Origin of the sequence: Thermaerobacillus caldiproteolyticus (assembly GCF_015326725.1) — a bacterium.
Lineage (GTDB): Bacteria > Bacillota > Bacilli > Bacillales > Anoxybacillaceae > Thermaerobacillus > Thermaerobacillus caldiproteolyticus.
The window spans coordinates 2,839,616-2,897,286 of record NZ_CP064060.1 but is presented as its reverse complement, the minus strand read 5'-3'; the positions used below and the strand labels follow the sequence as shown (position 1 = coordinate 2,897,286).

Here is a 57,671-nt window from a genome sequence, read left to right as displayed (position 1 = left end):
TGAAATCATGTCTAGAAAGCTAAAAGTCATGACCATTTTTGGAACAAGACCTGAAGCGATTAAAATGGCACCGCTTGTATTAGAACTTGAAAAATATCCCGAATATATTGAATCGATTGTTACTGTCACAGCGCAGCATCGGCAAATGCTTGATCAAGTTTTAGATATCTTTCATATTTCTCCCCATTATGATTTAAACATTATGAAAGAGCGCCAAACATTGGCTGATATTACTGTTCGCGCTTTAGAAGGACTTGATCGAGTAATGAAAGAAGTGAAGCCGGATTTAGTGCTTGTCCATGGGGATACAACTACTACATTTGTTGCTAGTCTTGCTGCTTTTTATAATCAAATTGCTGTAGGGCATGTAGAAGCCGGATTAAGAACGTGGAATAAGTACTCTCCTTTTCCGGAGGAAATGAACCGGCAATTGACGGGAGTAATTGCTGATCTGCATTTTGCTCCGACAAAAAAGGCATACGAGAACCTTATTTGTGAGAATAAAAAACGTGAATCGATTTTTATTACAGGAAATACAGCAATTGACGCGCTAAAAACCACAGTAAGTGAGCACTATCAACATCCTGTGTTAGAAAAAATGCAGGGTAGCCGTATGATTTTACTGACAGCCCATCGTCGAGAAAATTTAGGAGAACCAATGCGGAACATGTTCCGTGCTATTAAAAGGATTGTTCATGAGCATGATGATGTACAGGTTGTCTATCCAGTTCATTTAAACCCGGCAGTAAGGGAAGTAGCTGATGAAATACTTGGGAATGACCCTCGCATTCATTTAATTGAGCCGCTTGGAGTATTAGATTTCCATAACTTTGCCGCAAGAGCGTTTCTTATTTTAACGGATTCAGGCGGGGTTCAAGAGGAAGCTCCTTCGCTTGGGGTGCCAGTTCTCGTATTGCGCGATACAACCGAACGCCCTGAGGGAATCGAAGCAGGTACATTAAAACTCGCCGGAACAAATGAAGAGACGATTTACGAATTGGCGTTTGAGCTGCTTAATAATGAGGCAGCGTATGAACAGATGGCAAAAGCCGTCAATCCTTATGGGGATGGAAAAGCATCAGAGCGAATCGTTCAAGCAATCCTTTACCACTTTGGTAGAATAACACAGCCACCAAGTCCATTTCATGTTTAGACAAGAAATCATTCCCGTACCGCGTTGACGAAAGGTACGGGTACTTTTTCGTTTGGAATGTAATAAATGAATTATAGTGGAAAAAATGATCGAGCAGGAAATAAAAAATTTTTAGTTGCAGGCTACTTTGTGATAGGATTACTAATTAGGGATTTATCCGTATAAAAATGAAAATTATGGAGGTTTTCTGGTTAATGTTAAAAAATCTTCCTCATGGGGTAAAAATTAGTATTGCTCGTTCTATTACTCGTGCGTTTGAAAAATATATGAATGACATTGAATGGGAGGAAACGAAGTTTCATCCACCTGCATTTATGCAAGAATGGCGTAGCTATATCGAGAAAAATTCTAATTGGTTTCATTCTCTTGATGAACAAATTAAGTCCGATCCGTCGTTCCATGAAGAATTGGCAAATAAAATTAACGAAATGATAGAAAAAGTACTTTCAGAAGCGCCGACGAACGAACAATTAGCCAAAATAGAAACGTTAGCGAAAGAGCTGAATTTAAAAGATATTCATGTTTCTTGTAAGGCAGAGGCCAATTACTACATCGAACGGCTCGAAAACATGAAGAGGGAGAATAAGTGAACATGCCATAAATCGACTTTATGGCATGTTTTATTATGATTGTTGGCATCTCCCTTTCTCGCTGTTAATCTCGGATTCATTTTCTCTCCCGAGTAATATGGTATATAAATAAGATGAAGGAAAAATGGTAAAACGAAAGGGAGCGTTATCGCAAAGTGAAAGTTGAATGTAATAGTGAAACACGCTAATCTATTAAAAGCAACTATTTTATAAGAATTATAGTTTTGTTTGGGAGCGGTATAATTATCTCTGTGTTAAGGGAAACGATCTTTTTGGATGGAATGACAGATAAATAGAGTTCGGTGTTTATTTTTGCGATATAATTAGTCGCGGGAGTTGGATATGGGACATGTACGTTTTTCGAATCGCCATAGGAGGTGTAACGTGTGAAAATCACTGTTGCTGGTACGGGATATGTAGGCCTCGTGACCGGAGTTTGTCTTGCGGAAATCGGGAATAAGGTGACTTGTTATGATATTGATGAACAAAAAGTACAAAAAATGCGCCAAGGCATTGTTCCAATCTATGAACCGGGATTAGAGGAATTAATGAAAAAAAACATCGCCGAAGAACGCCTGTTTTTTACGACAGATGCAAAAACCGCTTACGAAAGTGCGGACGTGATTTATATTGCGGTGGGAACGCCGGAAAATGAAGACGGTTCGGCTAATTTAACCTATGTTGAAGAAGCGGCGTTAGCGATTAGCCATTATGTAAAAAAAGATACTATTGTCGTGATAAAAAGTACTGTTCCAGTAGGGACGAATGATCGAATCCAAGCATTGATCAATGAACATAAATTACCGGGAATTGAAATTACGGTTGTATCCAATCCAGAGTTTCTACGGGAAGGTTCTGCTGTCTATGATATGTTTCATGGAGATCGTATCGTGATTGGAGCAAACGATGAGAGGGCTGCTTCGATAATTGCTGAAATTAATAAACCTTTTGGCATCCCGATTATTCAAACAGATATACGCAGCGCCGAGATGATTAAATATGCGGCGAATGCTTTTTTAGCCACAAAAATTAGTTTTATCAATGAAATTGCTAATATTTGTGAAAAAGTAGGCGCCAACATTGATGATGTGGCTTATGGAATCGGGCAAGATAAACGAATCGGACCTCATTTTTTAAAAGCCGGAATTGGCTATGGAGGGTCTTGTTTTCCAAAAGACACGAAAGCGTTGATGCAAATTGCAGGCAATGTTCATTATCAATTTGATTTACTTGAGTCGGTCATTAAAGTGAATAATAAACAGCAGTTGCTGTTATACACAAAAGCAAAAGAAATATTTTCTTCATTAAGAGGGAAAAGAGTTGCTGTGCTTGGTTTGGCGTTTAAGCCAAATACCGATGACATTCGCGAAGCCGCTTCGCTTGTATTAATTCAAAAATTGTTGAACGAACAAGCAGAGGTCACAGTATATGATCCAGTGGCAATGGAAAACGCTAAAAGCGTACTCGGTGACAGTGTTCGCTATGCTCGTTCAGCGATATCTGCTTTAGCTGGACAAGAAGTGGTTTTTATTGTAACAGAATGGGATGAGATTAAGGATATTCCTCTTTCTACTTATGTAGACGAGATGAAGGAACCGATTATTTTTGATGGAAGGAATTGTTATGATTTAAAGGAAGTGGAGAAATATCCAGTTACGTATATTTCTGTTGGTCGTAGAAATATTATTCATGCTTCGTTAGTTGAAAAGAGATAGAGATAGAGATTACCTTCTATTTTGATACAGAACTGCGACTGACGAATATCGATACGGCAAAACTTGATCCATCTAAAAGATTACAAACGCTATATGAAGCTGGCATCATTCTGGCAGGGAAAATCACACATATGAGCCGTTTGATTATAGGAAACGCAATCAAATAGACAAATGCTGACGAGATGCTACCGATATAAATGAATAATCAAATATGCTCTGCCCTGCTTCCGCATATAACGGACGGGGTGTTTTTTTGGAGAATGAAGGAGAAAGGAAACGGGAAACTAAACAAAAAGATACATCTTAAACTATAACTTCCTACTTGAATTGTTTATTGGTATGCATTACATTCTAATTTATGATGACATTTATTTAAATTTTGTTACAAGATAGAGAAATTATATGACCAATCTGTATTTTTTGCTATAATAAAATTTGAGTGCAAAAAACGGTACTTGTGTAAAGGAGAAATCTTTCGTATGAATAAGAAAGTTTGTGTTATCGGATTAGGATATATTGGACTACCAACTGCAGTGATGTTTGCAAATCATGGGTTGCAGGTGCATGGTGTCGATATCAATGAAAAAGCAGTTAACATGATTCGACAAAAACAATTACACATTGAAGAAACAGGATTGCAGGAGCGTTTGAATCAAGCGATTGACAGCGGTAAATTTACGGTTTCAACAACACCTGAAGAAGCTGATGTCTTTATTATTGCCGTACCTTCTCCGATTAATAAAGATAAAACCGCGAATTTAGATTATGTACGTGAGGCGACAAAGTCGATTGTCCCTTATTTGCGCAAAGGAAATTTAGTTGTTTTAGAATCAACTGTACCACCGCGCACAGTAGAAGATGTCATGTTGCCAATTTTGAAAGAAACGAACTTGGAAATCGGAACAGAACTGTTTGTGTCTCATTCTCCTGAACGAGTGATTCCGGGAAGAATTTTTGAAGAATTGATCAATAACGATCGAATTGTTGGTGGAATTAACGAAGAATCAAGCCGCTTAACTGCGGAATTGTATAAAACGTTTGTCAAAGGAACGATCCATTTAACTGATGCTACGACTGCTGAAATGGTCAAGGTGATGGAAAACACATACAGAGATGTCAATATTGCTTTTGCTAATGAGTTAGCGAAAATTAGCGAAAAAATTGGCATCAATGTTTGGGAAGCTATTCGCCTAGCAAATTTCCATCCGCGAGTAAATATTCATTTTCCTGGTCCGGGAGTAGGCGGGCATTGTATCGCTGTCGATCCTTGGTTTTTAGTGGAATTGCAGCCGGAGCTAGCAAAAATCGTTGGCTTAGCTCGTCATACTAACGATAGCATGCCGGAATATACGGCGCTAAAAATTCAGCGAATTCTCGAAGAACAAGGAATTCGACATGGCCGCGTAGCCGTGTTTGGGCTGGCGTTTAAAGGCAATGTTGATGATATGCGGGAAAGCCCGTCATTAGAAGTTATTCATCACCTTGAGAGACTCGGAATTGACTATACGGCTTATGACCCGCACATTCAAGAAAATCGCTTAGCTCGTCAAACACAGCATATCGAAGAAGCCGTGGCTCATGCGGATATGATTGTGATTTTAACAGACCATAACGAGTTTAAAACGTTACATCCAGAACAAGTGGAATCTTATGTAAGAACAAAAATCATTTTTGATACAAAAAATTGTATTGACCGACATGTATGGGAACAAAAAGGGTATGAGGTACATGTATTAGGGGACGGCAAACACCTCCCAAAGCAATAGATGAGGATGACCATTCCAAATTAGGTGATAAGATGAAAGAAACATTTTTAGGCGTCGATGTTTGTACATATACGTACGAACAACTTGTTGCCAAATTAATAGAGGACATTAATGATAACCGCAAATCATTCATTGTGGCAATTAACCCAGAAAAGATTATGAAAGCGCAAGAAGATGAACAGTTGCGGGAACTTTTAAACAAAGCGACGTATCAAATTCCCGATGGGATCGGTGTCATTTTAGCCTCAATAATAAAAGGTGGGAAAATCCGCTCGCGTGTAACGGGAATCGATATGATGCTTCGATTGTGTCAAGAAGCGACTACACATGGGAAAAAAATCTTTTTATACGGAGCAAAACCAGGAGTGGCGGATGCGGCAAAACAGAAGCTAGAGGAAAAGTTCCCCGGCATTCAAATTGTCGGTACTATGCATGGTTATGAAAAAGATGAGAATGTCGTCAAGGAAGCCATTAACCAATCACAAGCCGATATTTTATTTGTTGCTTTAGGAAGCCCGGCCCAAGAATATTGGATTGTGAAGCATATGCATTCTCTGGTTCCAAAAGTATACCAAGGAGTAGGCGGATCCTTTGACGTTGTTTCCGGAAGGTTAAAAAGAGCTCCGCTTTTCTTTCAAAAGCTCGGCTTAGAATGGTTGTACCGTCTAATCAAGGAACCGTGGCGATGGAAGCGGCAGCTTGTACTTCCGAAATTTCTAATTAAAGCGATTAGAGAATAGAAGGGATAGTATGTCAAAATTACGTATTGCGAGCATCTTGTTTTTGCTATCCACCTTTTTTTTGAAGTTTTCCAGCATGCTTCGCGACATGGTAATCGCAAATTTATTCGGCGATTCGTATGTGACTGACGCCTATATTGCCGCTATGACCATTCCAAATGCGATTATTTTGTTTATGTTGACGGGCATGAAAGATGCTTTTTTGCCTAGCTATTATAAGTATGAGCGGCTGGGAAAAGGCTTTTCTCATTTAACGAATATCGTCAAAGGGACGTTTTGGATTTCTGCTGTGATCACTATTGTTGGGGTAATACTTTCCCCCCTTCTTATTCGTCAGTTGTATCCGAATTTCAACGAACATGGAACGGATATTGCGGTTTGGACAGCGGTGATTTATTTTCTTTCGGTAGCCATTGTTGGTGTGAATGCCGTATATGAAGGATATTTTGACGCACAAAAGAAATTTTCTTTTTCTACATTCTCTCAGACGATTGTCGTGTTATGTACTATCGGTGGAGCGCTTTTGCTCCACCGCCAAATGGGGATTTATTCAGTACCCTTCGGATATTTCGTTGGTACAGTCCTTTCTTTTTTGATTAAGTTATTTTATTTGCGTCCGCGTCACTTTTTATTGTGGAGTCAACCACTAGATCGAAAGGAAGTTTCCTCTTTCTATATGGTATTTTTACCAATCGGACTAACTACTGCGGTTGGACAAGTCAACTTATTTGTCAATACGTTATTCTCAGCAAGGCTGGGAGAAGGAGTTGTTTCTGATTTAAACTATGCATTCCGGCTTGTCAACATTCCGCAAGCGATTTTTGGTGTTACCATCGCAACGATTGTATTTCCTTTGTTAGCAGAGGCAAAAACCAAAAACGACATGAGATTGTTTAAAGTAGGGATTGAAAAAGGACTTATCTACATGTTTTTATTTTTGGCCCCTACTGTGGCAGGAATGCTGGTTTTAATGAAAGAACTCGTCCAAGCTTTTTATGAACGCGGCGCCTTTACGGCAAGTGCAACGGCGCAAACGAGCGAATATGCCGTGCTTTATATGGGCTCTGTCCTTTTCTATAGCATTCAAGCGGTGATTGCCAAAGGTTTTTATACATTGGAAAAAGGTCACTACATGCTAAGAGTGGGGATCCTTTCTATTATTGTCAATATTATTTTTAATGCGATTTTGTCCAATACCATCGGTGCAGCAGGCCTTGCTTTATCTTCATCTCTTGTAGGTCTTGTGTATTCAGTCATTACGTTTACGACGCTGTATAACATTTCCGGTGGATTCCGTCTTGCTGTGATTGGAAAAGAATATGCAAAAATTATAGCCTGTGCCGCTGTGATGACGATTGTACTTCTCTTCATTAAGTATAATTTACATGCCGAGCGACTTTCGCTTATTCCTTATTTAGCGGTGATGATCATTTCTGGAGCAGCGATTTATTTTGTCGCATTATGGTTATTCAGAGTACAATCATTCAAAGAAATTCTGACGAAAGGGAGGATTAAAAAAGTTTCTGCTTCGAGAGAAACTGGAGAGTTATGAAGCGATTGGGAATTTTGCAAAAGTGGAACAATCATATCGATTCGTTTTCACCTTATTTTTTCTTTCCTTTTATCTTAGTTCTCTATTTTTCTGTTAGTTTGTTTGATTTTGGAAAAGTGGAGTACTTTGAGGCAAATAAAAATATTTTATGGCCTCTGCTAGTGGGGCTCGTCTCCTATTTAGCAGCGGTTCATATTGTTCAAAAGAAAAATTGGATGTTTCCTTCATTTGGACTAAAGTTTTTGAAAGGAAAAACCGTTTATTTTTTGTATGCACTCGGGTTCATTGGCCTTGTGAGCTATATTATTATGTTAGTAACAGGGCAAATCGGTATTACCGATGAGTCGGTTCGCAGACACCTAGATCCGAAGCTAAACTTTTTAAGTTCATTTTTATGGTTTTCGGTTCTTTTCCTTATTTGTCAACGTGTGGTGAATGAGCATCCATTAACAAAGCAGCGCAAGCGGACATATCTGATTATTCTTTTTATTATCCTTGTATTGCTAGTCTTGATGGGATATCGCACACCGATTGCAATTATATGTTTTACTTGTTTAATCGTCTTCCATTACACGATTAGACGCATTAAACTATCGTGGTTACTAACATTTTTATTTGTTGTGGGACTCGCTCTTTCGTTGTTTGGCTTTTTCCGTGTCGTAACGGAAGATCCGACGAAACAGTTCAATAGCCACGAAGGTCCAGATGTACAAAGAAGTGAAGAGGAAGTTGACCGTGATTTAATACTCATTCGCAAAATTAATGAAACGCCAAAATGGGTTCGCGGTCTAACCGAAGCGAGTGTAACAGGAAGAATTGTGTTAAGCAAGTTAATGGAATATACAGATAAGCACGGTTATATGCATGGAAAGCTTCATGAGGGTATTTTTTCCACCATTTTACCGGGAGAACAGCTATCTCCGCGTATGGAAATCACCAAAATGGTTAATTCTCTTACGATTGAGAAGGGGAAATATATCACTCGTCCTGGACGTACAACGACACCGACGTTGCTAGGGCAATTTTATGTAGAGGGCGGCTATTTGGCGATTATCATTGGTTTTGCCTTATACGGTATGATATTATCGATGCTATATAATCAAATGAAAAGCTCAGGACTAGCGTCTTATCAAACAGTTTCATACGCTTTCATTACGACGATTTTTATGATTTCTATTCATACAGGATTACTAGATTTAGTTTTCTTATTGATGATCGGCTACGCTATTGTATCCGGAGGAATTGAAAGAAGAAAAACAATCATATAAAAAAATAATTGTTATATAAAGCTACCGATGGTAAAATATACTTGTAAGAAAGATATTATTTCCTTCTGTAGCAATATAAAACAGGGACCTCGGTTGGTAGCCTCTGGGAAAACCGTCCATCTTATGGTGGACGGTTTTTTCTGTAGGAATAAAAAAAGGGCCCTGATAGAGCCCGATAATATCACGATTCCTGCGTTTGCGGCAGAGACACTTTCCATGAGCGGAAGTCTGGGTTTTCTTTTGTTACTAATGATTTTGGGAAAATAAATGTCCAAGGCTTGCTTGTGTTTGCTTTTACTTCAAAATCATTAAGGGTAAAAGCCCCGCGCGCGACGATATCCCCAGCAGCATCTTCCACTTGCAGCGGCAATTGTTGAATTTCAATGTTTTTGTCACTTCCGTTACGAATCAGCAGTGTTACATGAAGGTCGCCATGCTCTGTTTGCTGAATTTGCAGCCCCATAAAATTGACTTCTCCTGGTTTTGGTGGCTGAATGGATTGAACGAGAGACTGTAGTTTTTGCTTATCTTCATCTGCTAGGCTTTTCTCCCAGCTTTCAGCTAAATCGAGTGAATGAGTTTTTCGGGACGTTAGCTCAAACGCAAGCTTCCAATCCACGGCAGGAATTTCGCTTGTCCGCAACGTATCATGTTCAAATAAAAATTTCCATGGTCTGCTGCTGCGGGGAGGGATCTCTCCAAGCTCCGATAAATCAAATACTTTGCGTGCAAGGATTTCACCATTTGGTCCGATTAACAAAAGCGGCATAGTAGAAAAGGTAATCGGCTTTGGCAAGCTGCTTCGTACAAAAGCAGTGACCATGTATCCTTGTTTTACTTGTTTTAGCTCGATTCCAGAAAGAGAAACTTGATTTTCTTTTAACGGTTTCTGTTCATTGTTTAAAAATTGGTAGTAATATCGCTCTTCCACGCTGATCGACCATGTTGGATGAAAAGATAGCTCTGGATGTATTTCTTCGTCGGTTGAATGAGCAGATTCTGTACTAAACAGCTCATTAGAATCGACTACGGTGTCTAAACCGTCTTGTTTTGCATGTCCTCTTTTAAAGAATGATAACATATCGTTTTCCCCCGTCGGTTTTTTAGTGAAATTTTCATTATTTCTTTATTTTATCGGAAACGAGATAGGCTAATTTACGACAAGCATCGCCTTCGATTTGGCGGTACATGTGTGTAAATAACTCGAACCCTTCACGCTGAAATTGGCGAATCGGATCTTCTTGGCTGTAATAACGCAATCCAATCCCTTCTTTTAAGCGCTCCATGGCATCAAGATGATTGAGCCAATGATAGTCAACCGTTGAAAGGAGAGAAGGCTTCAATTGAGATTGTACGCTTTCATCATCCATCAAATTTTGCAGCTTCTCGACATATTTTTCAAGGGAATGGAGCACAGATTGTTTTACGTCTTCTATATCGTCTATGTTTTTGGCAATTTGCACGGAAGGAGAGATGATGATCTCATTTAACCTCGCAGCTAAATGCTCTACATCCCATTCCTCAGGAGCTGACTCTGCCGGGCAAGCTTGATCAATTTCATATGGAATATACGAACGCAACATGTTTACTACAATCGAGAGCGGGTTCTCTGTTTCAAGAATTTGGTTTCTTAATTTGTAAATAGTCGTTCGCTGGTCGTTTAGCACATCATCAAGCTTTAAGTTATATTCGCGAATCGAGAAGTTGCTTCCTTCACAAATGCGCTGTACGCGGTCGACGAACTCATGAATATCTTTATTCAAGATAAGACCATTTTCATCCGTTTTCGCTTTCTTTTTCCACTTTTCCACTTCTTCGTTCGCAAAACGGCGGAACATATCATCTTCGAGAGAGATGAAAAACTGCGAGCGTCCCGGATCTCCTTGGCGGCCAGCCCGTCCTTTTAGCTGGTTATCGATGCGCCGCGATTCATGTCGTTCCGTTCCTAAAACGAATAAACCACCAAGTTCTGCGACCCCTTCTCCCAGCATAATATCTGTCCCGCGTCCTGCCATGTTTGTTGCAATCGTAATCTGGCCTTTTTGTCCTGCCAGTGAAATAAGTTGAACTTCTTGTTCGATCGTTTTTGCGTTTAATAATTGAAAAGGGAGATTTTCCTGTCTTAAATATTCTGCTACCTTTTCGGATTGTAAAATCGATGTCGTTCCAATTAAAATAGGCTGTCCAGTCGCATGAACTCGCTTTGCTTCTTTAGCGACAGCTTTATACTTTTGCTCGACAGTCAAAAACACGCGATCGGGCTCATCCACGCGAATGACCGGTTTGTTCGTCGGGATTTGCACAACGTCCATTCCGTATAGTGTCTGAAACTCTTTTTCCTCTGTTTTCGCTGTTCCCGTCATGCCAGACAAAATTGGATATAGTCGAAAGTAGTTTTGAATCGTAATAGAAGCTTGAGTTTTATTTTCTTCTGTTAGCTCCAATCCTTCTTTTGCTTCAATTGCCTGATGCAATCCATTGCTTAAACTGCGACCTTCCATTGGACGGCCTGTAAACATATCGATTAATAGAATTTTCCCGTCTTTTACAATATAGTCGACATCGCGCTGAAACAACACATGGGCGCGCAACGCTTGAATGACATAATGGTAAAGCGTCTGATGCTCTAAATCGTACAAGTTATCGATGCCGAATCCTCGTTCAATTTTCGCGATTCCTTCTTCTGTTAAGTTTGTCGTTTTTGTTTCCTCATCATAGTAGTAATCGATGTCTCGTTTGAACGTTTTTACGATGCGTGCACATAAGTAACTTAATTCGGAGCTCACTCCTGTTTTGCCGGCAATAATCAGCGGAGTTTTTGCTTCGTCAATGAGAACGCTGTCGATTTCGTCAATAATGGCATAATGAAATGGCCGTTGTACACGTTGCGATACATCATAGACCATGTTATCGCGCAAATAATCAAAACCGAACTCGCTGCCAATGCCGTATGTAATATCAGCTTGATAGGCTTTCTTCTTTTCTTCCGTTTCCATCATCGGAAGATTTAAGCCAACGGTCAATCCTAAAAACTCATGAATTTGTCCAATTAACTCCCGGTCCCGCTTCGCTAAATATTCATTGACGGTAATCACGTGCACACCTTTTCCTTCTAAAGCACGCAAATAGCTTGGCAGCGAAGCGACTAGCGTTTTCCCTTCTCCTGTCGGCATTTCTGCGATATTTCCTTCTGTTAATACTAATCCGCCAATGAGCTGTACATCGAAATGACGCATGCCAAGCACGCGTTTGGCAGCCTCGCGCACAACGGCGAACGCTTCCGCTTGAATATCAAATATGGTTTTTCCGCTTTCAAGCTGTTTTTTAAAATAAAATGTTTTTTCTTTTAATTCGTTATCTGATAGATTCACTAATTCTTGTTCTAGTTCATTAATGTGAGCAACAATTTTGTAATAGTTTTTTAATCTTCGTTCATCGTTGCTCAATAACTTCTTTACGTAGGATAACATTCACAAGTCTCCTCCAAGCTTGTCAAATAGTCTCCTATACAGTATAGCATTGTTCATTTTTTGTTTCATCTTCGTGGAAATATTTCTTTATTCCTTTCATAAATGGATTATAATGTAACTATCAGGAAAAATTTATAAAACTATGAAACTTTTTTTAGTTTTTTTCGTTAGTATTATTGAAATCTATTTTTTTTACAAAAAGATTAGGGGGAACTGAGCATGAAAAAATGGCAAAAGGCTGCTCTTTCTTTTGGACTGGCTTCAACGCTTGTCCTGCCTAGCTTTGCCCAAGCGACGACGCTGCCGCCGCTTGAGCAGTTGAAAAAGCAACCATACAACGTTGTGAAAGCACCACTGGCGTACAAGCAGCTTGAGGAAGCGCAAAACCAAATCAGCGAAGATACGCTCATCGTCAAGTACAAAGACAAAATTCCAGCAAGCGTTCATCGCAGCCTCGGTGCGAACGTGAAAAAATCGTTCCCGCAGTTAGGCTATGATGTCGTCACCTTGCAAAAAGGAAAAACATTGCAAGAAGTTGCACGCAACTATGCAAAATTAAAAACGGTGACGAGCGTAACACCTAGTTTTACATACAAGAAGCTTGGTACAAATGATCCGAAAAATGAGAAAATGTACCCGCTCTCTTTATTGCAAATTGATAAAGCGCTGCAACTCGCTGGCAAACATAGCGTAACCGTCGCAGTCATCGACACAGGTCTTGATATGAAACACCCGGAATTAAAAGCACAACTGTTGCCATCTTATAATGCAGCGAACCCGGCGAATCCGGGGGTCAAAGATCTTCATGGAACGCACGTTGCCGGTATTATCGGGGCAACGGCCAATAACGGTGTCGGTGCACACGGCATCAATCCGAACGTAAAAATTTTGCCGATCGACGTTTTTAACGGCGGCGCAGGGGCAAGCGACTATGTCATCGCCCAAGGAATTTTATATGCGATTGAAAAAGGGGCGAAAGTCATTAACATGAGCCTCGGTGGCTACTTTAATTCGCCGATTTTAGAAGATGCGGTGAAAAAAGCGATTGATGCAGGAGTCACAGTCGTTGCCGCAGCTGGAAATGATGCGACGGATATGTACTCCATACCGGCATCCTATGAAGGGGTTATTAGCGTTGGTGCAACCGACAGCAAAAACCACTTAGCTAATTTCTCGAATTACGGCCCGTCTGTTGACATCGTTGCGCCGGGAGTCGATGTATACAGCACCGTTTATGATCCGACAAAAGGAGCTTCATTTGCTGAATTAAGCGGAACGTCAATGGCTTCTCCGGTTGTCGCTGGCGTGGCATCGCTTATTTTATCAAAATATCCAAACTTAAAACCATATGAGGTCGAAGCGATTTTAGAAAAAACGGCAACCGATTTAGGTGAAAAAGGATACGACTTGAAATATGCGAATGGTCTTGTCAACCCAGTTGCTGCGCTTCAATTTAATTTAAAGAACTTGCCGAAAAAAGAAACATGGAACGATGAAACCATTCTTGCCAAAGCTCTTCCGGTACAGCTAACAGAAAAGCCATATACAAAAACAGGAAGCTTCAAGACACCTGAAGAAGTTCATTGGATGAAAGTCGATTTACAAGCTGGAGAAAGCGTTCAAGCGGTGCTTGATGGCGCAAAAGATTACGACTACAAACTGATTTTCCGCTTCTATCCGGAAGGAAAGAAACAGTCGGACAAGCCAATCAATGTCAATGACACGCATGCCGGAGAAGTGGAAGGAAAATTGTATACAGCGAAAGAAAATGGCACTCTTGTCATCGGCGTAACAGATGCAAACGGCAACTACAGCTTGCAAGGCAAATCAACATATACCTTAACATTGCAAAAGTTTGCTGAGTTAACGGCGGACCCATCAACAAAAGACAATCCTGTCGCCATTGAACAGCTTCCATTTGATAGCGAAAAGACAGAATTTGCTCCGTTCACATTTGTTCCAGAAAATGAGAAGGAAGCCGATAAAGACTATTTCAAGCTGACGGTGAAAGAACCAACGACGATTAAGCTAAATCTTTCCGCTATTCCGGGAATCGATTCATCGCTAAGCGTCTATTTTGCTGAAGACTTTTATCGTCAAGCTGATCCGAATGCAAAAGAACAAGAGTCTCCTTCTCCAATCGCAATCGCTAATAACAACGGAAGCGGAAAAGGTGAAACATTAACGTTTGAGGCACAGCCGGACACGGAATATATTATTGAAGCTTCTAGTGAGCCGATTAGCGATTTTGTATATTACGGTTCTTATCCGACAAGCAGTGATGAGGGAAGCGGACTTCCTGCTTCAGCGATTCCGTATCGCTTAACAGCGGAACAAGTAACGAGCCCGCCGGATGAAGACGGCTATCCATCATTCGAAAATCCGGAAGAAAACGGATCGACAGAAGAAACGTCGCCAGCAGCGGAACAACAGCTAAATCAAAATACGAAAAAACGAAACGCGATTATTGTTGAGGACGACGGAACTTGGCGCAATTTTGAAAAAGAGGATGTACAACAAATTAGAGAACAAGCCCTTCCTTACAATATTGGCGGTAAGCAATCAGGGTATATTCAATTTGGCGAAGACCTCGATTTTTATAAGCTTTCTGTTAATGAAACAGCCATTTATCAATTTACCTTTGATACACCAGACGACATGATTCCGTGGGCGACGATTTATGAATACGATGCAAAACAAGATGATTTATCTCCAGTCGCCGATTATTACGGCTACGATTACTTTACCGGCAAAAAGACATCATCGTTAACGCTGGTATTAGAAAAAGGAAAAGAATATTATTTATCCATGGCAAACGACAGCTACCAACCAGTTTCTGATCCATATACATTTGTATCGAAAAAATTGATGGATGCTCCAAAAGATGCGAACGAAAATAATAACGAGCCGATTCGCGCGACCGTCGTTCAACCAAACAAAGTAACGACAGGGAACCTTGTTTTACCAAATGATGTTGATATTTACTACTATAAACACCGAAAAGCCGATGAAATCTTTACGTTCTTTGCGCGGCCAAACAAACTGGAAAATGAAGCGAACTTACCGGAAGACTTGCGCGGTACATTAATTCCGCTTATCACAGTTGTCGAAGATACGAATGGCAATATGAATATCGATCAAGACGAAGCATCAAAGGCGATCGATTTCTGGCCGAACGAATTGAACCCGATGTATGATGTGAACGGTTCGTTTAAAGCGAAAAAAGATACAGGCTACTTCTTTATCAACAATGGTTTTTCTTGGGGAGGATTGTCGCTACAATCATACCGCTTTGGTATCGAAACATTGAACAAAAAAGATGAAGATGCTGCATCTGTTGTGAAAAACAATGTGCCATCCAAACCGTTAGGCTTTAAAAAAGAAGGCAGCACATACAAAGCAACGGGCTATTTGAATACGTCCGTCGATTATGGCGACAAAGACTACTATACATTAACTGTGACGAAAGACGGAAAATTCACAGTCAAATTAGATGGATCAAGCACGATGGATGGTGTGATTTCCATCTATAACGAAAAAGGCGGGCTTGTGCAAACATTCGACTATTATGGTGAAGGTGATAGCGAAGTCGCTACCATTTCATTGAAAAAAGGAAAATATTATTTTGTCGTCGAAGACTCTTTTGCCCGTCCAAACGCACAACCATATACGCTTTCGATTTCACCTGTAAAATAATAATGAAAAAAGATGCTTTGAAATGCTAGATGCATTTGAAGCATCTTTTTTCTCTCTAACAAACATTTTTCTGTCTTGCTCCGAATCTATGGTACTATGAAATTAGAAAATATATAAGGAGAAGAGCATAATGCGTAAATATGCGGTCATTTTTCTATTTTTCGTGATGTTCCTCTTTGGTGGAAAAGCGGCTGATGCCCACGTCGTCGACCTCACAAACAAGGCGCAGGCTCAAAGCAGTTACGAAGACTTTTATCCGCTCATCGCCCGCTATAAAGGAGCAAGCGGAGTGACGATTGAAAGCTACAGCACGAAATGGCGCACGACAGCGCAATTAAAAGCACTTGAAGCAGAGCTGCTGGCGAATAAGCATGGCCCTGAGCTTTCCCTTCTTGGGAAAATCATGATTTTTCCTGATTATCCGGCAGGAGAGAATGTACTTGGGCAATACTTTGCCGAATACCAAATCGGAAAAACATTAACGCTTTTACCGAACCGCATCATCCATTTATATGGCGGCAACGATTTTACAACCGTAGAGCAAATGGCGACGACACTAGCTCATGAATACGGTCATCATTTTACGTATTACTATTTGATCAATAAGGAACAGCTGCAGCCGAGCGATTGGCTTCGCTCCAAATACGCTGCAGCGCGCGAGTTATTCCGTTACCCGTCCGTCCATGTTAATGCAAGTGGAGCATATGAATGGTCACTTCCGGAAATTTTAGCCGAGGATTATGTGCAATTATTCGGTTCCAGTCTTGCGTTAAAAGGGCATATGCAAATGAATGCCGCGCTGCCGACACCGTTTGAACTGCCGAGTGAGGAAGCCTATTGGCACGATCAGTTAGGAAGCGACTATGTGGTGCAATCGCCGCTTTCCCTTTTATTGACAGGCTACTCACCGAATTCATTGAACGCTTCTTATTACAATTTGCGTCTATATTTGTACAGCCCGAAAACAAGCGCGTATGTGAATGCGCAAGACGGAAACGGTCGTTATGCCTCCGTCTACTTGGATACGTTTTCTAGTGGTGTGAGTGAAAAATGGTACGATCCTTCAAAACTAAGCGATGATGTTTCTTGGTTATTCCAGAAAGACTGGAACGATAGCGTCTTATTCCGTGCGGTTCAACATGCGCAGAAAGGATTTAACCGCGGCTCAACGACGTTAAAAGTAAACTATGGCAACATCGCTTCAAGCGTAAGCACTCGGCCGCTTTTTCCTGACATCGATGATGAAGAAATGAAGAAAGCAGTGCAGCTTTTATATGAACGGGGAGTTGTGACAGGCTATTCGGACGGTACCTTTCACCCAAGCGAAAAGCTTCTTCGCCGCCACGCCGCACGCATGCTTGTCAAAGAACTTGGTCTTACGCTGCCTGAAGGCTATAAAGTGAAAGCAACCGACATCAAAGCAGGCGATGTTGGCTACGAGGACATGGCGATTGCTGAGGCGTATGGATTATTCGGTCAAGGCGGGAAGCTTCGTCCGAATGAATACATGACGCGGGCACAAATGGCAGCTGTCCTTGTTCGAGCGTATGCAAATGTGTATAAAAAGCCGACGACGAACCGCTCGTTTATAGATGTTTTACCGTCATTTTGGGCGTACGATGCCATTAACACTCTTGCCGATAACAGCATCACCATCGCCAACCCGTTTCACCCGAACGACACCGTGACACGTGGTCAATTGGCGTTATTTTTAAAGCGGACGCTGGACAAAAAAGAACAATAAAAAAGAAGGGTCTGACATTTTACGTTGGGTTAGATTTGTTGCCTATGAATCTACAATTTTTATTAATATATGTAAAAAGGATGGGGGAAGCTTATGCGAAGCATGGTGGCGAGTTTATGGGCGGTTTTGGCCATTCTGCTTGTTCCTCAAGCGGTGGCCCATGCCGATATTCTTGATGAAACGAACCAAAAAATTGAAAGCAGTAAAACGAAGCAAAACACTGTTAATCTGACAACTGTGGAAATTAAACAATTATTGTACGAAGCAGCCAATAAATACGACATACCAGCAGAAATTTTAAAAGCGATGGCGTATGTTGAAACGGGAATGAAGCAATTTGATGATATGGGGAATCCTATTGTCACAGAAGACGGCGGCATTGGCATCATGCAAGTCACATTAACAGATGAAGAGCTTCAAGCTAAAAAGATTGATAAAGAGCGGCTTATGTACGATACGAAATATAATATTGACATTGGCGCGCAAATATTAAAAGAAAAATGGAACTGGGCCGGAACGCGCATTCCGAAAATAAACGACCAGAATCCCAACATCATTGAACACTGGTATTTTGCGGTAATGGCGTATAACGGTTTGTCAAAGCGCAATGACCCGAATTTACCGCATGAGAAAAAGCCATATCAAGAGCGTGTGTTTGATATCATTCGAAATCATAGTCTCGTCAATGTCAAAAGCATTCCAAGCTTTGAAGTGGAGTATTCCGATGAAAATCAACCGGACATTATATATTTTCCTGTTAAGCAATACACATGGCCGCAATTAAATACAATGACCACCCAACATTATAAAGCAGGCGATAAAGTGTATACATGGAACAAAGACGCGTCATATTCCAACATTCGTAACGGGGTCGATGGTGCGGTTATTTTGAAAGCGGCTCATTATACACCGCTTGAAATTGTCGGAGGTCCTTATGAATCAGCAGCTAATCCGTATAACCACTATGTCTATTATCATGTTAGAGGAAATGGAATTGACGGGTATGTTGCTTCCTCCAATGTTGTAAAAGGAGAAGTGAAAATTTTTACAGATATCTCTAGCAATGAAGTTGCTTCTGCTGTTACGTACCTTTCTCTAAAGGGCGTGATTAACGGATACACAGACGGAACATTCCGGCCAAATGACAAGCTTCTTCGCCGCCATGCAGCGAAAATGTTGGTCAATGAGCTTGGTCTGAAGCTTCCGAACGGATATGTACCAAAAGCAAAAGATATGAAACCAGGGGATTTAGGATATGAAGAGATGGTGATTGCGGAAGCTTACGGTTTAATGGGACAAGGGGGAAACTTGCGACCGAACGAATATTTAACGCGCGCGCAAATGGCTTCCATTTTAGTTCGTGCGTATCAACAGTATTACGATACGCCGCAAACACAGAAAACATTTGCGGATGTGCCGCAGGATTTCTGGAACTACAAGGACATTAATACACTCGCTTACAACGGAATTACAGTCGTCGATACGTTCCGGCCAAATGAGCACGTGACACGCTCACAATTTGCACTTTTCTTAAAACGAACGCTGGAGAGAAAAGAGCAAGAGTAATAAAAAAGAGATGGTCTCACCAAATGAGACCATCTCTTTTTTTAGGATCGAATCGTTCCAATTCATTGTCCGGAGTTTTTAGTGTTTGTTAAGTCCTCCGCTTTTCTTATTGTCTAGCTCGGCTCGCAGCTCCTCGGGGTCAAATAACCTTCACCCTTGAGGTGTCGAGCACCTCTGCATGCGAAGAACATTAGCCCTGCGGAGCTAACTGCTCGCCTCCGCTTTTCTTATGTTACTCATGGATGGAACGATAGAGGAATACAGCGAATTGTGCCCGGCTAACGGTGTCGTTTGGACGGAACGTGCCATCTTCGTATCCGGTTGTGATTCCCGAAGCGGCTAATGCTTGAATCTCTTTGTACGCCCAAAAGGTCGGCGGCACATCGGTGAACGATCGATGTGTAGCTGGTGGTTTCAATTGAAATACTCTTGTTAAAATAACAGCGAGCTGGGCACGAGTTAAGTTATCTTCAGGACGGAAGTTTCCGTTGCTGCCAGTTAGAAACCCTTTTTTTTGCATCGCATTAATCGCACCGATTGCCCAATGGTCAGAAGACACATCTTTGAAAATAGCTGAACGGTCAGAAAGATCAAGCTGTAAGTATTCTCCTAAATAAGAAGCGACTTCAGCACGAGTAATCGGCTCGTTCGGCTTGAAATAGCTATCAGCATAACCGATCATTAATTCATCTTCTGAAAGTGTGCGAATTTCGTTAAATGCCCAGAAAGATGTAGGAATGTCTTGAAATCGCCCCGGTTGCAAGCGATAAGCGAGCACCCTTTTTGCCCCTATATATGTTTTCCCCCAATAGTATGGATCGTCCAGCGATGAAATGATAACCCCTTTGGAGGAAGAAGAGTGAATAAACTTTCCATTTCCTATGTATATTCCAGCATGGGAGACCCCATTGCCATCTGTATCAAAAAAGACGAGATCACCGACGCGCAAATCTTCCTTTTTCACGCTTACTCCCATTCGATACATCTCTGCCGTCGTTCTCGGAACGTCGATGCCGAGCGAACTATATACGTGGTAAATGAGACCGGAGCAATCAAATCCTTTCGCTGTCGTTCCGCCCCACTGATAAGGAACGCCAACATATTTTTTGGATGCGGGAATAATCTTGTCGTAATTCACTGCAACATGATTTGTCTGCGCATTTGCTGGCGATTCGCTCATCCACAAAACGCTTCCGCACATAAGCATCACCAACATCAGCTGCCTTCGCATATTCGACACATCCCCTTCTCTATATAAAAATTTCCCGAAATTTGTCGCTGTTGGTAGTCTAACATATTTGCAGATTAGTGAACTTTACATTTTTGTAACAAATTTTTAGGCATGAAGGGGACTAAAGAAGCATAAAGTAATCCTGTTGAAACAAAAAAGTCAGAAAAAAAAGAGCGAATTTTTATGAAAAACGCTTGCATAACATGGCATTTTTAGTAGAATATTAGCTAGAGAGAGAAATTTGTGCACTTTTTATGGCATCCAACATAGGAATACATTGACAAAGTGCCTATAAAAAACTATACTAGTAATTGTTTAGTAGCTAAATTTAAGAGGGGGAAACTATACATAATAAATAATCTCTTAAATTTAGTTTTAAATACTTATAGAAATTACCATAAAAGGGAGGAAATAATACAGATGGCTTACCAACCAAAGTCTTACCGTAAATTTTTGGCTGGTTCTGTATCTGCTGCGCTAGTAGCTACAGCAATCGGACCAGTGGTTGCGAACGCTGCATCATTCAGCGACGTAGATCCAAGCGATTCGCATGCAGCAGACATTAGCGCATTAGTTGAAAAAGGATACATCAAAGGTTTTGAAGATGGTACATTCAAACCTTACAGCAACGTTACACGCGGTCAAGTAGCGAAAATCTTCGCGCGCATTTTAAAAGAGCAAGGATTCCAAGTTCCTGCTGACAAAAAAGCGTTCGATGATGTTCCAGTTGACAGCAAAGACCAAGAATTAGTAGAAGCAGCTGCAATCGTTAAAGCAGCAGGCGTAATGACAGGAACTGATGGAAAATTAAATCCATCTCAAAACATCACTCGTCAACAAATGGCGAAAGTGCTTGTAGAAGCATTCAAATTAACAAAACCAGCTGATTTCAAATCTCAAATCACGGATTTAGAAAAAGCGGACGCTTATGCTCGTGACTATATCCAAACATTAGAAGCGAACGGCGTAACAGTTGTTAAAGAATTCAATCCAAAAGGCACTGTTACTCGCGCAGCATTTGCTTCATTTGTAAAACGTGCGTTGGATGTGCAAGAGGCAGCAAAAGCACCTCAAGTTGAATCGGTAAGTGCGATTGGCGCTAAAAAGTTAGAAGTTAAATTCAACAAAGCTGTTGATGACACAAAAGCTAAGTTTGAAGTGAAAAAAGGTAGCATCACGGCAAATATTGCTAATGTTACTTTTGCTGCTGATAAAAAGTCCGCACAAATTGAATTAACAAGCAAACTTACTAAAGGTGACTACACTGTAAGTGTAACTGGATTAACTGATACAGCTCTTACAAAAACGGTCACAGTTGAAGATGAAAAAGTATCTAAAATTGAAATTCTTTCTGAAAATGCAGTTTTAGATGCATCTGATGCTTCCATTGTAACTGTAGGATATAGAGTGTATAACCAATATAACGAAGATATCACTAAAACTGCTACTTCTATTGTGCCAACTGCGAATGTAGGTGCAACAGGTACTGTCACAGCTGATGCTTCTACAGGAGTAATTACTATTGATAACGATAGCAATTATAAGGCTGGTGACAAGATTTCTCTAAGCTTATTAGATCCAGCAACATCTACTTTCACATCAAAAGTTTTAACTGTTTCTGATAAAGCAACTGTTGCTGATGTAGCTATTACAGGCATTTACAATGAGGATAAAAATGCGGTGCTAGACACTGATGCAACTGCTAGTGACTTCCATCTCCTTGTAACTGCTAAAGATCAATATGGTCAAGATGTACCTGTTTCTAAAATCGCAAATGATGTAGTTGTCACTATTTCTGATACTTCAGTGATTGATGTAAAAGGTGGAGCAGCTACTCCTATTTTTGAACAAGTTACAATTGACGGTAAAAAACAAACAGTTCTTGAGCTTAAAGCTCCTTCTGGCGGATTAAAAGCTGGAAAAGCAACTATTTCTATTATCTCAAAATCAACTGGTAAAGTGGCTCAATATGTTGTAGAAGTAAAAGAGGGAGTAAAAGCTGACGCAGTTACTTTAACAGCTCCAGAATTAGTGGTTGCTGGTGAAAAGACAGAAATTCCATTCTCAGTTCTTGATTTGGATGGAAAAGAAATCACAAAAACATCAGTTCTTACTGGAGCTAAAGGAGTTACTTTAGCAGATAATGATGCTAATGCATCTGTTTCTTTCGTACAAGATGCTAAAACTGGTAAAGCAAAATTAGTCCTTGATGACACTGCAGGCTCAACTGCACGTAAAGTAATTATTACTGCAACTTCTGCTACTGGTAAGGTTGCTACTTTAGTTGTGGATATTAAAGATAAAGCAGAAGCTAAAGTTATAACTGCTACTAAAGATGTAGTGACTGACTTAGCTGTTGGTGGCTCATTCAACTTAAATAAAGACAATATCGTTGTGAAAGATCAGTATGGTCGTACTTTCGACTTAACTGGAAAGTTAGCTCCTAAATCGCCAACTGCTACTGATGCAGGAAAGTATCTAGTTAAAGTAGAAAAGGTAGATACATCTGCTGATAAAGTAAATCTTTCTACTGATACGGTTATTGCATCTGATAATGCTAATGTAACTGTAACAGGCGCTAAAAAAGGCTCTGAAACAATTAAGTTAACACTTCAAAAAGTAGATGCAACTGGTAATGTTCAAAACGTTGCTTCAAGTGAATTGGAACTAAATGTTAAAGTTGCTGAAAAAGCTGATATCGTTTCTTACGAATTAAAAGATATTGATCCAATTTACGACGAAGAAGGAACTACTGCAACTGATGCATATACAAGAGATGTTGTAGTATACGGTGTATTAGCAGACGGTAAAAAAGTAGTTGTTCCTGCTTCAGAATATACAGTTATTACAGGTAATAACAAACTTGTTTATGACAGTGATACTGGTAAATTAAACGTTCCAGTAAAAGATGGTTCAAATAATGCGATCGACATCGTTGGAACAGATGGTAAAGATGTACCTGTAAATGTTAAGGTAATCATTAATGCACCAAATGGTCCAGTAATCCTTGAAAAAGCGGTAACTGTTACAAAAGCGGCGCCTAAAGCAGATAAAATTGAGTTAAAATCTGCTAACGGATTGACTGTTTCTGATAGTGTCGTAACAGGATCAGTAGCTGATGTAGTAGACAGCAGTAAGCTTAAGGGAATTCTCAAAATTACTGACCAGTATGGTGAAGATATCTCTTCTTCAGCTAATATAACGTTAACTGCAACTAACTTAGTTAACTCTGATAACGATGGTACTGTTCCATCTGTCACTGGTAACGGTACTTCTACACTTACATTTACTGGTGTAGAAAGTGGGGACGCATTCAATTTAACATACGTAGTTGATGGTAAGGTTGTTACAGTTAAAGTTATTGTTGAATAATTGTGGTAAAGATCTTTGTTTTCTATCAAAGATCTCCAAAAAGCCCCGCGGAGATTTTTCTCCGCGGGGCTTTTCTTTTTTATTAGGTCTATTTCTTACTCAAATTCCTGTTGTTTTTTCGAGTTGGCTTTGGCGAGCACATAGGCCGGAAGAGTGTGATTCAATGTAACCTCCAAAGCATGTGCAGAATCCTTGTACACTCATCTCTACGTCATACATGTTGCGCACATATTTACGAATGATAGGAGTCGTTCATGAAGCGGTATACCCCAATACTTGGTCAGAAGGAGAATTTTGCTAGCACCATTGGCTTGAGTTCTTTTTGTTGTTCGATCTTTAAAAAATATGGGAGTCCTAGTTCCCCTTTTCGTTCTAATAAGGAATTTATCCATCTCATTAAACGTTTTACATAGGTAGAGACTGATTGACGATGAAGATGATACAAATGGGGCGACTTTTTGCCGGGACAAACAGCCATGATACACATGAGTAAATAAATATTATCTTGTTGCTTCTCTAGCTTTCATAAATCGGTTGGTGTGAGATCGTGTGTGACGTATCATGAGACGTGTCATTGTTTCTTTCGCTTCTTTACTCTTACGTTTAGACAGGAATGGGGAACAATATCCAGACGAAGTTGAAAAAGTTAGTCAGAGTTGAATCAGTAATATATTTCATGTACTCTAAGGACTTTTGGAGGGTTATACAGCTTATAGTCGAATTTTGTCAAAATATATAGGTTTTTATATTAATTTGAATTATAGTAAAATAGAACTAAAAAAACCAAGATGGAAGGTGGTAGAATGGTAATTGCTTAGATAAGGTAGTTATTTAATACATTTTTACATAAAAAGTACTGAGTTGCATAAGAGGTGAACTGTGTTGAAGATTACAAAAAAGGCAATTTCTTCTTTTATTGCATTTATTCTCTTATTCAGTATAGCCATGTTTAAAGCTGATCTTGTATTTGCAAGTTCAGTGATAGAATTGCCATTCGATACACAAGTGTCGGGGAATATAACGGATTCTGACGATGAACAAATTTATCAAGTAACTTTAAATCAAGCTGGAAGAATTACAGTCAATTTAGAATCATATATAGATGACGTATACTTAGATTTATATGATGCCAATGGAGAAAAAGTATGGTATACAGAGCACATTTACACAGGAAGCCCAAGCAATCCGAAGAAGTGGTCTGGATGGGAAGATTTAGAGGCAGGTACTTATTATATAAAAATTAGTAAATACTCTGGAGATACAGGAAAATATAATTTAAAGGTAAGCTATACTGCAGCAAATAATAACGAAGTAGAACCGAATGATGGGACCGAAGAAGCACAGCAGTTAACGTTAAATAATCAAACAGTAAACGGTTTTATCAGCTGGAATGACGATAGCGATTTCTACAAAATTGTATTACCGAAAGCTGGCAGAATTGCAGTCAATTTAGAATCATATATAGATGACGTATACTTAGATTTATATGATGCCAACGGAGAAAAAGTATGGTACACAGAGCATATTTATACAGGGAGCCCAAGCAATCCGAAGAGGTGGTCTGGATGGGAAGATTTAGAGGCAGGTACTTATTATATAAAAATTAGTAAATACTCTGGAGATACAGGGAAATATAATTTAAAGGTAAGCTATACTGCAGCGAATAATAACGAAAAAGAACCGAATAATGGTACTGAAGAAGCACAACTGTTAACATTAAATAATCAAACAGTAAACGGTTTTATCAGCTGGAATGATGATAGCGATTTCTACAAAATAGTGTTGCCGAAAGCTGGCAGGATTACAATTAATTTAGATTCATATATAGATGACGTATACTTAGATTTATATGATGCCAACGGAGAAAACGTATGGTACACAGAGCATATTTATACAGGGAGCCCAAGCAATCCGAAGAAGTGGTCTGGATGGGAAGATTTAGAGGCAGGTACTTATTATATAAAAATTAGTAAATACTCTGGAGATACAGGGAAATATAATTTAAAGGTAAGCTATACTGCAGCGAATAATAACGAAAAAGAACCGAATAATGGGATTGAAGAGGCGCAGCAGTTAACATTAAATAATCAAACAGTAAACGGTTTTATCAGCTGGAATGATGATAGCGATTTTTACAAAATAGTGTTACCGAAAGCTGGCAGGATTACAATTAATTTAGATTCATATATAGATGACGTATACTTAGATTTATATGATGCCAACGGAGAAAAAGTATGGTACACAGAGCATATTTATACAGGGAGCCCAAGCAATCCGAAGAAGTGGTCTAGATGGGGAGACTTAAAGGCAGGTATTTATTATATAAAAATTAGTAAATATTCTGGAGATACAGGGAAATACAGTCTAAGCGTTCAATGCCCATCATTATTGCCTGCTCCGCCTACAGTAAATGAAGTTAGTAATAAAAGCACAACAGTTATCGGCAAAACGATTGCTTATGGCGCCGTATCCGTAAAAATCAACTCTAAAGTGTACACCGGAAAAAGCGATAGCAAAGGTTCGTTCAGTATCAAGATTCCAACACAAAAGGCAGGAACGAAGCTTTATATTACGGTAAAAGATAAATACGGTTATACGAGCAAGGAGCGGGTTGTTGTTGTAGTGGATAGAATTCCTCCTGCTGCTCCAATTGTAAATAGTGTTACTAGTAAATCTAAAGTGATTACAGGGAAGGCGGAAGCGAATTCCACGGTCATTGCATATGTGGGAAGCAAAAAAATCGGCAGCGCCAAAGCGGATAAGTATGGGAAATATACGATTAAAATAACACCTAAAAAAGCAGGAACGTCCATTAAGGTGATTGCCGTTGACGGATCTGGAAATAAGAGTGCTGGAAAAGTTGTAAAAGTGAAAAAGTAAATAAATCACAAATCGGTTGTGGATCTGGTTTTCGCAGCTTTAAAATTGAAAAACTGCAGGAGAACCAGATCATTACCTCATTAAATAGGTTGCATGCTTGTGCACTATGGACATTGTAGAAAAGCTCTGCGGAGAGGAATCTCTGCGGGGCTTTTCTTTTTATTTATATAATTTTAGAAAGGGAAAGATAAAAACAATGGTGATCATCAATAGCTTGCAATAATGATGTAGCTATAATGGATCAGAAGGAAAATGAAAAGAGGATTTCAAATGGGAGACTACTTATAAATGAAAGAAGCGACTTTCAGATGCTGCTGGACTGCCCCGCTTATTTGAGACAAAGAAAAAACGTTTATGCTGCCTGTTTCCTGAATCCAGCAGGAGATAGGCAGTTTAATTGTGTCTGAATTCGAATTTCGTTATAGTGTGAATCAAGTTTTTGTGGGAGCTTTTTCCCTCTTTTTTTACTTCAAAAGAGGGCTTCTTATTTGTAAGTGTTTTCTCTAATCTCCTTTCTTTTTCCCCGTTTTTAACAACCTCTAACGATTTCAAAGCAAGTCCATACGATGAACTTGCGTGTGTATCTAAATATAGAAGATGGACTTGAATGACTCCCGTTACTTTCGCTGTCTTCTCCGATAACTATTGCTTCATATGATCCTTGTTTTCGGTTTCCTGTTCTGTTTTTGTCATCTGCTGTATCGGCTTCATTGTCTCTTTTTCCATCAGATTCATTATGATTCTGATCATCCCGTTGATTCCTTTTCATTCCAATTATTTCCATTTGACTTCACTCGTCCTGCAAACATTCTCATCATCGCTTCTGCCGTAGCTGTCTGGCGCTTTCATTTCCGGCTTTTTGATCCCCTTCTTCACGATAATCGTCCCACGCATGAAAAAGTTTATTCGGTAAAACCATTATATTCCAAAAGAAACGTTCTATATGCTTAGTATGAAAGAATGGATGAATAAGGAAAAAGTCCTGGTGGTTGTTTGGAAAATAGGAATATATCATGATTTCTCCTTATTTTACTTATGTTACCATTTAAGTATTGGATAAATGGGGGAGGGAATGAAGGTGTCATCCTTATTGGGATCCATCGAAAAAGAAGCAAAGCGTCGGGCATATGTAGCCATGATCCGCTGCCTTCAATCCTATCGGGGGCAGGTCGAAGAAGCGATCGAGGAATTTCATCATGGCACTCGTGCATTTTATCGCGCAAATGACGAGTATGTTCCGCATTGGCAGGGAGAATCGAGGGAAGCGTATGAATTGGTATACGGGGACTTGCGGCAAATCGAAGCACATATTTATGCGACCGCAGATGAGCTTCTTCATGAAATTAGCAGGGAAATTGCCCGAATACAGCGAAAGATAGAGGAGATACAATGACTACGATTCGAGTTCAGCCGGAAGAACTGGAAACGGTAGCAAAGCATGTCCCCGATGCAGAAGACGCGTGCCAGAGTGCGCGGACCTCGCTTTCGTGGGAATTTCCATCGTTGGTGATGAAGATTCCCGGCATTAGCACTGCTGCGATCGATAGTCTCAGAGATGAGCTGATTCATTGGCTCGACCGTTATGAAGAAAAGCTGAATGAAGCGGAGGAGCTGCTGTATCGGACAGTCGCGGCGATGCGCCAGGCGGATCAAACGCTCGCTGACAACATGAAAGAATTTGGTCTGGAGCTCCTTGGCTGGTACGATGTGCAGCGATTGTTTGGAGAATATGATCCAGTGACTGGAGAACGGATTTCAGGATGGGACCGCCTGTTCGCGGGAGGAATGTTATTGTTGACCATTATTCCTCCAGCCAAAGGGGCAGGAATTGCTGGAAAAGTGGCGGTGAAAGGAGCGAAAGCGGCGGAAACAGCAGCGGATGTTTCGAAATGGATCTCGAAAACGAAAAACGTCCTCAATTATAATAAAATCAAACCGTTCTTCCAAACGATCTATCACCAAGTCGTCAAAGGACCAATCACCGAAACGATCCGCTCGTTCAAAAAGCAATGGAAGCAATTTCTCGAGAATGTTGGCTCTGTCCTACAGGGATCGCGGCTAGCCGTCGATGGAGTTGGAGCGGTGTCAAATGGACGGATGATAGGAATAGCTGAAGAATCCGCCAGCTCGGTGCGCTTTTCGATGAGTCAAGAGGTGGATAACGGGAATGCTATAGGTGATAGAGTAGTAAAAAATGAGGCTGATATCATAGCAGAAAGAGCAAAAAATTTGGATTTAACCCTAAGGGAAACACCGTATAAGATTATGGGTAGTAAGAAAATGAAGATATTAAATGAAAAGGTCAAAAATAGAACAATAACACGAGAAGAATGGAAACAATTGGAATGGAACAAGAGATTTAAAAGAAGAAGGGATAGGGGTGTAGATAATTTTTGGGAACAAGAAAAAGTTCGGGTAATGAACGGTAATCCGACTAGAAATTGGACGCCAGAACAAATCAAAGACATTTTGAATGGAAATATACCAAAACACAATGGAAAGCCTATAATTGGTCATCATGCATATAGTGCTTCTAAGTATCCACAAATAGCTGACAAAGGGGAAATTATTTATCCAGTTACTTTTAGAGAACACTTGTATCGTTGGCATGGTGGTAATTATCGAGATAGTCTTCCTGGGAGACCAATAAACGATTCAATTCCAAATGATTTTTAATCGTTGATATTGAAAGGAGGTTATTTAATTGTCAAAAATACTAGTATTACTAGACAAAAATACTGTTCAAACAAAGCATTTGGCGATGGTAAAAAAATATACTAACTTAGGTCTTGGTGATATAAAAAATAGAATAGAGAATAGTAGTCCCATTTTTGAATGTGACTTATTCAAAAATGAGGATGATGACGCCAAACTTGAGAAACTCATTACTGATTTAACAAATAATGGAGTGAAGATAAAAATTTACGAAGAGGAAATATCGAGTGATAAGGAAGTTTCTATTAAGTATTTAATGAACAGGTTAAACAGATTTAAAGAAATTCAAGCTCAAAATGAGTTGTTAGATGACCTTATGTACGGCGATGATTGATACTCCTATAGCCCATCCCAAACGAGTAATTACTCGTCTGGGATTTTTATTTGCTTAACCGCTTTAATAAGATAATGTAATAATATTACACATTGAAGTAACGTATACGTCCATCATTACGGATGATCCTTTTTAATAGCGAAGCAGGAAAATTCCCCAAATTGGCACAAGATAAGAGAAGTTGCAATGACGACGATTTGAGTCAATCCGGAAGAGCTGGAAACGGTAGCTGAGCATGTCCCCGATGCAGAAGACGCGTGCCAGAGTGCGCGGACCTCGCTTTCGTGGGAATTTCCATCGTTGGTGATGAAGATTCCCGGCATTAGCACTGCTGCGATCGATAGTCTCAGAGATGAGCTGATTCATTGGCTCGACCGTTATGAAGAAAAGCTAAATGAAGCGGAGGAACTGCTGTATCGAACAGCCGCGGCCATCAGACAGGCAGACCAAACGCTCGCCGACAACATGAAAGAATTCGGTCTGGAGCTTAGTGGCTGGTATGACTTGCAGCGAGTGTTTGGAGAATACGATCCAGTGACTGGAGAACGGATTTCAGGATGGGACCGCCTGCTTGCGGGAGGAATGTTATTGGCTTCTTTTGTTCCTCTGGTCAAAGGAGCAGGCGTCGCCGGTAAAGCCGCGATCAAAGGAGCGAAATCGGCGGAAACAGCGGTGGATGTTTCCAAATTGGTCTCGCAAACGAAAAACGTCCTCAATTATAATAAAATCAAACCGTTCTTCCAAACGATCTATCACCAAGTCATCAAAGGACCAATCACCGAAACAATCCGGTCGTTCAAGAAGCAATGGGAGAACTTTCTTGAAAATGTTGGCTCTGTCCTGCAGGGAACGCAGCTAGCCGTCGATGGAGTTGGAGCGGTACCAAGTGGACAGATGATAGGAATCGCTGAAGAATCGGTCAGTTCGGTACGCATTTCGATGAGTCAATTTGGAGATAAAGTGGGGAAAGGAACGGGGGGTTGCTAAGGGAACGGGTAATTCTAGACCTTCTTGGAGACAATCAGAAAATATCCAGGATACCGTGACCAAGTGTCATTTAAAGATGGTGTTGAAGTACAGCATGGTACAAAACATAGTTCCAGACCGGATTTTTATATTAAAGGACATAGTATAGAGGTAAAAAACTATAAATTGACTACTCCATCAGGGAGAAGTAACTTAGTAAGAAATGTTTCAAAACAGATTAATAAGAGAATAAATGACTTGCCAAGTGGTACAAAACAGACAGTCATAATAGATGTTAGAGGACAAAGCATATCAAGAGATGTATTAAGAGATGTAAGAAATAGAATAAATGAAAGAACAAATGGTGTGGCCGAAATAATATTCAAAATAAACTAGGTGGGTAAACATTTATGCCAGTAGGTTTCTTAGTGGATTGTTTTTTCTATGAAGTAGGACATCCGGATTTCCTTCATTCTTTCTTTTCAACCATTTCGTACCATTTAGAAGAGGAAGGTTGGGGGACAAAGTATCCTCTATTAATGAATGATTTGTACAATGATAAATTAAAATGGGATGATGTACCAAAAGCAAGGAATCAATTAAAAGAAATTGAAGAACAACTTTCAAAATATTCACCTGAACAAGTTATATGGGATATTGACGATTTATCAAAAGTTCCACCATGGGGAGATAAGATAAGTTCAAAAGTAACTAATTTAGCAAATTATTTTGCAACTAATGATGGGAAAACTTTTTTTGAGGTATTATATAATGCAATGGATATAGCGGAAGAAGATAAGTGTGATATAAAAATAATAAAAATGTAATTAATTTATTATGAACCATGGGCGAAATAAACTCATGATATAAACGTGTCAACAAAGTCGACAGGATTGAGAGTGCCAATACAAATTGGTTGAAATACGATTAGGAGTATGAAGTATATGGATAAGGAAGGATTTGTATCATTGTTCATTGGCAGCTCTAAGTCATATAAGGATCTTCAAAACTATATTTTGAATAGTTATACAGAAGATGGAGATTTATTACCTTCCGAATTTGAAAAAGACTTTAACATTGATTACTATAATGAAGACTTTAGAGAAGTAGAATTCTATGATGAACCATCGAATGTTTTACGTTTTCTACTAGAAGGTTTTTCTTATGATGAGGAGATAATTCCAAAGTTTATAGAACTTTGCGGTGAGCGTTTAAATCAAGAAGCGAACTCAGTTATTTTACTTTATGACTTTCAATATAATGGAAATGTAAATGGAAAAAATCAGTTTAGATTTTTAGGAGCCGTACAATATAAGTAATTTATAAACACCTTGAATGAGTGTGCGGCACTCTTTCAGGGTTTCTTTTTTTATTTTATAAGAGTGGGAGTGCACATTTTTGACTCTTTACTTAAAAGTAATGAGAAAGAAAATCGCCCAAATTCGTCGAAAGATAGAGGAGCTGCAATGACGACGATTCGAGTCAAACCGGAAGAGCTGGAAACTGTAGCTGAGCATGTCCCCGATGCGGAAGACGCCTGTCAGCGTGCGAGAACCTCGCTTTCCTGGGAACTCCCCTCTCTCGTGATGGAGATTCCCAGAATCGGATCTGATGCCATCCATGAACTCAGAGACGAGCTTCTTCATTGGCTCCGCCGCTATGAAGAAAAGCTGAATGAAGCGGAAGAGCTGCTGTATTGAGTCGCGGCCATGCGGCACCAGCCAGTCATAACGCTCTGTAAACACTTTAACGGAACAGGAAGAATCATCACAAAACCATTTTCGAGAAATAAGCGGGAGTCGAACAGGCTGATCAGCGATAGGAAGATCTTGAATCACACGTGTATACCGACTATGCGGGCGAGAGGAAACATGATGACAGGCAGGGAGAAGGACGTTCTGTTGCTTTTTGTTAAACGTAAACTATCATCGAAATCAGACACATCTAGTAACTCAATAGTTGAATCAAGAGGAAACCGAGAAAGGTTAATCATCGTTACGAACCTCTTTATTTTTATGATATTCTATTATATCCACGTAGTTATATAGAAAATCATCTCCCCAAATTAGCGTAAGAACTATCTTATTACCGTTGATTACAAACCTCTCTTATTTAAGTGGTGTAAAAGTTCAGTTCAGCTAAATTTTTATATCGAAAACTAGCGATAACTTATAAATGAAAGAAGCGACTTTTCAAATGTTATATTTGAAAGGTTTAATGTGACATTATTTGTCGGAAATCTAGTTAGATAAAAAAGGATCAGTTGGAATCAAAGGCAACCGGCTTACCAAGCAAAATCTTCCCGTGCTTTTATTCTACAGCATTCGTCGAATAGGAAATGTTTCATATTTGCAGATGCTGAACGATTACGTGAGAAAAACAACAGTGACTCAAACGTTGGGCGTTTGAGTCACTGTTTTGGAGACGGTTCATCACTAGTAGACAGTAACTAAAGTGAAACAACAAGGACGAGAAGTCAAATCATGCCCTCATTGCCATTATTCTGACTAAACGGAGTTTCCTTTCTTGTGACGAATCATATGCAGTGGGGGATGATGACAGCCTTGACGGTATACTTGCATTACTACTAGTTCATTTGAACGAACAACAAGAAATCATAGAGGATGTATTGGGGTGCGCCATCAGTGAAGGAACTGTTGTCAAGATGACTCGGCGCACCCGATAGATTTTCGAAGAAATCGACAATCACATTCGGGCTCGTTTCTTGTTTTCCATCATTAGTTTGTTCATAATCAAAAATATCATATTTGTGTTCGATTCTCAGTAATCGTCGAGATGTATTCTATAGAAAGGAACATCAAATGTTAAGGTATAATGATCCAACAGATCATATAGCTGACTCAAGTTGCGGGCTTGTTTGAATGCCCAGCCGATGTCTGTCGCACGTTGATGAATTCCAGGGTTAGCCGGATTCCATCTCATTTTGTAAAGCGTGTCTTGTTTATAGGCAGGGTTGTTAATATATTGGTTAGCGATATATTCCGCTCCGCCGATAATAGCAGCCTCCGGCGTAAACCAGCCTTGTTTATAGGCATATTCAGCACCGCATTGAATTGGACAGTTGTTATTAGTACCAATTCCATACATATTGTATACTTTTTTTGGTTCGACAGGCTTCCCGTCCACCGTGTCTACTAATACACCATTAGCTAATTCTGAAGTTCCATTTCTTGTTTCTGATAAGGCTTGAGAAATTAAGTAAATCTCATTAATATGATATTTCACCCCAGCATCGATAAAAGCTTGCCCTTTTCCCGCAAGAATCCCTTTATTGGCTAAAATTTTATTATTTAAATCATTTACTGGGACACCTGCACTTTCTGATAAAACAAGGAATTGGAAGAATTCCTTGCTGCTTCGGCTGACTCGTTCAGGATCAAGGTATGCTTGCACATCTTCCCGTTTCGCGTTTTTCCAAGGACCAAACTTAATTTCATACCATTTCCCTACTTTACCTACAACATCGACAACGTCTCCCTGTTTCAGCGTTCCTACTACCCAATACGTGGTTCCTGTTCCTTCATGGACATTTAATGTTTTAGCGGTGACAGTTCCTTTTGTTGGAAATCTATTTGGTTGCTGAACTTGGATATAATTAGAATGTACATAAGATTTGTTATTTTGATATAAATCCGTTTGCGGATTGGTTGACATTTGGGCAGTTAGTGCTGTTTCAAGGTGTAAGTAATATGACGTATAACGGATAGTTGGACGGATTTGAGTGTTGTCCTTTAACACATACCCGATACGTCCAGCGATGTTGATGACAAAAGTGTCGCTTTCTTCCCGGAAGATCGAATAGATGACCTTGGGCTTAATGGTCGCAATTTGGACTGGAGCACCGTTTGAGTCATCATAAACGGGCGTATCAGATAATGTGAAAAAGGTTTGGTTTGTTGGATAAGGATCGTTATTATGTTCATTTTTGATATTAATTCGAAGTGGCGGTCTTGTTGCTTCTTTCCAAACATAACCCAATTCCTGGCCATATCTCACCATGTGCCAATTCCCGATATCATGCAATCTAGAGAACACTTGTCCTTTTTCTAAGTATGCGATCGGCACTAATTTTCCTGAACGATTATCATAGATTGGCACACGATCTTCCATCACTTCAAAATAGCGATCTGTAGTTTTGAATGGTAATTTTACTCCATTTTTATGAACATAACCTGTCCGTCCTGCTACATCCACTGCATACCAGTTTCCGTAATCTTTTAAGATTGGATAGCTAACTCCTTTTTGAATCGTTGCAAACTTTACTAGCCGGCCAGATGAATTATCATATACCGGAACATCGGCGATGGTGGTGAATGTTTTCCCAGACGGGGCGAGAGAATTGATATTTCGAATCGTTGCACCGTTAGAAGGCTCTGTTGCCGCTTTCCAGACAAATCCGTAGCCTTTACCATACTTGATTTGGTGCCAATTCCCGTAATCTTTTACTCTTGGAAATTCTTGCCCTTTTTCGAGAGAACCGACTTGAACAAGTTTTCCTGTGCTGTTATCGTAGATTGCTAATTTATCGGTTGTCACTTTAAAATACTTCGTACTTGCAGTAAACGTAGCAGCTTTTTTTTGTTTAATGGATGCAATCGATGCACGGATTGTTGTCGATGATTGTGTTGCTTCAGTGGCATTCGATTGCTGATTTGATGTGGAATCAACTTGATTCGTTGCATTGGTTTGAGTATTCGGCTTGTTCTCTGTGCTTGCCGGATTTGTCTCCTCGTTTTGCACAACCGTAATGGCAGGGGATTTTTCTATATAAGCCAATTGATTTCCGATGATAATTTCGAAAGAGTTTTCTAACTCACGGAAAATCGGATATTGACTTCCTTCTATTAAGTATCCGATGATATCATTGGTTTGTGATCGAATCGCTGTTTTCTCTTTTGTTTGTATATATGGAATGGTTGAATCGTTTGTATCGTATGAATAAGCTTCAAACGGCGGAGAAGGATCGACCGTTTGTGTATTGGTAGCATCTATGTAAGCGAGTCCTTTCCCCCACTGAAAATACACGCGGTCTCCTTCCAGTTTGGCTGCCTTCAATATCAAACCTTTTGTTAATTCTCCGATGACTTCAGCTGTTTCAGCGTTTTTCACCGGTGCGGTGTCTTGTGAAATTTGGACATAGGTACTAATTTCATTGGTATTCTCAGAGGCCTTCACGGCATAAGCAGGAGAGAATACATAGGAAACTAGCAAAAACAAGATGGAAAGTATTGCATATATTTTTTTGGTTTTGGCAAGCATCTCCATCCTGATTACTAAAATCTAGCCATCGCAATGATTACAGCGTGTTGCGGGCGATGGATTTCGTCACGACATAGATTTTAGTAATCAAGTTTTACACCTCCTTATATTGGTAATCTATCAATACAAATTATATCATTTTTTCAGAATATTCACATATATAAATTCAGTTTGAAATTCCGACATGTTTAACCAATGGGATAGATACCTGTGCATGCGATCCTAAAAGTAGACAGTATAAAATCAGTTAGAGTAGAAGGAATCAGGGGGAAACCGCTCTTATTCCTTTTGTCTTCTTATCTTTTCGTGAAACAGTTATCAAGATGAGAAGGGCGTGCCTGATAAGACTTAAATTAAGCAAAACGAGCACAGACGAAAATGCTTGATGAAAAAGCGTTGGAATACGCGCAGTAACAGGCGGGGAGACAGCCATTGATGTATATTGAGGTATTGGATCGATTTCTCTCTTTTTAGCGAAGAAGGAAAAGAAGGTATATAGAAAGGAAAAAAAGCAAAAACTTGATATATGGTATGTTGAAACATGCAGTCCATTTTCTGTAAAACGAAAATTGAAAAGACAATAACTTTTCTCTAAGGAGGAACCAAAAATGAAAGCTCTTACATATTTGGGAGCAGGAAAAAAAGAAGTAATGGAAAAACCAAAACCGAAAATTGAAAAAGAGACAGATGTAATTGTTAAAATTACAAAAACAACGATTTGCGGAACGGATTTACATATTCTTTCCGGAGATGTTCCTACTGTAGAAGAAGGGCGAATTTTAGGCCATGAAGGTGTAGGGATTGTCGAAGAGGTTGGTTCCGGTGTGAAAAATTTCAAAAAAGGCGACAGAGTGTTGATTTCTTGTATTACCTCCTGCGGAAGATGCGAAAATTGCAAAAAAGGTTTGTATGCTCATTGTGAAGATGGAGGATGGATATTAGGGCACTTAATTGACGGAACCCAAGCAGAGTATGTAAGGATTCCGTATGCAGACAACAGTCTTTATCCAATCCCGGACGGCGTAGATGAAGAGGCTCTCGTTATGCTTAGTGATATTCTTCCAACAGGTTTTGAAATTGGCGTGCTAAACGGAAAGGTTCAGCCGGGACAAACCGTTGCCATTATCGGAGCTGGCCCCGTAGGCATGGCAGCTCTATTAACCGCCCAATTTTATTCACCTGCAGAGATCATCATGGTTGATTTAGACGATAACCGTTTAGAAGTTGCGAAAAAATTTGGTGCAACTCAAGTGGTTAATAGCGGTGACGGTAAGGCAGTTGAAAAAATTATGGAATTGACCGACGGGAAAGGTGTAGACGTCGCGATGGAAGCCGTCGGAATTCCTGTAACGTTTGACATTTGCCAAGAAATTATAAAACCAGGCGGCCATATAGCCAATGTAGGTGTTCATGGAAAAAGTGTTGAGTTTCATATTGAAAAATTATGGATACGTAACATTACGTTAACAACCGGTCTTGTCAACACAACTTCTACACCAATGTTATTAAAAACTGTTGAGGCCAAAAAATTGCAGCCGGAACAATTAATTACTCATCGCTTTGCCTTTTCAGATATTATGAAAGCGTATGAGGTATTTGGCAATGCAGCAAAAGAAAAAGCATTAAAAGTCATTATTTCCAACGACTAAGTTTTCTTTTTATTAATACAAAATCCATCCATTCTTGACTTTTAGAACTCGTATCATCGCTTATTATACAATGATGCGGGTTCTTTTTCTCTGCAAATGCTTGACTTAGTACCTGCCACCGCCCGAGTTATTATATCTCCTTTGATTCCCATTTAAAAATAGGTGCTTTTTATGAAACACTTGTCCAATCAAATGACAGGAAATCGGAATGTTATGGATTATAGCGATTATGTAAAGAGGGAGATTTATATGCTGGCGGATCAAATTATTTTGACAGGTCGACGATATTTGGGAACACCTTATGTATTTAATGCTCCATCTTATCGAACAGATATGTTTGATTGCAGTTCGTTTACACAGTACGTTTTTGGTGTGAACGGCATTTCTCTTCCTAGAAACTCCCGGCAACAATTTTTAGTAGGTACCCCGGTTCCTTTACACCAGATTCAGAAGGGGGACTTATTGTTCTTTACGACGAAAAAAAGGAAGAAAAGAAACGGAATTGCTAAAATTGGACATGTTGGGATCTATATAGGAAATAATCAAATGCTTCATACGTACCGCCAAGGAAAAAAAGTAACCATCACAGAGTTAAATTCATATTGGAGGAAAAATTTTATCGGTGCTAAGAGAGTATTGTAAGCTTCAGTTTTAAATTACAAGCAAATGGGTTAACAACCGGGACTTGCCAAAGAAAGGCGATGTGAAATAGACATCTCTGAATAGATATTTCCTTCATTATTCCCCTGTTTAGAACCGCTGTTTCATCTCTCCAATTCCCCTGAGGCGCAATTTTATGACTTCTTTTTTGTAATGTTCTTCATTTCTGCTGCTCAGAAAAACGACGGGACCTTAAAAAATCATTTGACTTTCTTTAAGTTCTAAGGGCTGAATTTTACCATTCTGTGTGAAGCCCAACATAGTCGAATTGGTGCGTCTTTTTTGAGTATAATACTTGCTTAAGTGATTCCTGAACAAACTTAAATAATGTAATATTAAAAAATACGATGGAATGACGAACTTGGAGGTAGCAATGGAACTTTTGGAGTATTTAAAGCTTTGTCCAATGAAACGAGGCTGTGGGATCATACAGCGGAAGAGATCAAATTTGCTGCATTGTTCGTCCGGGATGTTCCGTTATATGAAAAAGAGCGTCTTTGGATAGGTAGTGGAAAGGAACTCACCCCGAAACGGATTTGAAAATATGTTCGATTAATTCAAAGGCAATCGGACGTTCCGGCGATTTTATTTTCGTAGCCTCACGAAGGTACAAATCAAGGTGGTCATTGTGAGCTGAAACTGGCGGTACAGCCAATTGCTAATTAATCACTATATTTCTTGTAATTGAAAAAAAGGAAGAAAGGGGATGAACCCAAAAAGTGATGGATGTATACTTTTGGGTCAGCCCCTTTTTGCATGTAGCCGGATTTTTGATGGAAATGAAATAGGTTTTAGTTAAATTAATAGAGAGTGAAGGGATAAGCAGATATCAATTCCTCACCTTCACTAAGTTAGCGATGAGGATATACCGTTTTGGTGCCGCGCCTATGTAGTGAAATGGATAACACGTGGATACCGTTAAAGTGGCTTTTGGCTTTGGCACAATCACGGTTCTGTCATCGGCATCTACAATTCGCACTTTGCGAACTTTATAGGTAAACTCTCCAGCGACTGTTTTGACAATCAGCAAGTCTCCTTTTCCTACCTCGCCCAGTTTGCGAAAGACGGTGTCCCGATGTCCGGCAAGGACGCAGTTATCTGGCTCTCCCGGTAGGACGCTTCCAGCGTAATGACCGACTCCTTTTTCTAACTCATCTTCATTGGTGCCATGATAAATCGGAAGACTGGCGTTCAGCTTCGGAATGATGAGCTCCCCAATATTTTCGCCCAGTTTTGGTTGGCGCGGATAAATCGCTGCAGCAGTCTTTGTCGGTGTAGATGTTGCTTTTGTTGCTGTCTCCTTTGGCAACGGCTTTGCGGCGTTGATCCCTTTTTCATATTTGTAGCCGTTGAGCAAGACGAGAGCGAAGCCAACTGCCATCAAGCCAATGCCAAGAAGGCGAACGATTCGTTGCTTTTGCATTTATTTTTTTGCCCCTAATATTTTTCTCGCTCGGAATAGAAACGCTCCCGCAGCGATGAATACAACGCCCATAAGCATATTTGTTGCATATGGAGAAGCTGTTTTTGGAAGTTTTGCTCCTTTCACCGTTCTTTTTACCGGTTTTGGTGTTGCGTTTTTCTCAATCTTTTTTTCAATCTTTGCGACTTTTCCGGTGTTCTCTAAATCTTCGCCTACGTCTTCAAATAAATCAGAGTTGAACATGTCTGCCGTCAACGTGAAGTCGGCAAGCAGTTCGCCTTGTTTGTTATAAATTTCGATTAAGAGGTCATAGCCGTTTGTTGATTCCATCGTTAACAGCGTGGATAGACTTAATGGCTTTTTCTCCCCATTTTTCGTCAAATAAAATTTCACGTCTAATTGGAAAATATCAAGTATATCATGCATCACATCAGCAATTTCCGCTATTTGTGCTGGAGACAATTCTTTTGCCCCTTCAAAATCATACGAACTAATGGCTTCAAGCCGCTTTCCGAGTTCTTCTATTCGGCTTGCGAATTGTGGATCTTCTATATTAAGTGAATGGAAGTGATTATACAATTTTTCAAGTTCAGCGTCTGTTAGACCAAGTTCTTCAAAATCAGGAAGCATATAATTGACAATGGCTTCTGATAGTTCTTCCACTGTTGCATAGTTGTCTAAAGAATCGTTATTTGCCACAAGCAATTCTTCCAATTGTTGTCGTGTAAGTCCGAGTGTGTCTAAAAGTTCGTTCAATGTTTCTTCCGTAAGAGGAGTTAAGCTTTGATAATAATCAACAGCATCAGCCAATTCGCCAATGGAGCTGTAATCTTCTAATGATTCATTATGGCTGTTAAGAAGTGCGAGTAATTGTTCTTTCGTCATATTGCGCTTTTGTAAGAAATCGGAAAGCGTTTCTTCGGTAATCGGTGTTGAATCTGATTGTTCGAGAAGAAAGTCGAGGTATTCCTCTAAGTCGTTATAAAACTTAAACGCTTCCGTAATTTCTTCGTTTGGTTCTAGTTCACCGTTATCGATAAGAAGTTGCTTTAATTCATTTTTTGTTAAGCCGTAATTTTTAAGTAATAGTTCTAAATTTTCTTCTGTCAATACATCGCCAAGCTCGTTGCGAAGATCGTCAACATCTTTAAAATCCTCCAATGTATAGCCATCATAGCTCAAATATTCTTCCAGTTCTTCTTGCGTCATGCCGATCTCGTTTAGGTAGCTTTGGAGCTCAGGATCATTGGAATTAATCGCAAAAGCAGAAGCAGGCAATGTGGCGATTGCAAGAGATGCCGCAATAGTAAAAGAAATCAATTTTTTCATAGAATAACCCCCATAGCAAAATAATACTAATTTAGTATAAACAAAAACCAAATAACTTAAAATAACAAAATATATAACATTAATGTAATAAATTTCAATTTGGATGAACGCGTATGAGAAATGAAGAAAGTCTTCTTTTTACTGCTTCGAGTTCAGCCTCTTCTTTTTGCAGAACATGGCTAATCGGTTTCTTTTTATTCTCTGCATAAGCATTTTTCATACATGTCTATTTTCGAAGGCTCGATCCACTGCGGCCGTCTCGAAGTTTGTCGAAAATTGATAAAAAGAAAAGGAGAGTTTTCCCTGTAAAAGATGGGTTGCTCTCCTTTCTGCGTTTTTATAGAATGATAGTCCCTTTCCATAAAAATTCGTCATGTTTTTGAAATGAAGAACTTTTTTGGAATGTTAAAATGCCGATTTGCAATGTTCTTGGAAGTCTTCATTTCCATTACATAGACAAAATTCCTGATTTAAACATGTTCTGCTTCAACCGATATAAAGAATAGATGACCATGAGGGAGGGGATTGTATTGAAATCAATGAATGTGATTTTGAGCACCGTACTTGTCGCTTTCATTTCATTCGCTTTTGTTCATATTACAAAGGTGCAAGCAGAGGAGAAGGGGAAGGGAGTAGTTGGGGTCGTTGTTTCCGAACTAAGCGAAAAGTACGCGTTTATCGAACGAAAAGGCGGAACCTATAATGGAAAAAGCATTGCGGAGAAACCCTTGGGCTCTTCCATTAAAAATAAACGGATTAAAGCAAAGTTATTGCTAGAGAGTCTTGGATATAAAGTGGAATATGTCGATGATGCCCAATTAAAAGACCCTGCTAAGTTAACGAAATACGATACACTTTTCTTTCCCAATACGGTGATGATGTCAAAAGAACAGCGGCAAGCGGTAAAAGAATATATAAAAAACGGTGGAGGAGCCATTTTTGCCTTTGCCATGGCGAGAAACGACAGTGCTCGCTTCCCGTATAAAACAACCGATTTAGATTTAACTCCAATCATCTATGATACAGAAACATGGATATGGGAGTGGGATAATCTCAGTGAATTATTTCAGTCTGCGTTTATTAATGATGTAAAGATTGGTAATTACACAGTAGCAAGCACTAATAATCACCCGATTGTAAAGAAAGCACTTCAGCGACTCGGAACGTCAAAGCTCGTTCTAAAAAATAGTCGTTACCATCAATATGGTCCGGAGTGGATTGAGGTTATTCATCCATATCCAAACAGTTATGTTATTCCAATTTTATATTATGAGACAATCGGATACTCTAACGTGCCGAAGCATACTCCTGCCAACACAGGAGCTGCGTATGCCATTGAGTATGGACGCGGAAAGGCGGTTTGGTTCGGGTTTCAACTTCTAAACTATATAAGCGTCGATACTTCTTTGTCGAACGAGTGGGATATGACGAATCCGCTTGGTAAAAAAGAAGTACAAGGAGAGGCGTGGCAAGGGCTAAAAGGCGGTGAGGAGTTGAAAGTGCTCATAGACGAGGCCATTCAATGGACATCACAACCGTTGACGACTTCCCATCCGATTGATCGAAGTGTCACCGTTTCATTAACTGATGTTAAGGCGTATCCACGAGCGAATGATTATGTCGTCTATGGAACGATGACAGCAAACAATGAAGGGAACGTGGTATCACGCGGCACAATGAGAGTCGAATTGCTCGATCCTTCAGGAAATGTGAAAACATCTTATGAAAAATATGTTGTTGGCCTAGTACCAAAAGGAAAAAGCTACCCTGAAAAATTTCAACTCATACTACCCAAAAATTTACCAACTGGAAACTATCAGTTAGTTGCATATTATCATGCAGGAAGAAAAAGTAAAGATGGACTGAAAATTGCTGGGGTGACAAAAGTCATTTCTATCAAAAATAGCCGAAGCAAAGCGACGATCCTTGATTTCGCACCGTTTAAAGATATTCCTAACAATCACTGGGCGAAAAAAGATATCGATGTGCTAGCCAGTTTAGGGGTTATTAAACCAGAGCAGAATCAAACATTTAAACCAAATGCCCCAGTGACACGTTTACAAGCGGCAACAATGATTGTTCGTTCACTTGGATTATCTACAAAAAATCGGCCGAATCCAAAACTTGCGGATGTAAAACAAGGGCGAGACGGATATGACATCGTTGCCACAGTTGTTGACGAAGGAATTTTTAGCGGTTCGAATGGGCGCTTTTATCCGAACGCGCCATTAACACGAGAGCAAATGGCAAAAATTTTAGTAAAAGCGTATCAGCTAACCGGAGAGGAAGACATCAACTTTCAAGATGTAGCTCTATCCCGATGGTCGCATCCATATATCGCCACATTAAAGGCCAATCAAGTGACCAAGGCGAGCGGCTATTTCCGCCCGAATGAACAGACGACGCGAGCCGAATTCGCAGCTTTTGTAAGACGCGCCATGTTGGCTATGGGGAAGTAGGAATAAAATGAAGGCGTTAGTTAAAGGATGAGAGTGTAAAACGGCTTCAGTTCCATTTCTCTCTTTTATTTCGATTCTGTTGTCCTAAATTAATTGTAAATGTTTCATATTGTTTATTTCTCACAAAAACGATAAAGAGCCCTCTCAAAGCGAGAGGGCTCTTGGTGTAAATAGATTACTATTTATTCAACGACACCAATAATTTGTTTAAATTGTTGTAATGTCGTGTGAGGATCGATGCCGTGGCGTTTTAATTGATATGGGTCATCTCCGGGTTTTACTGTTCCAATTTTTGTTGTAAACGCCATTGTAAATCCCGTTTCTTTTAAAATATCAATCGTTTCCTTCTTATACTGACCAAATGGATACGTAAAATACGTTGTTCCATGTAGCAGTTTTCGGCTTAGCAACAGATCGGCTTTAACTACTTCTCTTGGTTCCTTAACTAAATTTCCAATTCCATCTTTTCCACGGTTATGCAGGGCATGCGTATGGCTAGCAAACTCAAATACGTCCCCCATTTTCTCGATTTCTTTCCAGTTGAGAAATTGATAGTCGTCAGGATTAAAAGTCTTTAATGGCCGGCTATTTCGACTTGTAATTAAAAATGCAGCCGCATGAAATCCGTATTTTTTTAATATAGGATAGGCATACACATAGTTCGTTTTCAAGCCATCATCAAAATGAATCATCATGCTTTTGGCTGGCAAGTCGATTTTCCCTTTCAAAAATTGTTCAAGCTGATGCAATGTAATTGTATGATATCCATAATCATGAAGAAGCCTCATTTGTTTGACAAATTCTTCATAGCTTACAACTGTTGGCTGGTTCTTGTATTTGTGATTTTCCTTTTCTTTCAATATATGATGATAGACAATAATTGGAATTTCTGTTGCTAATCCAGCGACTTGTTTTTGATTGACATAGGCAAGATGGCCAGCAAATTCGACCTTGTACCAAGGACCTTCTATTTGTCTAATTGGTAAAGGGGTATTTTTATAAATGACCCCAATCGGTGTATTGAAATCCGTTTTTTTGTATACCCATATATTAGTTTGAGGATATACGGTTTTTATTGGTTTCACAGATTTGTTGATTCCGGATGAAGAAGCGCGAACCGCCTTCACATGTTTCTTATAAATGTAGTATTGATTGCTTCCGATTCGAATTACATACCAATTTGGATGCACTTTTGTTGCATAGAACGATTGTTGTTGATTTAACCGCCCACTAGGCTGAAGTTGTCCGTTGACTTTCCGGTAAAAAAACGCGTGATCATCTGTGGCAACAATCGTTTTTGGAGAAGCAGAAAAAGCAAATTGGCTTGCCGTTAGGGCAGCGACAGATATACAAAAAGCTATGGCCACGGTTAGATAAGGTTTTACTTTCATTGTTCTCACCTTATATTAGTCAATTAAATTTAAAAATCCAGTATAAAGAATATATTTCAATAAATTGATTGTCAAGCAAAAAAACGGAAAAAACAGGGAATAAGATAGTTAAAAAATACCAAAAAAATAATGAAGACTTTTCATTAGGACTCTATTAAAATAAGTTTGGTTATAATAATCTTTTTGTGAAGAAAGGAGAGTCTTTTTGAGCTTTATACGTGTTCACCGCATCATGTCCGTTGCGATGATTGCGGCCATGTTGTCGTTTTTCTCTCCCGCTGTTGAGGCGCTGGCGACAACCGGGAATCCGCCGAGCTTTCGCGACGTGACGCAGTATCAAAAAGAGATTGGATATTTAACGGGGCTGGCCATTATTCAAGGCTACCAAGATCAAACGTTTCGACCAAGCGCACCTGTTAAACGATTGCAGGCGGTGCAACTTATTCTTCGCACACTTGGCATTGAGCCGAAAGAAACTTCTTCCATCCAGTTTACGGATTTAAAGAAAGGTGATTACGGTTATCCTGAAGTCGCGACAGCGGTAAAACTTGGAATCGTTAGCGGAAAGAGTGATGGCTCATTTGATCCGTATGGAAACTTAACCCGTGGTCAAATGGCTAAAATTTTCGCTAATGCTTTTAATCTTCAAGGAAAATGGAATAAAAATTTCACTGATGTTAAACAAGGGGACTGGGTATATGAATACGTCCACGCTTTAGCGGCTAACGGAATCACAACGGGGTACCCTGATGGCAGTTTTCGCCCGAACGATTCGATTCAGCGCATGCATTTTGCTGTATTTTTGGCGAGATACATAAACGATGACTTTAAACCGCCTGTACTGAAGCCATTAGAAAGAAAAGAAGTCATTGCGAAAAAAGAGAGCGTTGTCATGATTAATGTGTATGATGAAAATGATGAACTGATCTCGCAAGGAAGCGGATTTGTGACAACGAACGGCCTGATTATTACGAATTATCATGTGATTAATGGCGGTGCTTATTTTGAGATTGAAACATATAACGGCGATACTTATGAGTTGGAAGGCGTCGTCGATTATGATTTAGATAACGACATTGCCATTTTGAAGCCATATGACTTGTTGCCGCTGAAACAATTGAGAATCGGTTCAAAATCGATGGTTGAAGAAGGCGACGATGTCATTGCGATTGGAAGCCCGTTAGGACTTTATAATACCGTATCTTCCGGAATCGTCAGTGGGATTCGGCATTTCAGCGAAGATGGCTGGGAAGCCGATTTCATTCAGTTTACGGCGCCTGTCACATTTGGAAATTCCGGAGGACCGTTGTTAAACATGTATGGCTATGTTGTTGGAGTTGTTTCATTTGGCCTTGAAACAGGAAGCCTGAACTTCGCCCTGGCTGCTGATCATGTGAAAGATCTAGTATCATCATATGTCGGGGTGCCATTTTATCAATTGTCCATAATTCCGATTGACGAGTTGCCGGTCATAGATGATGGGGAAGAAGAACTACCGGAAGATGGAGGCGAAACTGGAGGCGAAACGGATCCGCCTACACCAGTGGTAGAAACAACAAAGTTTTCTCTGGATGAAAATTTGGTAACTTCTATATTTCATCCATCCCTTCCAATTCTTTATGGCCTTGACACGTTTGGAAATGTGGTCGAAATCAATTATGAAACGAAGCAGGTAAAAACGCTTGCGTTACCGCTGCCTGCTGAACGATTATATTTTGCCAATAATGAACTGTATATTACGCTGCTAAAAGGTAAGCATAGTTCCTATTGGTGGAAAGAAAATCAACAAGGTGCCATTGCCATTGTAGATACAAATACATTTACATTAAAGAAAATATTTGATATCGCTCTTGATCCGTATGATGTGGTAGCGGACGATCGCTATATTTATGTTTCATCCGGTTCTGGACAATGGACGAGTATAAAAAGCTATGATCGGACTACGTATCAAGAGGTATCCTCTGCACCGATTCGTCAAGCAAGTTATTTAGAAATGAATCCAAGCAAAACAATGATTTATGCGATTACAACCGATACTTCTCCAAGGGATATAGAGGCATTTTCAATTTCCGATGGGAAGTTTACAAGTCATTATGACTCCCCGTATCATGGTGACTATCCACTGTCTACAGATATGACTATTTCTAGCGATGGGAAGTATTTGTTTAACCATGCTGGTACCGTTTTTTATGCGACATCTTTACAAAGCACAAACATGACCTATGTTACAACGATCAATCCATTCTCAGCGATTGCCTTTGATCCAGCAGCGAATGTATTTTATACAGGAAAAGACAGCAAAGTAACCGCGTATAACAGTAAAACATTTGAAGTGATGAATACGTGGACTGTTTCCGGCATCATTAATCATTTGTTTGTGTCAAATGGCAAGCTGATTATGCTGACGACGGAAACGCCGTATTCAAGTGGTGTAAAAGTTCAGTCTATCCAAATTTTCAACCCAACAGCTAGCAGTGGCTTATAAATGAAAGAAAACGTCCTCTCAGATTTTAGATCTGAGAGGATATTTTTATGTAAAAAATTCGACACAATTTGTCGAAAACGAAGTTGTATACGTATAAAAAGGGCCAGCTGCGATAGAACGCAACTGGCTTACCAAACAAAATCTTACCGTGGTTTTATTCTACAAAAATCGACATAATTTGTCGAACTGTAAATGTTTCCTGTAGAACAATTAACTTCCTTTTAATATTTTTATAGAAAATAAAACGCTCCAAAAGCTATGCCTTTGGAGCGTTTTATTTATTTGTATACAGGCACATCAAAGATCAGTGTGTAAGTATCTAATAAATCATAGAGCTGACTAATGTTGCGAACTTGTTTGACGGCCCAGCCGATGTCTGTCGCGTATTGATGTACTCCAGGGTTAGCCGGATTCCATCTCATTTTATATAGCGTATCTTGCTTATAGGTAGGATTATTAATATATTGGCTGGCGATATATCCTGCCCCGCCGATAATGGCAGCCTCCGGAGTAAACCAGCCTTGTTTATAGGCATATTCAGCCCCGCAGCTAACTGGACAGCTGTCGTAGGCACCAATTCCATACATATTGTATACTTTTTTTGGTTCGACAGGTTTTCCGTCCACCTTGTCTACTAAGACGCCGTTAGCTAATGCAGAAGTTCCATTTCCTGTTTCTAACAAAGCATGGGAAATCAAGTAAATTTCATTAATATGATATTTTGCCCCAGCATCGATAAAAGCTTGTCCTTTTCCAGCGAGAATCCCTTTATTCGCTAAAATTTTATTATTTAAATCATTTAATGGGACACCCGCGCTCTCTGATAAAACAAGGAATTGGAAATATTCTTTACTATCCTGACTGAAGCGGCTAGGATCAAGGTATGCTTGTACATCTTCCGGCTTCGCATTTTTCCAAGGACCGAACTTAATTTCATACCAATCTCCTACTTTCGCTACGACATCCACGGTGTCACCGAGCTTTAACGTTCCCACTACCCAATATGTCGTTCCTGCTCCTTCTCGGACATTTAATGTTGTGGCGGTAACGGTTCCTTTTGTCGGGAATGTATTTGATTTTGCAACTTGAATATAGTCAGAATGCACATAAGATTTAGCATTTCGATATAAATCTGTTTGCGGTTTCTTTGTCATTTGAATATTGAGCATTTCCTCTAAGCTTAGGTTATACTGCGTATATCTAATAATTGGTCCAACATGGACTTTGTCCTTATACACATATCCGATGCGACCAGCAAGTTCGATTTCAATCCAATTGCCTACTTGCTTAATGATAGGATAACTTTGTCCTTCTTTAATCGTTGCAAATTGTACTAATGAGCCACTGGAGTTATCGACTACAGGTGCATCAACAAGTGTTAGGAAGTTGCGGTCTGTCGGTTTATAAGTTCCATTATTTTCATTTTTTAAGTTAACAGAAAACGGCGGTCTCGTTGATTCTTTCCAAACATAACCTACGCTTCGCCCGTATTTGACTTCATGCCAGTTTCCAAAGTCACGTAGTCTAGGGAACACTTGCCCTTTTTCTAAGTACGCGACTGGTACTAATTTTCCTGTGCTATTATCATAGATTGGCACACGATCTTCCATCACTTCGAAATAGCGGTCTGTACTTGTGAATGATAATTTTACGCCGCTTTTATGGACATAACCTGTCCGTCCTGCTACATCCACGACATACCAGTTTCCATAATCTTTTAAAATTGGATAGCTAACTCCTTTTTGAATCGTTGCAAACTTTACTAGCTGACCGGATGAATTATCATATACCGGGACATCGGTGATGGTTGTAAATGTTTTCCCAGACGGAGCGAGAGAATTTATGTTTTGAATCGTTGCACCGTTAGAAGGCTCTGTTGACGCTTTCCATACAAATCCGTAGCCTTTACCATACTTGATTTGATGCCAATTCCCGTAATCTTTTACTCTCGGAAATTCTTGTCCTTTTTCGAGAGAACCGACTTGAACAAGGGTTCCTGTGCTGTTATCGTAGACAGCCAAGTGGTCGGTAATGACACGGAAATAACGATCACTGCTTTTAAAATCAATCCGTGTTCCACTTTTGTGTACATAACCAATTCGTCCAGAAATTAAAATTTCATACCAATTTCCATAGTCACGAACAATAGGATAAGATTGTCCCTGCTTGATAGTAGCGATATGTATTAATGTTCCTGTAGAGTTATCATATACAGGTAAATCCGCTGTAGCAGTAAATACAGCCGTTCCGCTTGGTTGAGTCCCTAGTTTCATAGGACTTTTTCCATCGGATGGCGCGGTTGATCCTTTCCAGACGTACGCATACTTCGTACCGAATTGAATTTGATGCCAATTCCCGTAATCTTTTACTCTCGGAAATTCTTGTCCTTTTTCAAGGGAACCAACTTGAACAAGGGTTCCTGTGCTGTTATCGTAGATTGCTAATTTATCGGTTGTTACTTTAAAATACTTCGTACTTGCAGTAAACGTAGTAGCTTCTGTCTGTTCAATGGATGCAATCGATGCACGAGTTGTAGTCGATGGCTGTGTTTTTACTTGTGTTGCTTCACTTTTTTCTTCAGTGGCATTCGATTGCTGATTTGATGTGGAATCAACTTGATTCGTTGCATTGGTTTGAGTATTCGATTTGTTCTCTGTGCTTGCCGGATTTGTCTCCTCGTTTTGCACAACCGTAATGGCAGGGGATTTTTCTATATAAGCCAATTGATTTCCGATGATAATTTCGAAAGAGTTTTCTAACTCACGGAAAATCGGATATTGACTTCCTTCTATTAAGTATCCGATGATATCATTGGCCTGTGATCGAATCGCTGTTTTTTCTTTTGTTTGTATACATGGAATGGTTGAATCGTTTGTATCGTATGAATAAGCTTCAAACGGCTGAGAAGGATCGACCGTTTGTGTATTTGTAGCATCTATGTAAGCGAGTTCTTTCCCCCACTGAAAATACACGCGGTCTCCTTCCAGTTTGGCTGCCTTCAATATCAAACCTTTTGTTAATTCTCCGATGACTTCAGCTGTTTCAGCGTTTTTTACCGGTGCGGTGTCTTGTGAAATTTGGACATAGGTACTAATTTCATTGGTATTCTCAGAGGCCTTCACGGCATAAGCAGGAGAGAATACATAGGAAACTAGCAAAAACAAGATGGAAAGTATTGCATATATTTTTTTGGTTTTGGCAAGCATCTCCATCCTGATTACTAAAATCTAGCCATCGCAATGATTACAGCATGTTGCGGGCGATGGATTTCGTCACGACATAGATTTTAGTAATCAAGTTTTACACCTCCTAACTAAATATTACATATAATATTGGTGATAACGATACAAATTATATCATTTTTCCCCACATATTGACATAGTTCGATGACCCTAAAATATCAATAGTTATAAAATTGTGACGGTAATGTTCTGTTTGTTGTTCGCTTATTTTTGTTAAGATATAATGAAATAGTGACTTAAATCATGAAGGAGAGTTTATGATGAAAAGAGTGAGAAAGGCGATTATTCCTGCTGCCGGATTAGGGACCCGGTTTCTGCCGGCCACAAAGGCAATGCCGAAAGAAATGTTGCCGATTGTTGATAAGCCAACGATTCAATATATTGTAGAAGAAGCGATTGCTTCTGGAATTGAAGATATTATCATTGTTACTGGAAAAGGAAAAAGAGCAATTGAGGATCATTTTGACAATGCTCCGGAGCTTGAACAAATTTTACTAGAAAAAAAGAAATATGAGCTATTAGAGGAAGTTCGCCATTCAGCTAATTTAGTAGATATTCATTACATTCGGCAAAAATCGCCAAAAGGGTTAGGGCATGCGGTATGGTGTGCTCGAAAATTTATCGGTGACGAACCGTTTGCCGTATTATTAGGAGACGATATTGTTCAAGCGGAAAAACCATGTTTAAGTCAATTAATCGAGCAGTTTGAGCGTACGGGATGCTCCGTAATTGGTGTTCAACCGGTGCCGGAAGACGAAACCAACCGTTACGGAATTATTGAGCCTCTTAAAAAGGCAGGAGAGCTATATCAAGTGAAACGATTTGTCGAAAAGCCACCGCTTGGTGCGGCTCCATCTAATTTGGCCATTATGGGTCGCTATGTGTTTACGCCGGATATTTTTAAATTTTTGGAAAAGCAGGAAGTAGGCGCAGGCGGAGAAATTCAGCTTACCGATGCGATTCAAAAGTTAAATGAAGTGCAACCGGTTTATGCGTATAGCTTTATAGGAAAACGTTATGATGTAGGCGAAAAATTAGGCTTTGTGAAAACGACTGTTGAATTCGCCCTTCAAAACGAAGATTTACGTGAGGAGCTTGTTACATTTTTGAAGGAGTTATTAAAAAAAGAAAACGCTTTGTAAAAGTATAACCCCCTCGTTGACATAAGTTCAGCGAGGGGGTCATTTACCATACAAGGAAAATAGAGCCGATGAGAATCAATAGGACACCAGCAATTTTTTTTCTTGTAATGTTTTCCTTCAGCAAAACATACGATAAGACAAGTGTCCAAATATAAGTGATCGATGTCAAAGGAAATACGATAGTATAAGGAAGCTGCTTCAAAATTATAATATTAAGCACAGCGCCGATGAAATAAAGGATGCCGCCAATGAAAAAGGGGAGCAGAAAAGAAAGATGAAATCCCAAGCGTTGACTAGATGCCTTTTTAAAGTAATACCCCCCTAATGCGCCGGATAAGGTCATCAGCATAAGCAATAGAAATGAACTAATGGTCACCACCTCCAATGAGAATGGCGCCGCCAGTGATCAAGAGCGTTCCGATTATATGCATTATCGTAATTTGTTCATTAAGAAACGCAACTCCCAGCAAAAGCGCAAAAACATACCCCATACTAAGAAGGGGATGCAAAACAGATAGACTTCCGAAGCGAAAAGCAACAATCATCAGTGCAGCGCCAATAAAATAAAACGCGAAACCTAGCAATAGATAGACATTCCATTTCCCGTTTGATAATTTCCAAAACATTTGCCCGCTCGCTGTACTGATGGAGGCAATAAGAATGAACAGAATTCCTACTTTATTTTTTTGAAAAGATTGGATAAACGGATTCATGTGCTCATCTCCTTCTTTTTATAGGAAATGAACGCGAATAAGAACGCAATAAAGAACACTAATGAATTGGAGTACAAATAGCGGAAATCTTGGGCCGGTAAAGCAATTAACACGGTTCCTGTATTCAAAAGAACGATAAGTGGTACTAGCCAAGCCTTCCAGTCATTCCGCAAAAATGCGACAAATGTAAATAAAAGAATCAAAAATGTATATGTCGCTGGCCGCCAAATTAACGGCTTTAATGTCGTATCAGAGATAGTTAAGTATTTTTTTACTGCTATTGTCAGCGGATCAAAAATAATTTGGTTTTTCAGTCCAAATTTGTTCCCATAAAAAATGTTTGTTACAAACGTTGATGTGTAGCCATCAGCAGGCTGATTCATTTGCCAAACGAGAGATGTTTGCTTCAGCAACGCTTGTGTAGATAATTTTGGATTTTGCAAACAAATATCCCACCATGTATGCAAGTAGTTGGAAAGATTGTTAGGAAAAATCGCCTTTCGATTATATTGCTTGGAAAACTTAATGGGATCTGTCACATATGGATTATAATTTTTTTTCCACAAGGATAAAGGTAAAATTTGATTTAAATAATCTGCTTGCTCGTCGGTGATGTTTCCGTCATAGGCGATTACGCGAGCGAGCTGTTGCGTTGGAATACTTAATGCTTCGTTCGGATCAGACGGAACGACTTTAAGGTAGTCAAACAGAGGGCCTGTTACTGCATAATGGGCAGCGATGATAAAAGAAATAGCGAACAGCCACTGCTTCCATGTTTGGCGGAATGCGACAAGCAAGACGATGAGCACGGCTAAACAAACGACAAAGCCATTATGACGGAAAAAGACGACTCCTAAAGCCACTATGATAAAAAAGGCAAGGTGGCTATTGTTTTTAATCCATTTTCCATTTGTAATGACAAGATTAAAGACAATTGTAGTAAACAGTAAGAGAAATGTGCTATACAAAATATCTTTCCAAATCGTTACAGAGTAGATACCGTTAATTGGGCTTAAAGCAAACGCAAATGACACGACCCAAATGATTGTTTTGTTAGCTCCGGCTTTTTCAAATTGATATAAGCAGTAGCCAACAGTGAGAGACATGATAATAATTTGTGATATACCGATAGCGGCAGGCGAATCCCATAATGTTGTTACTAACATAATAAATAATGTGTACATGACAGGATGCCAATCATTAAAATGTCCGGTGTGGGCTTGTTCCCATTGATATATTGAATCTGCCGTCATTGTTCCGGGGAAAAAAGCTAATAAATATAATCCCCATATCATTAAAGAAGGTAACGCGTATTTGAGTATGTTCCATTTACTGATCGAATGAGATATTTTGTCCATCTCCATGTTTAACAGAGATAAAATGATCCATAACACGATAAAGCAGATTGTCAAATATGTGCCAATATACACATATGCTCGAGTCAGTAATGAATTATCTAACAAATACAGCTGTTCACCTTTTAGGCTAAGTACTGCTAATAATGAAAATAATAGTGTGAAACCAATGGTTAAATGCCGTTTCCATTTAGGAAAATTTTTTAAGATGCTTATTGATTGGAAAACCTGATTATAACAAAAAGTTAGTAACGCGATAATGAGAAGTATTACTAACCATGAAGCATCGCGAATCGGCGTGAAAAAAAAGATGACAGCAACACCGCTGAGCAAGGCAGTTATTACGCTGCCTAGGTAGCGATTAAGAGATGTAGTCATTTTTTTCCCTCCGCATTTGCTTATAAATTTGGTTAAGCTCTAACTCATATTGTTTTCGTTGCGCAGATGCCACTGTGTCTAAAATCAGTCCACATGCAAAAGATAATAGTGCAAAAATCATAAGTCCAACAGCTAAAATTGCGGATGGGACACGGGTAATGAAGTTTGTTTGGATAAATTCAACGATAACTGGAATTCCCACTGCCAATCCAAGAATGAAAAATAATGCTGACCAAAGCGAAAAGAATAAGAACGGCTTATAGTCTTTAAACAAGGTGAAAATCATTTTTAGCACTTTCCAGCCATCGGAGAACGTATTGAGCTTAGACTCACTACCTTCCGGCCGATCCCGATAATCAATCGGAACTTCTTTAATAAGGAATTTTTTATCGAGTGCATGAATGCTCATTTCTGTTTCAATTTCAAATCCCGGGCTCATGACTGGCATCGATTTGACAAACCATTTATCGAATGCCCGATATCCTGTCATGATATCTTTAATGTCGCTTTTATATAAAAAATTAATTAAGTTTTTAACCAAGTTGTTTCCAAAATTATGAAATGGTCGCTTGTTTTCTTGAAAATACGTTCCATTCGATAATCGGTCGCCAATGACCATATTGGCTTCTCCATTTTGAATCGGTTCGATTAGTTGGTGAACAAACTCAGCTGGGTACGTATCGTCACCATCTACCATGACATAAATATCTGCTTCGATTTCGCGAAACATGGAACGAACGACATTTCCTTTTCCTTGGCGAGTTTCTTTGCGCACGATGGCCCCATGTTCAGCAGCAATTTCCGATGTACGGTCTTTGGAATTATTGTCATATACATAAATATCTGCATGTGGTAATTCACGCTTAAAATCGCTTACCACTTTTCCGATCGTTTTTTCTTCGTTGTAACATGGAATTAGTACGGCGATTTTCAACGATTTTCACTCCTTTACGTTTATGTTCCTTCATTTATGTTATCCGATGAATGTACGGAAAAATATTTTGTCAAGCGGCATCGGACAAGAACTACAAGGGCAAGCATATCACTTTTCCGCTATTTTTTCTACTGCTGGATGAACATTGGTCCTAAAAAAGCCCGCTATGATGAGTGATAATATCTCTTTTTTCGACAAATAACGCAAATCGGCTCGTTGTATTTTTTTCAGTTCTAAAGGTTTGGCAACAAGCATATTTTCCTTTATCGATGAAGGAGGATTACTAATCACCCAGTCGTGGTCATGCAATCCAGTGATGACTTCTTGTTGTAATCCGTTGGAAAGACCAAGCTCTACTTCGCGTTTTTTTACTTTGCCTTTGGAAATCGTATACACGATCGGCTTCTTCTCTTTCTGAACAATCGATTTTTTCGGAATGGATAATGCGTTTTTGCTTTCTTTTAAAATGACAGAAAGAGATACATGTGAACCGTAAGGAAGTGACTGTTCATCATTTTCTAGACGCACATAAAACGGATAGCGACTTTCTTTACTATCAAGGGATGGCGCATGAATAGGTATTTTGCCAATTTCTATAACATTACCCATATATTTGTGGTCATGCTGTCCAAATGGAGATATTTTTACTTGTTGTCCTTCTTTTATTTTTGTCAAATCCATTTCAGACAGTGTACCTTCAATGAGATAAGGAGGGCTGATGATAGAAATAAAAGGATGCTGCCCTTTAAGTTCCACTTTCTCTACAATGCCGGTAATAGGACTTTTTATTAATTGTTTTTCCTTTTGTTTTTCTAAATAGACTTTTTGATTGGATACATTATTGATTTTCGTTTCTATGGCCCTTTTTTCTGACTGTAGCTGTTGCAATATCATCGTGTTAATTCCTTCTTGCTGTTCGGCCATTTGATTGTCTGTTTCAACATGTTGGATAGATTGTTCAATGTCTTCCAGTTGTTGTTGGAGGTAGGTCATCTCATGTTCAAGTTGTTCTATTTGTTCGTTGATTTGATTGCTCTTCTGTACAAGCAACGGAGTTCCTGCTTGTACCTCTTGACCGCTCCTTACAAGGATTTTGTCAATCGTTTCAAGATCAGAAGGGATGAATACTTTTTCGATATATGGAGTTGTGACGACTCCTTTAGTAGGAAAAAATAATTGAAAATTACTCTTTTTTGCTGGCACAATCGAGCGCGTAATCATCGTTCGATGTGATGGTTCTTCTTTTGTATATAAAAGGTATGTATTTATGCTGATCAATGCGATACAAATCGCTATGACGCTGTACAGAATCCATTTTTTATACATGAGACATCCTCCTTTGTTTGTCAGAGAGCGTTGATTTCTTCACTGCTGGATCATAAAGAAAATGAGCGAAGAAATAAGATTGATGAATAAATGAACCGCTAGCACGATCACTGAAACGATTCGTGACGATAGGGAGGAACAAATCCGCAACGCAATGATTTGAATGACCGCACTCCAAGCAAAAAAGATCGTAATTGAATTCATAAAATGGATGAAGAAAGGATGATTAGAAGCAAGTTGGGCGATTACTCCAAGTCCGAATGGAGAAGAATAGGCATTGGCACCAGTAAGCAAACGAAATATAAGGAATAACACTTTTTCTATGATATCCAAAAACATGACATAGAGTTCAATAGTAATAATTTTATAAAACTCTACTTTTCCCCTTAATACGAGCCAGATCAGTAACGAAGCGATGTACATGGACAGCATAGGTGCAGCTATTCCATTTCCGATAGAGCCTATAGCGAAAATGAGCTTCATCGTTTCGATACGATCATCAGATACTTTCCCAATCAAGGTTGTAAACATTTCAGTATCTAGTCCCATGTATATACCAAATCCAGAAAGGAAGGCGCTAAAAACAGCAAGAATGATCACTCGTCCAAAAAATCCAGTTACATCTTCAGACTCATGTAATTGAGTAAAGGTTGTATATGGTTGACGTATCCCATGCCATAGTCGTACTTGAAACATGTCCGGCTCCTCCATTAGTTAAATTTTGTATGTACGCACTTATAACATTTTAACGTAATAGTTTACAATTTTAAACAGGCATTTCGACAATAGATTGATACATGTTAAAAATTACTTGTGTTACGATGAGATGGTTGTTTGTTAAAATAGAAAAGAACCAACCGAGGTTCGACAATGATTGTTATTAGCTGCCTCTCTTATGAGAAGGCAGCTCTTTTTTATCAATAGATTAGCAACTTTTGATATACTGAGTTTAAAAGCGGTAAAAGAAAAGAGGGAAAAAACAATGAAACGATTGCAACCTATTGTTTTCGTTTTACTAGCTAGTTTTTTTCTTTTTCATCCAAACGATGCGCATGGGCAATCCCTTTCTGAATGGTTAATTTATTTCGATGACGAAGCGGACTATTCACAGTTTATCAAACATTACACCGGAAGAGTGGAGGATCAA

The 57,671-nt window shown here is 39.5% G+C and carries 39 protein-coding genes and 2 pseudogenes (1 of these 41 cut by a window edge); 26 read left to right on the top strand and 15 right to left on the bottom strand.

Annotated features, from left to right (window positions below):
• Positions 1-7 precede the first annotated feature (7 nt).
• The 7 genes from wecB to ISX45_RS14505 all read left to right on the top strand — a co-directional run bounded on the left by wecB (position 8) and on the right by ISX45_RS14505 (position 8,784).
• Entirely contained in the window at positions 8-1,153 is a 1,146-nt protein-coding gene (gene wecB, locus ISX45_RS14535) for a non-hydrolyzing UDP-N-acetylglucosamine 2-epimerase (RefSeq protein ID WP_181555451.1), read from the top strand.
• A 194-nt stretch (positions 1,154-1,347) separates the two neighbouring features.
• Positions 1,348-1,743, top strand: coding sequence for a hypothetical protein (locus ISX45_RS14530; protein ID WP_194519312.1), 396 nt, complete (start codon positions 1,348-1,350; stop codon positions 1,741-1,743).
• Between the two features lie 386 nt (positions 1,744-2,129).
• Positions 2,130-3,458 (top strand): UDP-glucose dehydrogenase family protein, encoded by a 1,329-nt coding sequence (locus tag ISX45_RS14525; protein ID WP_194519311.1) that lies wholly within the window; start codon positions 2,130-2,132, stop codon positions 3,456-3,458.
• 479 nt (positions 3,459-3,937) lie between these two features.
• Positions 3,938-5,224 carry a nucleotide sugar dehydrogenase gene (locus ISX45_RS14520; RefSeq protein WP_181555454.1) on the top strand — a complete coding sequence of 429 codons (1,287 nt, stop codon included), beginning with the start codon at positions 3,938-3,940 and terminating at the stop codon, positions 5,222-5,224.
• Positions 5,225-5,256: 32 nt separating this feature from the next.
• On the top strand, positions 5,257-5,964 hold the full coding sequence (locus tag ISX45_RS14515; protein WP_181555455.1) for a WecB/TagA/CpsF family glycosyltransferase: 708 nt from the start codon (positions 5,257-5,259) through the stop codon (positions 5,962-5,964).
• A 10-nt stretch (positions 5,965-5,974) separates the two neighbouring features.
• On the top strand, positions 5,975-7,516 hold the full coding sequence (gene murJ, locus ISX45_RS14510) for a murein biosynthesis integral membrane protein MurJ (protein ID WP_181555456.1): 1,542 nt from the start codon (positions 5,975-5,977) through the stop codon (positions 7,514-7,516).
• Positions 7,513-8,784: an oligosaccharide repeat unit polymerase gene (locus tag ISX45_RS14505; protein WP_194519310.1), complete on the top strand. Its 1,272-nt coding sequence runs from the start codon at positions 7,513-7,515 to the stop codon at positions 8,782-8,784. Before murJ ends, ISX45_RS14505 begins: the two co-directional genes overlap by 4 nt.
• A 181-nt stretch (positions 8,785-8,965) precedes the next feature.
• Here the strand turns inward: ISX45_RS14505 and ISX45_RS14500 are convergent, their stop codons facing one another.
• Positions 8,966-9,865, bottom strand: coding sequence for an accessory Sec system S-layer assembly protein (locus ISX45_RS14500; RefSeq protein WP_181555458.1), 900 nt, complete (start codon positions 9,863-9,865; stop codon positions 8,966-8,968).
• 37 nt (positions 9,866-9,902) lie between these two features.
• Complete coding sequence (secA2, locus tag ISX45_RS14495) at positions 9,903-12,254, bottom strand: accessory Sec system translocase SecA2 (protein WP_194519309.1); 2,352 nt, start codon at positions 12,252-12,254, stop codon at positions 9,903-9,905.
• A gap of 219 nt (positions 12,255-12,473) precedes the next feature.
• Here secA2 and ISX45_RS14490 point away from each other — a divergent pair, with 219 nt between their 5' ends.
• From ISX45_RS14490 to ISX45_RS14480, 3 genes are all read left to right on the top strand, one after another.
• On the top strand, positions 12,474-15,950 hold the full coding sequence (locus ISX45_RS14490) for a S8 family serine peptidase (RefSeq protein ID WP_194519308.1): 3,477 nt from the start codon (positions 12,474-12,476) through the stop codon (positions 15,948-15,950).
• A gap of 130 nt (positions 15,951-16,080) precedes the next feature.
• Entirely contained in the window at positions 16,081-17,694 is a 1,614-nt protein-coding gene (locus ISX45_RS14485; protein ID WP_194519307.1) for an S-layer homology domain-containing protein, read from the top strand.
• A gap of 93 nt (positions 17,695-17,787) precedes the next feature.
• The gene (locus tag ISX45_RS14480) at positions 17,788-19,260 is read left to right on the top strand and encodes an S-layer homology domain-containing protein (RefSeq protein ID WP_194519306.1); all 1,473 of its coding nucleotides are present in this window, start codon (positions 17,788-17,790) and stop codon (positions 19,258-19,260) included.
• A gap of 232 nt (positions 19,261-19,492) precedes the next feature.
• On the opposite strand, the gene ISX45_RS14475 is transcribed toward ISX45_RS14480, so the two are convergent.
• Positions 19,493-20,491, bottom strand: a complete 999-nt coding sequence (locus ISX45_RS14475) for a C40 family peptidase (RefSeq protein ID WP_194519305.1) — start codon at positions 20,489-20,491, stop codon at positions 19,493-19,495.
• A gap of 420 nt (positions 20,492-20,911) precedes the next feature.
• Between ISX45_RS14475 and ISX45_RS14470 the strand changes: the two genes are divergently transcribed.
• Positions 20,912-23,863 carry an S-layer homology domain-containing protein gene (locus tag ISX45_RS14470; RefSeq protein ID WP_194519304.1) on the top strand — a complete coding sequence of 984 codons (2,952 nt, stop codon included), beginning with the start codon at positions 20,912-20,914 and terminating at the stop codon, positions 23,861-23,863.
• An 882-nt stretch (positions 23,864-24,745) separates the two neighbouring features.
• Positions 24,746-26,743 carry a DVUA0089 family protein gene (locus ISX45_RS14465; protein WP_194519303.1) on the top strand — a complete coding sequence of 666 codons (1,998 nt, stop codon included), beginning with the start codon at positions 24,746-24,748 and terminating at the stop codon, positions 26,741-26,743.
• Between the two features lie 529 nt (positions 26,744-27,272).
• Here ISX45_RS14465 and ISX45_RS14460 read toward each other — a convergent pair.
• Positions 27,273-27,527: a hypothetical protein gene (locus ISX45_RS14460; RefSeq protein ID WP_194519302.1), complete on the bottom strand. Its 255-nt coding sequence runs from the start codon at positions 27,525-27,527 to the stop codon at positions 27,273-27,275.
• A 294-nt stretch (positions 27,528-27,821) separates the two neighbouring features.
• On the opposite strand from ISX45_RS14460, the gene ISX45_RS14455 reads away from it, so the two are divergent.
• The 8 genes and pseudogenes from ISX45_RS14455 to ISX45_RS14420 all read left to right on the top strand — a co-directional run.
• Positions 27,822-28,136 carry a DUF5082 domain-containing protein gene (locus ISX45_RS14455; RefSeq protein ID WP_194519301.1) on the top strand — a complete coding sequence of 105 codons (315 nt, stop codon included), beginning with the start codon at positions 27,822-27,824 and terminating at the stop codon, positions 28,134-28,136.
• Positions 28,133-29,419, top strand: a complete 1,287-nt coding sequence (locus ISX45_RS14450; RefSeq protein WP_194519300.1) for a pre-toxin TG domain-containing protein — start codon at positions 28,133-28,135, stop codon at positions 29,417-29,419. Before ISX45_RS14455 ends, ISX45_RS14450 begins: the two co-directional genes overlap by 4 nt.
• A gap of 28 nt (positions 29,420-29,447) precedes the next feature.
• A complete protein-coding gene (locus ISX45_RS14445; protein WP_064551988.1) occupies positions 29,448-29,792 on the top strand; it encodes a hypothetical protein in 345 nt (114 codons plus the stop codon).
• A gap of 216 nt (positions 29,793-30,008) precedes the next feature.
• Positions 30,009-30,663: pseudogene (locus tag ISX45_RS14440) on the top strand (pre-toxin TG domain-containing protein); the annotation flags it as partial.
• 140 nt (positions 30,664-30,803) lie between these two features.
• A complete protein-coding gene (locus tag ISX45_RS14435) occupies positions 30,804-31,154 on the top strand; it encodes a hypothetical protein (protein WP_194519299.1) in 351 nt (116 codons plus the stop codon).
• 14 nt (positions 31,155-31,168) lie between these two features.
• Positions 31,169-31,585: an immunity 70 family protein gene (locus ISX45_RS14430; protein WP_194519298.1), complete on the top strand. Its 417-nt coding sequence runs from the start codon at positions 31,169-31,171 to the stop codon at positions 31,583-31,585.
• Between the two features lie 117 nt (positions 31,586-31,702).
• Positions 31,703-32,077 (top strand): immunity 22 family protein, encoded by a 375-nt coding sequence (locus ISX45_RS14425; protein ID WP_194519297.1) that lies wholly within the window; start codon positions 31,703-31,705, stop codon positions 32,075-32,077.
• Positions 32,078-32,224: 147 nt separating this feature from the next.
• Positions 32,225-32,455: pseudogene (locus ISX45_RS14420) on the top strand (pre-toxin TG domain-containing protein); the annotation flags it as partial.
• 1,084 nt (positions 32,456-33,539) lie between these two features.
• Here the strand turns inward: ISX45_RS14420 and ISX45_RS14410 are convergent.
• Positions 33,540-36,038, bottom strand: coding sequence for an N-acetylglucosaminidase (locus ISX45_RS14410; RefSeq protein WP_228485560.1), 2,499 nt, complete (start codon positions 36,036-36,038; stop codon positions 33,540-33,542).
• 608 nt (positions 36,039-36,646) lie between these two features.
• On the opposite strand from ISX45_RS14410, the gene ISX45_RS14405 reads away from it, so the two are divergent.
• The gene (locus ISX45_RS14405; protein ID WP_194519295.1) at positions 36,647-37,687 is read left to right on the top strand and encodes a zinc-dependent alcohol dehydrogenase family protein; all 1,041 of its coding nucleotides are present in this window, start codon (positions 36,647-36,649) and stop codon (positions 37,685-37,687) included.
• Positions 37,688-37,936: 249 nt separating this feature from the next.
• Entirely contained in the window at positions 37,937-38,329 is a 393-nt protein-coding gene (locus ISX45_RS14400; protein WP_181555473.1) for a C40 family peptidase, read from the top strand.
• Positions 38,330-39,176: 847 nt separating this feature from the next.
• Here ISX45_RS14400 and ISX45_RS14395 read toward each other — a convergent pair.
• Together ISX45_RS14395 and ISX45_RS14390 are read right to left on the bottom strand one after the other, a co-directional pair.
• Entirely contained in the window at positions 39,177-39,770 is a 594-nt protein-coding gene (locus ISX45_RS14395; RefSeq protein ID WP_194519294.1) for a class D sortase, read from the bottom strand.
• Complete coding sequence (locus ISX45_RS14390; RefSeq protein WP_194519293.1) at positions 39,771-41,099, bottom strand: processed acidic surface protein; 1,329 nt, start codon at positions 41,097-41,099, stop codon at positions 39,771-39,773.
• Positions 41,100-41,638: 539 nt separating this feature from the next.
• Between ISX45_RS14390 and ISX45_RS14385 the strand changes: the two genes are divergently transcribed.
• A complete protein-coding gene (locus ISX45_RS14385) occupies positions 41,639-43,558 on the top strand; it encodes an S-layer homology domain-containing protein (RefSeq protein ID WP_194520713.1) in 1,920 nt (639 codons plus the stop codon).
• 182 nt (positions 43,559-43,740) lie between these two features.
• Here ISX45_RS14385 and ISX45_RS14380 read toward each other — a convergent pair whose 3' ends face one another.
• Complete coding sequence (locus ISX45_RS14380; RefSeq protein WP_194519292.1) at positions 43,741-44,949, bottom strand: polysaccharide deacetylase family protein; 1,209 nt, start codon at positions 44,947-44,949, stop codon at positions 43,741-43,743.
• Positions 44,950-45,154: 205 nt separating this feature from the next.
• Between ISX45_RS14380 and ISX45_RS14375 the strand changes: the two genes are divergently transcribed.
• The gene (locus ISX45_RS14375) at positions 45,155-47,434 is read left to right on the top strand and encodes an S-layer homology domain-containing protein (RefSeq protein WP_194519291.1); all 2,280 of its coding nucleotides are present in this window, start codon (positions 45,155-45,157) and stop codon (positions 47,432-47,434) included.
• 278 nt (positions 47,435-47,712) lie between these two features.
• Here ISX45_RS14375 and ISX45_RS14370 read toward each other — a convergent pair whose 3' ends face one another.
• Positions 47,713-50,640, bottom strand: a complete 2,928-nt coding sequence (locus tag ISX45_RS14370) for an SH3 domain-containing protein (protein ID WP_323744640.1) — start codon at positions 50,638-50,640, stop codon at positions 47,713-47,715.
• A gap of 296 nt (positions 50,641-50,936) precedes the next feature.
• On the opposite strand from ISX45_RS14370, the gene galU reads away from it, so the two are divergent.
• On the top strand, positions 50,937-51,818 hold the full coding sequence (galU, locus tag ISX45_RS14365; RefSeq protein ID WP_181555480.1) for a UTP--glucose-1-phosphate uridylyltransferase GalU: 882 nt from the start codon (positions 50,937-50,939) through the stop codon (positions 51,816-51,818).
• 43 nt (positions 51,819-51,861) lie between these two features.
• Here galU and ISX45_RS14360 read toward each other — a convergent pair whose 3' ends face one another.
• The 6 genes from ISX45_RS14360 to ISX45_RS14335 form a co-directional block, all read right to left on the bottom strand.
• A complete protein-coding gene (locus ISX45_RS14360) occupies positions 51,862-52,194 on the bottom strand; it encodes an EamA family transporter (protein WP_228485559.1) in 333 nt (110 codons plus the stop codon).
• Positions 52,184-52,531: an EamA family transporter gene (locus ISX45_RS14355; RefSeq protein WP_194519289.1), complete on the bottom strand. Its 348-nt coding sequence runs from the start codon at positions 52,529-52,531 to the stop codon at positions 52,184-52,186. Before ISX45_RS14355 ends, ISX45_RS14360 begins: the two co-directional genes overlap by 11 nt.
• Positions 52,528-54,264 (bottom strand): DUF6020 family protein, encoded by a 1,737-nt coding sequence (locus ISX45_RS14350; protein ID WP_194519288.1) that lies wholly within the window; start codon positions 54,262-54,264, stop codon positions 52,528-52,530. Before ISX45_RS14350 ends, ISX45_RS14355 begins: the two co-directional genes overlap by 4 nt.
• A complete protein-coding gene (locus ISX45_RS14345; protein ID WP_181555483.1) occupies positions 54,248-55,198 on the bottom strand; it encodes a DPM/DPG synthase family glycosyltransferase in 951 nt (316 codons plus the stop codon). The genes ISX45_RS14350 and ISX45_RS14345 overlap by 17 nt, the downstream gene beginning before the upstream one ends.
• A 108-nt stretch (positions 55,199-55,306) precedes the next feature.
• Entirely contained in the window at positions 55,307-56,524 is a 1,218-nt protein-coding gene (locus tag ISX45_RS14340; protein WP_194519287.1) for an efflux RND transporter periplasmic adaptor subunit, read from the bottom strand.
• Between the two features lie 39 nt (positions 56,525-56,563).
• Positions 56,564-57,220, bottom strand: a complete 657-nt coding sequence (locus tag ISX45_RS14335) for a YIP1 family protein (protein ID WP_194519286.1) — start codon at positions 57,218-57,220, stop codon at positions 56,564-56,566.
• Between the two features lie 286 nt (positions 57,221-57,506).
• On the opposite strand from ISX45_RS14335, the gene ISX45_RS14330 reads away from it, so the two are divergent.
• Positions 57,507-57,671, top strand: partial view of a S8 family peptidase gene (locus tag ISX45_RS14330; protein WP_194519285.1) — the 5' end (the start) only. 2,151 nt of this gene lie beyond the right edge of the window; 165 of the gene's 2,316 nt are visible here — the first part of the coding sequence; its start codon is at positions 57,507-57,509; its stop codon lies off the right edge, out of view.

Coding starts and splice junctions, on each gene's coding strand:
- ISX45_RS14370 (WP_323744640.1), bottom strand. CDS start 50,640: ATGCTTGCCAAAACCAAAAAAATATATGCAATACTTTCCATCTTGTTT.
- ISX45_RS14460 (WP_194519302.1), bottom strand. CDS start 27,527: ATGGAAATAATTGGAATGAAAAGGAATCAACGGGATGATCAGAATCAT.
- ISX45_RS14335 (WP_194519286.1), bottom strand. CDS start 57,220: ATGTTTCAAGTACGACTATGGCATGGGATACGTCAACCATATACAACC.
- ISX45_RS14505 (WP_194519310.1), top strand. CDS start 7,513: ATGAAGCGATTGGGAATTTTGCAAAAGTGGAACAATCATATCGATTCG.
- ISX45_RS14340 (WP_194519287.1), bottom strand. CDS start 56,524: ATGTATAAAAAATGGATTCTGTACAGCGTCATAGCGATTTGTATCGCA.
- ISX45_RS14350 (WP_194519288.1), bottom strand. CDS start 54,264: ATGACTACATCTCTTAATCGCTACCTAGGCAGCGTAATAACTGCCTTG.
- wecB (WP_181555451.1), top strand. CDS start 8: ATGTCTAGAAAGCTAAAAGTCATGACCATTTTTGGAACAAGACCTGAA.
- ISX45_RS14385 (WP_194520713.1), top strand. CDS start 41,639: ATGAATGTGATTTTGAGCACCGTACTTGTCGCTTTCATTTCATTCGCT.
- ISX45_RS14490 (WP_194519308.1), top strand. CDS start 12,474: ATGAAAAAATGGCAAAAGGCTGCTCTTTCTTTTGGACTGGCTTCAACG.
- ISX45_RS14405 (WP_194519295.1), top strand. CDS start 36,647: ATGAAAGCTCTTACATATTTGGGAGCAGGAAAAAAAGAAGTAATGGAA.
- ISX45_RS14410 (WP_228485560.1), bottom strand. CDS start 36,038: ATGCTTGCCAAAACCAAAAAAATATATGCAATACTTTCCATCTTGTTT.
- ISX45_RS14395 (WP_194519294.1), bottom strand. CDS start 39,770: ATGCAAAAGCAACGAATCGTTCGCCTTCTTGGCATTGGCTTGATGGCA.
- ISX45_RS14520 (WP_181555454.1), top strand. CDS start 3,938: ATGAATAAGAAAGTTTGTGTTATCGGATTAGGATATATTGGACTACCA.
- ISX45_RS14430 (WP_194519298.1), top strand. CDS start 31,169: ATGCCAGTAGGTTTCTTAGTGGATTGTTTTTTCTATGAAGTAGGACAT.
- ISX45_RS14355 (WP_194519289.1), bottom strand. CDS start 52,531: ATGAATCCGTTTATCCAATCTTTTCAAAAAAATAAAGTAGGAATTCTG.
- ISX45_RS14400 (WP_181555473.1), top strand. CDS start 37,937: ATGCTGGCGGATCAAATTATTTTGACAGGTCGACGATATTTGGGAACA.
- ISX45_RS14470 (WP_194519304.1), top strand. CDS start 20,912: ATGGCTTACCAACCAAAGTCTTACCGTAAATTTTTGGCTGGTTCTGTA.
- ISX45_RS14500 (WP_181555458.1), bottom strand. CDS start 9,865: ATGTTATCATTCTTTAAAAGAGGACATGCAAAACAAGACGGTTTAGAC.
- murJ (WP_181555456.1), top strand. CDS start 5,975: ATGTCAAAATTACGTATTGCGAGCATCTTGTTTTTGCTATCCACCTTT.
- ISX45_RS14450 (WP_194519300.1), top strand. CDS start 28,133: ATGACTACGATTCGAGTTCAGCCGGAAGAACTGGAAACGGTAGCAAAG.
- ISX45_RS14380 (WP_194519292.1), bottom strand. CDS start 44,949: ATGAAAGTAAAACCTTATCTAACCGTGGCCATAGCTTTTTGTATATCT.
- ISX45_RS14530 (WP_194519312.1), top strand. CDS start 1,348: ATGTTAAAAAATCTTCCTCATGGGGTAAAAATTAGTATTGCTCGTTCT.
- ISX45_RS14475 (WP_194519305.1), bottom strand. CDS start 20,491: ATGCGAAGGCAGCTGATGTTGGTGATGCTTATGTGCGGAAGCGTTTTG.
- galU (WP_181555480.1), top strand. CDS start 50,937: ATGAAAAGAGTGAGAAAGGCGATTATTCCTGCTGCCGGATTAGGGACC.
- ISX45_RS14425 (WP_194519297.1), top strand. CDS start 31,703: ATGGATAAGGAAGGATTTGTATCATTGTTCATTGGCAGCTCTAAGTCA.
- secA2 (WP_194519309.1), bottom strand. CDS start 12,254: ATGTTATCCTACGTAAAGAAGTTATTGAGCAACGATGAACGAAGATTA.
- ISX45_RS14485 (WP_194519307.1), top strand. CDS start 16,081: ATGCGTAAATATGCGGTCATTTTTCTATTTTTCGTGATGTTCCTCTTT.
- ISX45_RS14515 (WP_181555455.1), top strand. CDS start 5,257: ATGAAAGAAACATTTTTAGGCGTCGATGTTTGTACATATACGTACGAA.
- ISX45_RS14480 (WP_194519306.1), top strand. CDS start 17,788: ATGCGAAGCATGGTGGCGAGTTTATGGGCGGTTTTGGCCATTCTGCTT.
- ISX45_RS14390 (WP_194519293.1), bottom strand. CDS start 41,099: ATGAAAAAATTGATTTCTTTTACTATTGCGGCATCTCTTGCAATCGCC.